The 55,939-nt window shown below is 74.2% G+C and carries 51 protein-coding genes and 2 pseudogenes (1 of these 53 cut by a window edge); 27 read left to right on the forward strand and 26 right to left on the reverse strand.

What is annotated here, in order from left to right; genetic code table 11:
• From JWP64_RS27560 to JWP64_RS27570, 3 genes are all read right to left on the reverse strand, one after another.
• Window positions 1–1,033, reverse strand: the 5' portion of a protein-coding gene (locus JWP64_RS27560) for a protein kinase family protein (RefSeq protein ID WP_297502857.1). 560 nt of this gene lie to the left of the window's left edge; 1,033 of the gene's 1,593 nt are visible here — the first part of the coding sequence; the start codon lies at window positions 1,031–1,033; its stop codon lies beyond the left edge, outside the window.
• A 225-nt stretch (window positions 1,034–1,258) separates the two neighbouring features.
• A complete protein-coding gene (locus tag JWP64_RS27565) occupies window positions 1,259–3,754 on the reverse strand; it encodes a DUF6049 family protein (protein ID WP_297502858.1) in 2,496 nt (831 codons plus the stop codon).
• On the reverse strand, window positions 3,751–4,245 hold the full coding sequence (locus JWP64_RS27570) for an NUDIX hydrolase (protein WP_297502859.1): 495 nt from the start codon (window positions 4,243–4,245) through the stop codon (window positions 3,751–3,753). Before JWP64_RS27570 ends, JWP64_RS27565 begins: the two co-directional genes overlap by 4 nt.
• 267 nt (window positions 4,246–4,512) lie before the next feature.
• Between JWP64_RS27570 and JWP64_RS27575 the strand changes: the two genes are divergently transcribed.
• Window positions 4,513–5,949 (forward strand): CCA tRNA nucleotidyltransferase, encoded by a 1,437-nt coding sequence (locus tag JWP64_RS27575; protein WP_297502909.1) that lies wholly within the window; start codon window positions 4,513–4,515, stop codon window positions 5,947–5,949.
• A 4-nt stretch (window positions 5,950–5,953) separates the two neighbouring features.
• Here the strand turns inward: JWP64_RS27575 and JWP64_RS27580 are convergent, their stop codons facing one another.
• Window positions 5,954–7,282, reverse strand: coding sequence for an MFS transporter (locus JWP64_RS27580; protein ID WP_366890695.1), 1,329 nt, complete (start codon window positions 7,280–7,282; stop codon window positions 5,954–5,956).
• Between the two features lie 35 nt (window positions 7,283–7,317).
• Between JWP64_RS27580 and JWP64_RS27585 the strand changes: the two genes are divergently transcribed.
• From JWP64_RS27585 to JWP64_RS27595, 3 genes are all read left to right on the forward strand, one after another.
• On the forward strand, window positions 7,318–7,920 hold the full coding sequence (locus JWP64_RS27585) for a YqgE/AlgH family protein (protein ID WP_297502860.1): 603 nt from the start codon (window positions 7,318–7,320) through the stop codon (window positions 7,918–7,920).
• Between the two features lie 78 nt (window positions 7,921–7,998).
• Window positions 7,999–8,322, forward strand: coding sequence for a DUF4333 domain-containing protein (locus JWP64_RS27590; RefSeq protein WP_297502861.1), 324 nt, complete (start codon window positions 7,999–8,001; stop codon window positions 8,320–8,322).
• 122 nt (window positions 8,323–8,444) lie between these two features.
• The gene (locus JWP64_RS27595) at window positions 8,445–8,945 is read left to right on the forward strand and encodes a DUF427 domain-containing protein (RefSeq protein WP_297502862.1); all 501 of its coding nucleotides are present in this window, start codon (window positions 8,445–8,447) and stop codon (window positions 8,943–8,945) included.
• 10 nt (window positions 8,946–8,955) lie between these two features.
• Here JWP64_RS27595 and JWP64_RS27600 read toward each other — a convergent pair whose 3' ends face one another.
• Window positions 8,956–9,384 (reverse strand): SdpI family protein, encoded by a 429-nt coding sequence (locus JWP64_RS27600; protein ID WP_297502863.1) that lies wholly within the window; start codon window positions 9,382–9,384, stop codon window positions 8,956–8,958.
• 235 nt (window positions 9,385–9,619) lie between these two features.
• Between JWP64_RS27600 and leuS the strand changes: the two genes are divergently transcribed.
• Window positions 9,620–12,496: a leucine--tRNA ligase gene (leuS, locus tag JWP64_RS27605; RefSeq protein WP_297502864.1), complete on the forward strand. Its 2,877-nt coding sequence runs from the start codon at window positions 9,620–9,622 to the stop codon at window positions 12,494–12,496.
• Here leuS and JWP64_RS27610 read toward each other — a convergent pair.
• The 6 genes and pseudogenes from JWP64_RS27610 to JWP64_RS27635 all read right to left on the reverse strand — a co-directional run bounded on the left by JWP64_RS27610 (window position 12,489) and on the right by JWP64_RS27635 (window position 17,428).
• Window positions 12,489–12,977, reverse strand: a complete 489-nt coding sequence (locus JWP64_RS27610; RefSeq protein WP_297502865.1) for a HEPN domain-containing protein — start codon at window positions 12,975–12,977, stop codon at window positions 12,489–12,491. The genes leuS and JWP64_RS27610 overlap by 8 nt on opposite strands.
• 30 nt (window positions 12,978–13,007) lie before the next feature.
• The gene (locus JWP64_RS27615) at window positions 13,008–13,784 is read right to left on the reverse strand and encodes a UPF0158 family protein (RefSeq protein WP_297502866.1); all 777 of its coding nucleotides are present in this window, start codon (window positions 13,782–13,784) and stop codon (window positions 13,008–13,010) included.
• 10 nt (window positions 13,785–13,794) lie between these two features.
• The gene (locus tag JWP64_RS27620) at window positions 13,795–14,490 is read right to left on the reverse strand and encodes an SDR family oxidoreductase (RefSeq protein WP_297502867.1); all 696 of its coding nucleotides are present in this window, start codon (window positions 14,488–14,490) and stop codon (window positions 13,795–13,797) included.
• Between the two features lie 116 nt (window positions 14,491–14,606).
• A pseudogene (locus JWP64_RS27625) lies at window positions 14,607–14,936 on the reverse strand (NlpC/P60 family protein); the annotation flags it as partial.
• Window positions 14,937–15,744: 808 nt separating this feature from the next.
• Window positions 15,745–16,824: an inositol-3-phosphate synthase gene (locus JWP64_RS27630; protein WP_297502868.1), complete on the reverse strand. Its 1,080-nt coding sequence runs from the start codon at window positions 16,822–16,824 to the stop codon at window positions 15,745–15,747.
• Window positions 16,817–17,428, reverse strand: a complete 612-nt coding sequence (locus JWP64_RS27635; protein ID WP_297502869.1) for a PadR family transcriptional regulator — start codon at window positions 17,426–17,428, stop codon at window positions 16,817–16,819. Before JWP64_RS27635 ends, JWP64_RS27630 begins: the two co-directional genes overlap by 8 nt.
• Before the next feature lie 178 nt (window positions 17,429–17,606).
• Here JWP64_RS27635 and JWP64_RS27640 point away from each other — a divergent pair, with 178 nt between their 5' ends.
• From JWP64_RS27640 to JWP64_RS27655, 4 genes are all read left to right on the forward strand, one after another.
• Window positions 17,607–18,011, forward strand: a complete 405-nt coding sequence (locus JWP64_RS27640; protein ID WP_297502870.1) for a DUF5318 domain-containing protein — start codon at window positions 17,607–17,609, stop codon at window positions 18,009–18,011.
• Between the two features lie 418 nt (window positions 18,012–18,429).
• Window positions 18,430–20,865 (forward strand): transglycosylase domain-containing protein, encoded by a 2,436-nt coding sequence (locus JWP64_RS27645; RefSeq protein WP_297502871.1) that lies wholly within the window; start codon window positions 18,430–18,432, stop codon window positions 20,863–20,865.
• Window positions 20,866–20,912: 47 nt separating this feature from the next.
• The gene (locus JWP64_RS27650) at window positions 20,913–22,379 is read left to right on the forward strand and encodes a glycosyltransferase 87 family protein (protein WP_366890699.1); all 1,467 of its coding nucleotides are present in this window, start codon (window positions 20,913–20,915) and stop codon (window positions 22,377–22,379) included.
• A gap of 112 nt (window positions 22,380–22,491) precedes the next feature.
• Complete coding sequence (locus JWP64_RS27655) at window positions 22,492–23,085, forward strand: CoA pyrophosphatase (RefSeq protein WP_297502911.1); 594 nt, start codon at window positions 22,492–22,494, stop codon at window positions 23,083–23,085.
• Between the two features lie 165 nt (window positions 23,086–23,250).
• Here JWP64_RS27655 and JWP64_RS27660 read toward each other — a convergent pair.
• Both JWP64_RS27660 and JWP64_RS27665 read right to left on the reverse strand, forming a co-directional pair.
• Window positions 23,251–24,498: pseudogene (locus tag JWP64_RS27660) on the reverse strand (glycosyltransferase 87 family protein); the annotation flags it as partial.
• Entirely contained in the window at window positions 24,405–25,175 is a 771-nt protein-coding gene (locus tag JWP64_RS27665) for a deoxyribonuclease IV (RefSeq protein ID WP_297502873.1), read from the reverse strand. The gene JWP64_RS27665 and the pseudogene JWP64_RS27660, both read right to left, overlap by 94 nt.
• A gap of 737 nt (window positions 25,176–25,912) precedes the next feature.
• On the opposite strand from JWP64_RS27665, the gene rpsF reads away from it, so the two are divergent.
• The 10 genes from rpsF to JWP64_RS27715 all read left to right on the forward strand — a co-directional run bounded on the left by rpsF (window position 25,913) and on the right by JWP64_RS27715 (window position 33,905).
• Entirely contained in the window at window positions 25,913–26,227 is a 315-nt protein-coding gene (rpsF, locus tag JWP64_RS27670) for a 30S ribosomal protein S6 (RefSeq protein WP_297502874.1), read from the forward strand.
• A 10-nt stretch (window positions 26,228–26,237) separates the two neighbouring features.
• Complete coding sequence (locus JWP64_RS27675) at window positions 26,238–26,786, forward strand: single-stranded DNA-binding protein (RefSeq protein WP_297502875.1); 549 nt, start codon at window positions 26,238–26,240, stop codon at window positions 26,784–26,786.
• Window positions 26,787–26,856: 70 nt separating this feature from the next.
• Window positions 26,857–27,093: a 30S ribosomal protein S18 gene (gene rpsR, locus JWP64_RS27680; RefSeq protein WP_037042067.1), complete on the forward strand. Its 237-nt coding sequence runs from the start codon at window positions 26,857–26,859 to the stop codon at window positions 27,091–27,093.
• A 16-nt stretch (window positions 27,094–27,109) separates the two neighbouring features.
• Window positions 27,110–27,559 carry a 50S ribosomal protein L9 gene (rplI, locus tag JWP64_RS27685; protein ID WP_297502876.1) on the forward strand — a complete coding sequence of 150 codons (450 nt, stop codon included), beginning with the start codon at window positions 27,110–27,112 and terminating at the stop codon, window positions 27,557–27,559.
• A gap of 658 nt (window positions 27,560–28,217) precedes the next feature.
• The gene (gene dnaB, locus JWP64_RS27690) at window positions 28,218–29,621 is read left to right on the forward strand and encodes a replicative DNA helicase (protein ID WP_297502877.1); all 1,404 of its coding nucleotides are present in this window, start codon (window positions 28,218–28,220) and stop codon (window positions 29,619–29,621) included.
• A gap of 58 nt (window positions 29,622–29,679) precedes the next feature.
• Window positions 29,680–30,273, forward strand: coding sequence for a biotin transporter BioY (locus tag JWP64_RS27695; RefSeq protein WP_297502878.1), 594 nt, complete (start codon window positions 29,680–29,682; stop codon window positions 30,271–30,273).
• Window positions 30,270–31,514, forward strand: a complete 1,245-nt coding sequence (locus JWP64_RS27700; protein ID WP_297502879.1) for an AMP-binding protein — start codon at window positions 30,270–30,272, stop codon at window positions 31,512–31,514. Before JWP64_RS27695 ends, JWP64_RS27700 begins: the two co-directional genes overlap by 4 nt.
• Complete coding sequence (locus JWP64_RS27705; protein WP_297502880.1) at window positions 31,511–32,614, forward strand: thiolase family protein; 1,104 nt, start codon at window positions 31,511–31,513, stop codon at window positions 32,612–32,614. The genes JWP64_RS27700 and JWP64_RS27705 overlap by 4 nt, the downstream gene beginning before the upstream one ends.
• The gene (locus JWP64_RS27710; protein WP_297502881.1) at window positions 32,611–33,285 is read left to right on the forward strand and encodes an ABC transporter ATP-binding protein; all 675 of its coding nucleotides are present in this window, start codon (window positions 32,611–32,613) and stop codon (window positions 33,283–33,285) included. Before JWP64_RS27705 ends, JWP64_RS27710 begins: the two co-directional genes overlap by 4 nt.
• On the forward strand, window positions 33,282–33,905 hold the full coding sequence (locus JWP64_RS27715; RefSeq protein WP_297502882.1) for an energy-coupling factor transporter transmembrane protein EcfT: 624 nt from the start codon (window positions 33,282–33,284) through the stop codon (window positions 33,903–33,905). Before JWP64_RS27710 ends, JWP64_RS27715 begins: the two co-directional genes overlap by 4 nt.
• An 871-nt stretch (window positions 33,906–34,776) precedes the next feature.
• On the opposite strand, the gene JWP64_RS31715 is transcribed toward JWP64_RS27715, so the two are convergent.
• The 5 genes from JWP64_RS31715 to rfbC all read right to left on the reverse strand — a co-directional run bounded on the left by JWP64_RS31715 (window position 34,777) and on the right by rfbC (window position 38,185).
• Complete coding sequence (locus JWP64_RS31715) at window positions 34,777–35,076, reverse strand: DUF3040 domain-containing protein (protein WP_366890705.1); 300 nt, start codon at window positions 35,074–35,076, stop codon at window positions 34,777–34,779.
• A gap of 175 nt (window positions 35,077–35,251) precedes the next feature.
• Window positions 35,252–36,019, reverse strand: coding sequence for a 3-oxoadipate enol-lactonase (pcaD, locus tag JWP64_RS27725; RefSeq protein ID WP_297502884.1), 768 nt, complete (start codon window positions 36,017–36,019; stop codon window positions 35,252–35,254).
• Window positions 36,016–36,747 carry a CoA-transferase gene (locus tag JWP64_RS27730; RefSeq protein WP_297502885.1) on the reverse strand — a complete coding sequence of 244 codons (732 nt, stop codon included), beginning with the start codon at window positions 36,745–36,747 and terminating at the stop codon, window positions 36,016–36,018. The genes pcaD and JWP64_RS27730 overlap by 4 nt, the downstream gene beginning before the upstream one ends.
• Window positions 36,744–37,571, reverse strand: coding sequence for a CoA-transferase (locus tag JWP64_RS27735; RefSeq protein ID WP_297502886.1), 828 nt, complete (start codon window positions 37,569–37,571; stop codon window positions 36,744–36,746). The genes JWP64_RS27730 and JWP64_RS27735 overlap by 4 nt, the downstream gene beginning before the upstream one ends.
• Window positions 37,572–37,633: 62 nt before the next feature.
• Window positions 37,634–38,185 (reverse strand): dTDP-4-dehydrorhamnose 3,5-epimerase, encoded by a 552-nt coding sequence (gene rfbC / locus JWP64_RS27740; RefSeq protein ID WP_297502887.1) that lies wholly within the window; start codon window positions 38,183–38,185, stop codon window positions 37,634–37,636.
• Between the two features lie 70 nt (window positions 38,186–38,255).
• Here rfbC and JWP64_RS27745 point away from each other — a divergent pair, with 70 nt between their 5' ends.
• The 3 genes from JWP64_RS27745 to JWP64_RS27755 all read left to right on the forward strand — a co-directional run bounded on the left by JWP64_RS27745 (window position 38,256) and on the right by JWP64_RS27755 (window position 40,590).
• Window positions 38,256–38,615, forward strand: a complete 360-nt coding sequence (locus JWP64_RS27745; protein WP_297502888.1) for a BlaI/MecI/CopY family transcriptional regulator — start codon at window positions 38,256–38,258, stop codon at window positions 38,613–38,615.
• Complete coding sequence (locus tag JWP64_RS27750; protein WP_297502889.1) at window positions 38,612–39,583, forward strand: M56 family metallopeptidase; 972 nt, start codon at window positions 38,612–38,614, stop codon at window positions 39,581–39,583. The genes JWP64_RS27745 and JWP64_RS27750 overlap by 4 nt, the downstream gene beginning before the upstream one ends.
• A gap of 104 nt (window positions 39,584–39,687) precedes the next feature.
• A complete protein-coding gene (locus tag JWP64_RS27755; protein ID WP_297502890.1) occupies window positions 39,688–40,590 on the forward strand; it encodes an aldo/keto reductase in 903 nt (300 codons plus the stop codon).
• 1 nt (window position 40,591) lies between these two features.
• On the opposite strand, the gene JWP64_RS27760 is transcribed toward JWP64_RS27755, so the two are convergent.
• On the reverse strand, window positions 40,592–42,100 hold the full coding sequence (locus tag JWP64_RS27760) for an SDR family oxidoreductase (RefSeq protein ID WP_297502891.1): 1,509 nt from the start codon (window positions 42,098–42,100) through the stop codon (window positions 40,592–40,594).
• 42 nt (window positions 42,101–42,142) lie between these two features.
• Window positions 42,143–43,498, reverse strand: a complete 1,356-nt coding sequence (locus tag JWP64_RS27765; protein WP_297502892.1) for an AI-2E family transporter — start codon at window positions 43,496–43,498, stop codon at window positions 42,143–42,145.
• An 853-nt stretch (window positions 43,499–44,351) separates the two neighbouring features.
• Between JWP64_RS27765 and JWP64_RS27770 the strand changes: the two genes are divergently transcribed.
• Both JWP64_RS27770 and JWP64_RS27775 read left to right on the forward strand, forming a co-directional pair.
• Window positions 44,352–44,861: a hypothetical protein gene (locus JWP64_RS27770; protein WP_297502893.1), complete on the forward strand. Its 510-nt coding sequence runs from the start codon at window positions 44,352–44,354 to the stop codon at window positions 44,859–44,861.
• A 168-nt stretch (window positions 44,862–45,029) separates the two neighbouring features.
• Entirely contained in the window at window positions 45,030–46,316 is a 1,287-nt protein-coding gene (locus JWP64_RS27775) for a D-arabinono-1,4-lactone oxidase (protein ID WP_297502894.1), read from the forward strand.
• Between the two features lie 212 nt (window positions 46,317–46,528).
• Here JWP64_RS27775 and JWP64_RS27780 read toward each other — a convergent pair whose 3' ends face one another.
• Together JWP64_RS27780 and JWP64_RS27785 are read right to left on the reverse strand one after the other, a co-directional pair.
• Window positions 46,529–47,851: an amidohydrolase family protein gene (locus JWP64_RS27780; RefSeq protein ID WP_297502895.1), complete on the reverse strand. Its 1,323-nt coding sequence runs from the start codon at window positions 47,849–47,851 to the stop codon at window positions 46,529–46,531.
• The gene (locus tag JWP64_RS27785) at window positions 47,851–48,468 is read right to left on the reverse strand and encodes an NYN domain-containing protein (RefSeq protein ID WP_297502896.1); all 618 of its coding nucleotides are present in this window, start codon (window positions 48,466–48,468) and stop codon (window positions 47,851–47,853) included. The genes JWP64_RS27780 and JWP64_RS27785 overlap by 1 nt, the downstream gene beginning before the upstream one ends.
• 168 nt (window positions 48,469–48,636) lie before the next feature.
• On the opposite strand from JWP64_RS27785, the gene paaI reads away from it, so the two are divergent.
• Entirely contained in the window at window positions 48,637–49,026 is a 390-nt protein-coding gene (paaI, locus tag JWP64_RS27790) for a hydroxyphenylacetyl-CoA thioesterase PaaI (protein WP_297502912.1), read from the forward strand.
• Between the two features lie 19 nt (window positions 49,027–49,045).
• On the opposite strand, the gene trmB is transcribed toward paaI, so the two are convergent.
• The 3 genes from trmB to JWP64_RS27805 are packed head-to-tail and all read right to left on the reverse strand — an operon-like array spanning window position 49,046 to window position 51,802.
• Window positions 49,046–49,765, reverse strand: a complete 720-nt coding sequence (gene trmB / locus JWP64_RS27795) for a tRNA (guanosine(46)-N7)-methyltransferase TrmB (protein ID WP_297502897.1) — start codon at window positions 49,763–49,765, stop codon at window positions 49,046–49,048.
• Window positions 49,758–50,768, reverse strand: coding sequence for a glycosyltransferase family 2 protein (locus tag JWP64_RS27800; RefSeq protein WP_297502898.1), 1,011 nt, complete (start codon window positions 50,766–50,768; stop codon window positions 49,758–49,760). The genes trmB and JWP64_RS27800 overlap by 8 nt, the downstream gene beginning before the upstream one ends.
• A 56-nt stretch (window positions 50,769–50,824) precedes the next feature.
• Window positions 50,825–51,802 (reverse strand): glycosyltransferase family 2 protein, encoded by a 978-nt coding sequence (locus JWP64_RS27805; RefSeq protein ID WP_297502899.1) that lies wholly within the window; start codon window positions 51,800–51,802, stop codon window positions 50,825–50,827.
• Window positions 51,803–52,040: 238 nt separating this feature from the next.
• Here JWP64_RS27805 and JWP64_RS27810 point away from each other — a divergent pair, with 238 nt between their 5' ends.
• Window positions 52,041–53,951 (forward strand): DUF2339 domain-containing protein, encoded by a 1,911-nt coding sequence (locus JWP64_RS27810; protein ID WP_297502900.1) that lies wholly within the window; start codon window positions 52,041–52,043, stop codon window positions 53,949–53,951.
• On the opposite strand, the gene JWP64_RS27815 is transcribed toward JWP64_RS27810, so the two are convergent.
• Window positions 53,931–55,493, reverse strand: a complete 1,563-nt coding sequence (locus tag JWP64_RS27815) for a PH domain-containing protein (RefSeq protein ID WP_297502901.1) — start codon at window positions 55,491–55,493, stop codon at window positions 53,931–53,933. The two genes, JWP64_RS27810 and JWP64_RS27815, sit on opposite strands and share 21 nt — an antisense overlap.
• Before the next feature lie 204 nt (window positions 55,494–55,697).
• Between JWP64_RS27815 and JWP64_RS27820 the strand changes: the two genes are divergently transcribed.
• Window positions 55,698–55,939, forward strand: a 242-nt coding sequence (locus JWP64_RS27820) for a hypothetical protein (RefSeq protein ID WP_297502902.1), incomplete at its 3' end; no start/stop codon positions are given.

The raw sequence follows: 55,939 nt of genomic DNA on the forward strand, positions 1-55,939 counted from the left end.
CGAGCACGACGAGCACGCCGACGGCGAGCACCCCGAGCCCGACCAGCAGCTTGCGGTGGCGGTCCGGGTCCTTGGTCCCGCTGTCCCGCCTGCGGTCCTGCCAGACGTCACCCGGGCTGGTGGAGGTGCCGTCGTGGACGGGCGGGAACAGGGCGGAGCGGTCGTCCTCCGCGACGACCTCGTCCAGCATGGCGCGCACCGCGGCCGCGGTGTGGACCCGGCCCGAGGCGGTCTCACCGCCGATGCCGAGGGTTCCGGTGCAGACCGCGTCCAGCTCGACGGGCACGCCCTGGCGGACGGCCGACGGGGCGGGCGGCTCGCCGTGCGGCCGGTCCGCGGCGGCCAGCCCGGCGCGCGCGGCGTCCGAACCGGACAGCGGCCACGCCGAGGTCAGAAGGGTGTAGAGGATCGCGCCGAGGCCGCGCACGTCGTCCGCGGGGGTGAGCCCGGGCCGCGGCAGCACGAAGGCGACCTGCGCCCGGCCGTCCGGGGTGATCCGGATGCGCTGCGGGTGGTCGCAGCCCAGGACCAGGCCGTGACCGTGCGCGTCCTCCGCGGCGGCGGCGAGTGGCTCGACCATCCGGGCCGCGGCCAGGGGCCGGATCAGGCCGTCCGCGACGGTCTCGGCCAGGCTGCGGCCCGGGACCCATTCGGTGACGGCGGCGCCCAGGACGTCCTCGGGCATGCCCCGGGACCCGGCGGCCAGCACGTCCAGCAGGCGGGCGCACCCGGCGTGCTCGAAACAGCCCGCCCGCAGCGCCCGCACGATCATGTCCTCGGCCCGGGCGGACGAGTCCGGGTCCGGTGTGCCGTCGACGGGCAGCCGACGCAGCACGGTGACCGCGACGTCCCGCTGCAGAACGGTGTCCTCGGCCCGCCAGAACTCCGCTCCCGCGCGCAGGTCCGCGCCGACGCGGGCCCGCAGGGCGTAGCGCTCGGCGATGACGTCGCCGGCGGAGGTGGCGGCGGGATCGGGGGCACGGAGCCCGTTCGGCGGCCGGACCGGCTCGGAGGGACTCTGCTGCGCGGGCACGATCGGCTCCTCGGCGGTACGGACACCTGCGGCGTCGCCACGCACCGCAGGGCGGTCTCCACCTGCGGCGGGCCGCGGTCCCGTCTGCCCGCTCACCGGCGTCGACCTCCCCCCGCGACCTTCCGGTCCGTCGTCGTGTGCCGGGCCCAGCCTACGTCAGGTGACGTGTCCGCGACGAGGATTCGGGCCCCGGCGAGCCGGGGCCCGTTCCGCCGGCGCGCGGCTCTAATGACGCGAGGGTGGCCGCCGCAGCGGAACCGTGGGCCCGGTCGGGTCTCCCCCGGACCCAGGTCCCCGGGGTGCGCGTCCCGGCTCGTCGTCCGGCGGCCGGCTGTCGCGTGCGGGCCGTGGCGGCCGGACGGGCGGCCCCGTGGGCCCGGTGGGCCCGGTGCTCCCGGCACCCGTCACCCCGGCGATCTCGCCGGTCGGAGCGTCGTCGGGCCCGCGGCCGGGCGGCGGGACGCCTGCGCCTGGCGCGCCGCCGTCCCCGGAACGGATGCGCCGCACGATCCGGAATCCGGCCAGGATCACCAGAGCCACGCCCGCGACCACGGTGAGCCAGACCGTCACCACGCCGTAGACCGTGGACCGGACCTGCAGCCGGGTCGGCGGGCCCAGCGTGCCGCCGTCCGGGGTCCGGACCGCCGCCTCGACGGGGAAGGTGCCCGACCGGGTCACCTCGGCGTCGACCCGCACCTGGACGCGGCCCAGCGGCGGAACGCGCTGCACCGGGATGGTCGAGACCCGCAGGCCGCCGCCGACGCTCGCCAGCTCGACCTGCACCGTCATGGTCACGGGCAGCCCGTTCGCCACGGTGAGCAGGATCGGCGCGTCCCGGGTGCCGAGCGAGTAGGGGCCCGGCGGCTCGAGGACCCGGACCGAGCCGACGAGCTCGGAGATGCGGGTGCCCACTGCCGCCGCGGCGGCGGCCGCAGCGCCCGGGTCGCCGCGCCAGGCGGACGAGGCACCCCGCAGCAGGCCGCGCAGCAGCGGGTCGAAGACCTCCGTCGGGTCCGCGCCGACGCCCGGCTCGTAGGTCGAGGCGGCCCGCAGGCGTTCGACGGCGTCCCGGTCCGCGACCAGGCCCTCGACGACCGAGGCGGGGATCTCCGCGGTGCTGGCCCGCACCGGGTACGCCACGGCCGTCGGCGTGGCGCCGGGCGTGGGTCCCGCGGAGACGGACGCCCCGAGCGCGCGGGGCGCCAGCAGGCCGTCCTGCAACAGCCGGGCGGCCGCCGCGAGCAGGGCGTCGGCGCCGGACCCGTCCGCCTGCCAGCGGTGCGGCGGGGCGAGCACGAGCGGCCCCTGCCGGTCCGCGCTCCCCGGGGCGGCCGCGGCGGCGGCGCGGGCACGGAAGGCCAGGGCCCCGACGGCGTCCTGGGTCGAGAGCGGCCCTTCGCTGCCGGAGAGCGACGTGCTCGGTGCGCCGGTGTTGCCGGCACCGGTCCCCGGGTCCGTCGTCCCCGCGGCCGCCTCGGTGAGCAGCGGGTCCGTGATCACGGCGGTGACCGCAGTGTTCGCCGGGGCCCCGGTGGGCGGTTCCAGCGCCACCACGCCGGAGGTCCGGGTGGCCCGCCCCTGCGCGATCCCGTCCGCGGACAGCAGCACCGCCGACGAGCTGTCCTGCGCGATCCCGACCCGGCCCAACGTCGCGTCGTCGACCAGGCCGTCGGCGGGCCAGAGGGTGTCCGCGAGGACCGGGGTCCCGAGGGTGGCCGCGGCGGTGGCGCGGCCGTCGTCGACGGCGCGCGAGGCGAGGTCCGGGGCGCCGTTGCGGACCAGCGAGACGAGGTCCGCGTCGTCCTGCGGAAGGGCGAGCACGCAGCTGCCGCGCAGCACGGTGGAGAGCCGGTCGACCCAGCGACCCGCGGCCTGGGCACCTGCGCCGGGGATCGTCCCGGACGGCGTGCGCACGACGTACCCGTCGCGCATCGCGGCCGCGGTCTCCACGAGCTCCGGATCGACGGCGACGCACATCGCGGCCCGCAGCGGCGTCCCGGCCGGAGCTCGCGAGGCCAGGGTGGACACCAGGCCGTCGAGGCGGCCACCGGGGGCGAAGGAGGCGGCGAGGTCGTCGTCGGTCAGCGTGGTCTGCTCACTCGGGACCACCGGCAGCCGGTGCGGCACGTCCGCGATCGGGTACAGCATCGTGAACGGCGTCGCGGCACCGTCGACGGGCGGGGGGCCGCTGCCCGGCAGCGACTGCACGGCGAGCAGGGTCCGCACCGCGGCGAGCCGTGCGCGGACCCCGTCCTGCGCGCCGTTGACGTTGACCAGCAGCGGGTAGACGCCCGGCCGGGTCAACGCGAGGCTCGTCGTCGGCGGGCCGGTGAACGGGAGCGTGATCCGCACCGGGACGGAGCCGCCGGGGGCCAGTGCGTCCGGCAGGTCCGTGAAGGTCGGGGTGACGGCGTCGACGGCGGCGCTGCCCTCCAGCGCGTCGCGGACCTGGCCCTCGGCGGTCAGCGCGTCCCCGCGCTGGATCCGCAGGCCGATCCCGTCGACCGCGGTCGTGCTGGTGTTCGTCAGGGTGCCGGTGACGGTGAGCTCGGCCGGCCCGTCCGACGTGACGAGGCCGGGCGCGAGCTGGTTCAGCGTGAGCTGCAGCGGGCCCGCGGCCGGGTTCCGGGGCGGGGCGGCCGGGACCGCGCCGGACGCGCTGCCGGCCATCCCGGTGAGCAGGAGCAGGACGAGCACGGCCGCGGCCGCGGCCCCTCTCACGCGGTCTCCTCCAGCAGCTCCGTGGCCCGGCGGATCAACCGCCGCTCGTCGGCGTAGGCGAGCCGGGACTCCAGCTCGCCCAGCGGTACCCAGGCGACCTCGGAGACCTCCACGTCGTCGTCGCACAGCTCGCCGCCGAGGGCGCGCATGAGGAAGTGGTGCACGGTCTTGTGTACGCGGCGGTCCTCGGCGATGAACCAGAAGTCGATGGTGCCCAGGGGTGCGACCACCCGCCCGATGATGCCGGTCTCCTCCTCGACCTCGCGCACCGCCGCCTGTTCCGCGGTCTCACCGGCCTCGATGTGCCCCTTCGGCAACGACCAGAGCAGCCGGCCGCGGCGGTCCAACCGGCCGATCACCGCGGCCGTGCCGTGCTCCTGGTCGACGACCAGTCCCCCGGCGGACGTCTCGTCCACGGTCCGCAGCCGGCGACGCCGGTCCGCGGGACGGCCCGCGCGGCGCCCTCCGGAGCGACCGCGGGAAGAGGACATGTGGCGATGGTAACGAGGGAGCAGGTCGCCGGTGGTCAACTCGCTCGCCGGCCTCCGTCACGTCCCCGCCGTTCGGGGCTTTCCGCCAGGCACGGGGCACGTCGACGGCCGGTGAGCCCCCGGGAGAAGTATGGGTGCGCCGGACGTCCGGGGCGGCGCCTACACTGGCCCGCCGTGTCTTCTCCGCTCGTGATCCCGGGAACCGCCGTCGCGGCCCACCCCGCCGACGGTGCCCTCGATCGGGGTACCCCGTCCGTACCTGCCGCTCTGCCCGAACCGGCTGCACTGCACCGGGCCCAGGAGAATGCACTCGTGGAGCTGCTCGACATCCCCGCGGTCGCCGAGGACCTCGCGTCCCGGTTCGCCGGGGCCGGCCACCGGCTCTACCTCGTCGGCGGCAGCGTGCGGGACGCGCTGCTGCGCCGCGGCAGCAACGACCTGGACTTCACCACGGACGCGCGCCCGGACGTCGTGCTGCGGCTGCTCTCCGGCTGGGCGGACGCGATCTGGGACACCGGCATCGAGTTCGGCACGGTCGGCGCGCGCCGCCACGACCACGTCGTCGAGATCACGACCTTCCGCGCGGACGCGTACGACCGGGTGAGTCGCAACCCCGTCGTGCGGTTCGGGGACTCCATCGACGACGACCTCGTCCGCCGGGACTTCAGCGTCAACGCCATGGCCGTCGAGCTGGGCGAGCGGCGCTTCGTGGACCCGCACGGCGGGGTCGCGGCCCTGTCCGCAGGCGTCCTGGACACCCCGGCCGCCCCGGAGGACTCCTTCGCGGACGACCCGCTGCGCATGCTCCGCGCCGCGCGGTTCGTCTCGCAGCTGGGGTTCACGCCGTCGGAGCGGGTCGTCTCGGCGATGACCGCGATGGCCGGCGAGCTCGCCCGGATCACCCGCGAGCGGGTGCAGGCGGAGTTCAGCAAGCTGCTGCTCGGGGAGTTCCCGCGGCGGGGCATCGAGCTGCTCGTGGACACCGGGCTGGCCGAGTTCGTGGTGCCCGAGGTGCCCGCGATGCGGCTCGCGATCGACGAGCACATGCAGCACAAGGACGTCTACACGCATTCGCTCGTGGTCATGGAGCAGGCGATCGACCGGGAGACCGACGGCCCGGACCTCGTGCTGCGCCTCGCCGCGCTGCTGCACGACGTCGGCAAGCCGCCGACCCGGCGCAAGGAGCCGGACGGCCGGGTGAGCTTCCACCACCACGAGGTGGTCGGCGCGAAGATGGTGCGCAAGCGGCTGCGGGAGCTGCGCTACCCCAAGCACCTGATCGACGAGGTGGCCCAGCTCGTCTACCTGCACCTGCGGTTCCACGGCTACGGCAAGGGCGAGTGGACGGACTCGGCGGTGCGCCGCTACGTCACCGACGCGGGCCCGCTGCTCGAGCGCCTGCACCGGCTCGTCCGCTCGGACTGCACGACGCGGAACAAGCGCCGGGCCGCCGCCCTGCAGCGCTCGTACGACTCGCTCGAGGACCGGATCAGCGAGCTGCGCAAGCAGGAGGAGCTCGACGCGATCCGCCCGGACCTCGACGGCAACGCCATCATGGAGATCCTCGGCATGAAGCCGGGGCCGCTGGTCGGCAAGGCGTACAAGCACCTGCTGGGCCTGCGGATGGAGCGCGGCCCGCTGGGCCGGGCCGAGGCCGAGCGCGAGCTGCGGACCTGGGCCGCGGAGAACGTCCCGGCGGAGTAGCCGGTCAGCCGCGGCGGCGGAGCAGCCGGTCGTGGGCCAGCAGGCCCACCAGGTAGACCGCCGCCGCGGAACCCAGCAGCAGCGGGGCCGTCCCGTCCGGCGGGCTGAGCAGCGCCGCCACCGTGACGGCCAGGACGTAGCAGACGTTGAAGACGCCGTCGTAGAGCGCGAACACCCGGCCACGCACCGCGTCGTCGGTCTCGCTCTGCACGCCGGCGTCCGCGCACAGCTTCACCATCTGTCCCGCGGTGCTCAGCACGAACGCGCCTGCGAGCACGCTCGGCGGGGACAACGTCAGCGCCACGACGACCATCGCCACGGCGGCGACGAGCAGCGCCACCCGCACGGTCCGCGGCCGGCCGATCCGGTGCACCAGGAACGGCGTCAGCAGCGCGGCCACGCCCATCCCGGCCGCGGCGGCGACCACGGCCTCGCCCAGCCCCGCCATGCCGCCGTGCAGCAGCCCCGAGCCCGTGAAGGCGTAGCGGAACAGCAGCAGGGACACCAGCGTGCTCACGCCGAACGCGAGCCGGTGCGCGGCGAGGGCGAGGAAGGTGGCGGCGACGGTGGGCGTCCGGAAGACCGCCCGCGCGCCGTCCACGAACCCGTGCGCGACGGCCGTGAGTGCCCGGTCCGGCTCGTCGCGCGAGTCCGGTCCGAGGACCTTCCGGCCGAAGGTCGCCGCGACGAGCCCGGCGACCAGCGGGCCGGCCGCGGCCAGGGCCGTCGTGATCGCCGACCCGGCATTCCCTGCCCCGGCCAGCATCCGGATCCCGACGGCCGACGCCCCGCCCAGCGCCGCGACCCCGGCCCCGACGGTGACGGCCAGGACGTTCGCCTCGACCAGGTGCCGGCGCAGCACGACGTGCGGCAGCGCCGCGGACAGCCCGGACAGCACGAACCGGTTCACCCCCATGACGGCGAGCGCCCCGAGGTAGAGCGGTGCCCCCGCGACCCCGGCGCCCACCGCCACCGCGACGATGCCGATCAGCACCACCCGCAGCAGGTTCGCGACGAACAGGACCCGCCGGCGGTCCCAGCGGTCCAGGAGCGCCCCGGCGAAGGGGCCGAGCGCGGAGTACGGCAGGAGCATCACCGCGAGCCCGGCGGCGACGGCCATCGGGTCCGCCTGCCGTTCCGGGTTGAACAGGACCGCACCGCCGAGCGCGGCCTGGAACATGCCGTCGCCCCACTGCGCGGGCAGCCGGACGGCCATCAACCTGGCGAAACCGGGGCTGCGCAGGAGCCCGGCGATCCCGAGCTTCCGAACCCGTTCATCGCAGGAAGTGACGCCCTCGTCACTCTCCGGTGAGGTGGTGCGAGGAACTGACACGGGTGGGAGGTTACTGCGCCGGCGAGGGTGCGACGATGGACCACGTGAGGGACGACCGCACCGGCCCCGGGGCCTCCACCCCTGTCGGTCCGGGCACCTTGCTCGTGGCCGCCCCGGGTCTGACGGACCCCAACTTCGCGCGCACCGTCGTGTACGTGGTCGAGCATCGGGCGCAGGGCAGCCTGGGCGTGGTGCTCAACCGACCGGGGGACGCCGAGGTCCGGGACGTGCTCCCGGCCTGGGGATCCGCCGCGTCGGAGCCCCGGACGGTGTTCACCGGGGGCCCCGTCGACGGGACGACCGCCCTGTGCCTGGCCGCGCTGCGCACCGGGCAGGACGCGGAGGGGCTGGACGGGGTCGTCGTCGTCCGCGGGCCGGTGGTGCTCGTGGACCTGGACGGCGACGTGCGCCGGATCGCGCCCCGGCTGCGCGGGCTGCGGGTGTTCGCCGGCTATTCCGGCTGGGACTCCGGGCAGCTCGCCGGGGAGATCGCGCGCGGGGACTGGATCGTCGTCCCGGGCCTGCCGGACGACGTGCTCACCGGCCGGCACTCGGACCTGTGGGGCCGCGTCCTGCGCCGCCAGGGGGTACCGCTGGCGCTGCTGGCGACGTTCCCCGCGGAGATCGGCCTGAACTGACGGCGGGCCTCGGCCGAGGCCTTCCGCGACGGCCTGTCGGCGGGGACCCTGGAGCGGTCCGCCGGCGGGAGGAGCCCCATGTCGGGTGCGCGCAGGTCCGTGGTGCTCGCCCTGCCCCTGCTCCTCGTGGGGTGCACGCACCCCGTCACCGGCACGGCCACCGCGGCTCCACGCCGGGTGCTGGACTCGGCCGCCGTCGAGCGGGACGTGCGGGAGGTGGTCGCCGCGGATCCGGCCACGAGGGACGCCGCGGCCGGCGCCCGGGTCGTCTGCCCGCAGGGCGTCCCGGCAGACCGCAATCTCGTGGTGTTCTGCGACGTGACGGGGGACGGGCTGCGGCTGAGCGTGCCGGTCACGATCCTCGATGCCGACGGGGACTACCAGGTCGGGTCCGCGTTCTGACGCCCGTCCCGTTCATACGATCGTCCAAGACGAACGTGTGGACGAGAGTTCGGCGCGCGCCCGGGTGGTGCGCGGCCGACACTGGGCCGCCGACACTCGGGAGCCCGACGCACGGAGGTCACATGCCACGCCCCACCCCGCAGGTCCCGGGCCCCGGCCAGGAGTCCGTGTGGGACTACCCCCGCCCGCCGCGGGCCGAGCGGATCACCCGTCGCGCAGTCGTCACCCACCGCGGCACGGTCGTCGTGGACACCGACGACCTGGTCCGCGTGCTCGAGACCAGCCACCCGCCGACCTACTACCTGCCCCGCACCGCCTTCACCGAGGGCGTGCTGCGCCCGGTCGAGCGCGAGACCTTCTGCGAGTGGAAGGGCGTCGCCCGGTACGTCGACGTCGTGGTGCCCGGCGCGCCGCCGCTGGAGGCGATCGGTTGGTGGTACCCGACGCCGGACCGCCGCTACCCGGAGGTGACGGACCGGGTCGCGCTGTACGCGGGCCCGTTCGACGAGATCACCCTCGGCGCCGAGAAGGTCGTCCCCCAGCCCGGCGGCTTCTACGGGGGCTGGGTCACCGACGAGATCGTGGGGCCGTTCAAGGGAGGCCCCGGTTCCTGGGGCTGGTGACCCGCCTGCGTCACGGGTTCGGCCGGCAGCCCTCGACGAGGGAGCAGCCAGCGCAGGCCCCGGCGCACGCGAACTCCGGCTGCTCGGTGGCCGCGAGCCGGGCCGCGGCCCGGTCCCCCAGCGTGCCGCCGGCCCCGGCGAGCAGGACCGCGCCGATGCCGCCGACCACGGTGACGATCCAGGCGAGCTCGGCGGCGGGGGCGGCGAGCAGCACGGCCGCGGCGACGACGAGCACGGCCCCCGCGGCGCCCAGGAGCGGGGCGGCGACCCGGTTGGCCAGCGCGAACGTGCGTTCCGACGCCATCGTGGCCGCGGTGTGCACGCCCGCGTACCGGTTGCGTCGCAGCCGCGAACACCCGCCGAGCACGGCGACGGCGAGCAGGGCGACACCGACGAGGACGAACAGCACGCCGAGCACGAGGCGGAGGGTCTGCGGCACGACACCAGGTTAGACGTCGTCCGCCGTCAACCCCGTCGCAGGCCCGCGGCCAGCGGCGTTACCCTGAGGGTGTGCAGGCGACCCGTCGGACCGGCCTTCTCGGCGCCGCGTCGAGCTGAGCATCCCCCGGCGCGGCGACCCCTCCAGTGCCCTCGGCCGGAGGGGTCAGTTGTGTCACAGCCCGATCCGTCGTCACCGGCGGGTCGTCACGGTTCTTTCACGAGGTGAGCGGGACATGACCACGGAGACCACCATCGCCGGTCAGGCGGACAGCGGAGCGGGCGCCCCCGCCGCTCCGCCGTTCCGGTACGGCGCGAACCTGGCTGCGAGCATCGAACGCAAGTGGCAGGACCGCTGGGAGGCCGAGGGCACGTTCCACGCGCCCAACCCCGGCGAGCCGGGCTCCGAGCGCGAGAAGGTCTACCTGCTGGACATGTTCCCGTACCCCTCGGGCGCGGGACTGCACGTCGGGCACCCGCTGGGCTTCATCGGCACCGACGTGCTGGGCCGCTACCTGCGGATGAACGGCCGCAACGTGCTGCACGCGATGGGCTTCGACGCGTTCGGCCTGCCCGCCGAGCAGTACGCGGTGCAGACGGGCACGCACCCGCGCACCACCACCGAGGCCAACATCACCCGGTACAAGGAGCAGCTGCGCCAGCTGGGCCTGGCCCACGACGACCGGCGCTCCGTCGCGACCACGGACGTCGAGTTCTACCGGTGGACGCAGTGGATCTTCCTGCAGATCTTCAACGCCTGGTACGACACGGACGCCGCGCGCGCCCGGCCGATCGCCGAGCTGGCGGCGGAGTTCGCCGCCGGCACCCGCGCCACCCCGGACGGGCGTGACTGGTCCGCGCTGTCCGAGGCCGAGCGGCGCGCCGTGATCGACGGGTACCGCCTGGCCTACATCTCCGAGGCGCCGGTGAACTGGTGCCCCGGACTGGGCACGGTGCTGGCCAACGAGGAGGTCACCGCGGACGGCCGGAGCGAGCGGGGCAACTTCCCCGTGTTCCGCCGCAGCCTCAAGCAGTGGAAGATGCGGATCACCGCGTACGCGGACCGGCTGGCGTCCGACCTGGACCGGGTGGACTGGCCGGACTCGGTGAAGGCCATGCAGCGCAACTGGATCGGCCGCTCCGAGGGCGCCAGGGTCCGGTTCGCGAGCGGCCCCGCGAGCATCGAGGTCTTCACCACCCGCCCGGACACGCTGTTCGGCGCGACCTACATGGTGCTGGCGCCGGAGCACCCGCTGGTCGACGCGCTGGCCCCGGCCGCCTGGCCCGCCGGCACGGACGAGCGCTGGACCGGCGGTGCCGCCACCCCCGGGGAGGCCGTGGCCGCCTACCGCGACCAGGCCGGCCGCAAGTCCGAGCTCGACCGCCAGGAGAACAAGGACAAGACCGGCATCTTCACGGGCGCGTACGCCGTGAACCCGGTCAACGGCGAGTCCGTCCCGGTGTTCGTCGCGGACTACGTGCTGATGGGCTACGGCACCGGCGCGATCATGGCCGTCCCCGCCCAGGACCAGCGGGACTGGGACTTCGCGACGGCCTTCGGGCTGCCGATCGTGCGCACCGTCGACCCCGGCGAGGGCTGGGACGGCGAGGCGTTCACCGGGGACGGCCCGGCGATCAACTCGGCGAACGACGACATCAGCCTGAACGGGCTCGGCGTCACGGACGCGAAGCGCACGATCATCGACTGGCTGGCCGCGCAGGGCACCGGCGAGGGCGTCGTCCAGTACAAGCTGCGGGACTGGCTGTTCTCCCGGCAGCGCTACTGGGGCGAGCCGTTCCCGATCGTGTGGGACGAGCACGGCCCCGTCGCGCTGCCCGAGGACCAGCTGCCGGTCCTGCTGCCGGACGTCGACGACTACTCCCCCAAGACCTACGACCCGGACGACGCGAACACCGAGCCCGAGCCGCCGCTGTCCCGCGCGCACGACTGGGTGAACGTCGAGCTGGACCTGGGCTCGGCCAACGGGGACAGGGGGTTCGAGGACTACACGCGCGAGACGAACACGATGCCCCAGTGGGCGGGTTCGTGCTGGTACTACCTGCGCTACCTGGACCCGACGAACACCGAGCGGTTCGTCTCCGAGGAGGCCGAGAAGTACTGGGTCGGCAAGGACCTGCGGCGCGGGCCGGACGACCCCGGCGGCGTCGACCTGTACGTCGGCGGCGTGGAGCACGCGGTGCTGCACCTGCTGTACTCGCGCTTCTGGCACAAGGTCCTGTTCGACCTCGGCCACGTGACCAGCGAGGAGCCCTTCCGCAAGCTGTTCAACCAGGGCTACATCCAGGCGTTCGCCTACACCGACGCCCGCGGGACCTACGTCCCGGCGGAGGAGGTCGTGGAGGACGGGGACGGCGGTTTCACGTGGAACGGCCAGCCCGTCGACCGTGAGTACGGGAAGATGGGCAAGTCGCTCAAGAACGTCGTCACGCCGGACGAGATGAGCGAGCGCTACGGCGCGGACACCTTCCGGCTCTACGAGATGTACACGGGCCCGATGGAGGCCTCCCGCCCCTGGTCGACCCGGGACGTCGTCGGCCCGCAGCGGTTCCTGCAGCGGGTGTGGCGCAACCTGGTGGACGAGGAGACGGGCCGCTCCCGGGTCACGGACGCGGTGCCGGACGACGACACCCTGCGCGCCCTGCACAAGGCGATCGCCGGCGTCCGCGAGGACTACCCGGCGCTGCACTACAACACGGCCGCGGCGAAGCTGATCGAGCTGAACAACCACCTGACCAAGACGTACGCGTCCGTCGGGGTGCCGCGCTCGGTGGCGGAGCCGCTGGTGCTGATGATGGCGCCGCTGACCCCGCACATCGCCGAGGAGCTGTGGTCGATCCTGGGCCACGAGGGCTCGCTGGCCTACGCCGACTTCCCCGTCGCGGACGAGAAGTACCTGGTGGCGGACACCGTCGAGTACCCGATCCAGGTCAACGGCAAGGTCCGCTCCCGGGTGGTCGTGCCGGCGGACAGCACGGTCGCGGAGGTGGAGGCGGCGGCGTTGGCGGACGAGAAGATCGTCGCCGCGCTCGACGGGGCGGCGCCACGCAAGGTGATCGTGGTCCCGGGCCGCCTGGTGAACGTCGTCAAGTAGTCCGCGGCCGCCGGGCGGGCCGGGCGGGGAGGCGGGTCGCCCCGCCGTCGGCCGGCGTGCTCCGGGCGGGGTCGTCGAGCCACTCGCCGACCGTGGCGACGACGCGTTCGGCGTCCGCGAGCGCAGCGTCCGCCTCGTCGCCCGGGACGGCGAGGAAGGTCCGGTCCGCGAGCACCGCGCGGTTGAAGAGCGAGCGGAGCAGCCGTCCGCTCATCGGGTCCATGGCCCGTTCGCGCACGACCCGGCGGACGAACGCGGACACGACGTCCGACGGCCGGTCCCGGGTCTCGCCGAGCGCACCCAGCGCCGCCTCCGCCGCGAAACCGGCGGCGTGGAAGGCGCGGGACACGGCCTGGGCGGGGTAGCCGCCGTCACGCAGCAGCCGCGCCGCGCCGAGCTCCTGACGGGCGCGGGCGATCCCCGGCCGGGGCAGGGCGAGCAGGTCGGCCGGTGGCCGGGGTGCCGGTTGCGGTTCGCTCATCCCATTCGCCTGTTCATCCCGGCTGCCTGTTCATCGCAGTCGCACCGACTCGGCCTTCGCCCGGACGAGCCAGGGCTCGCTCGGCTGCGACATCGCGTCCTGGCTCACCGGCAGCGCCGTCAGCGTGATCCCGGAGCGCTCGGTGTGCGGCCAGAGCACCGCGTCCATCCGGCGCAGCTCGGCCCAGGGCGACTCCAGCTCGTCGAGCACGACGAGCAGGTCCAGGTCCGACTCGACGGACCCCTCCCCGCTCGCCCAGGAGCCGAACAGCAGGACCTGCCGCAGGCGCGGCCCGTAGAGCGAGGCGAGGTCCGCCGCGACGACCGCGGGCACGTCCTCGTTCTGCGGGGAGGGATCCGGATAGCGCGCCGCCGCGCGCTCGGCGGCCTCCGGCTCGACGAGGCCGGCCTCGGCCAGCCAGTCCAGCGCCCGGCGCCGCGAACGGGCGTCCCGGAAGCGGTACCACTGGTCCCTGACCTCGGGGAACTCGAAGAGGGTGTTCTTGAACCGGCGGAACGCCCCGCGTCCGTTGATGGCCCGGTCCAGCAGCTCGGCGGCCCGGCGGTGCTGCACGCCGGCGGTGAAGTCCGCCATGTCCCGGTAGCCCTCGCGGCCCTCGGTGGGCTCGATGCGGGCCCAGCCGGCATCCTCCAGGTCGTCCTCGGACTCGTCGACGCCGCTGTACTCCACGGGGACGTGCGGCACGACCTCCCCGGTCCCCGGGTGGATCCACCAGCTCGTCTCGGGTGTCCGGTCGTCGAGCGCCGTGCCGAGTTCCTCGAGGTTCACCCGCTCCGGATCCAGCATGCGCGGAATGCTAGCCCCGCAGGTCAGCTCTGGGCCGCACGACGATCTCGGTCAGGTGGGCGTCCGGCGAGGCGGTGACGCCGGCGAGCACCGCGGCGGCCACGGACTCGGGACGCAGGAACCTCGCGCCGTCGTACTCACCGCCCTCGTGCGCGACGACGCCGCGCTGCATGTCGGTGTCCACCCGCCCGGGATGCACGGAGATCACCCGCAACGCGGGCTCCTCGGCCCGCAGGGCGTCACCGAAGGCACGGAGCGCGAACTTGCTGGCGGCGTAGGAGCCCCAGCCCGCGCGGGCCGCGAGCCCGGACCCCGAGTTGACCAGCACGACGTCGCCGCCGGTGGCCCGGAGCGCGGGCAGCAGCAGCCGGGTGAGCTCGGCGACCGCCACGACGTTGACGTCGAACTGTCGCCGCCAGGTCTCGGGCGGCGTCTCCGCGATGGTGCCCAGCATGCCGACACCTGCGGAGTGCACGAGCACGTCCAGGCGGTCGATGCCCTGGACGGCGGCGGCCGTCGCCTCCGGATCGGTGAGCTCGACGGCCCAGGGGCGGGACCCGGGCAGCTCGGCGGCCAGCTTCTCCAGCGCGGCGGCGTCGCGGCCCCCGAGCAGCAGGTCGTGGGTCGGCGCGAGGGCGCGGGCGACGGCGGCCCCGATGCCCCGGGAGGCGCCGGTGACGAGGGCGAGCGGACGAGGATCGTTCACGCCCACAGACGCTAACGCTCACGCCCGGGACCCGCGTCATGGAGCCACAACGCGCTCACGAGGCCCCGGAACCCGCGTTGTGGCTCCATGAGGCGACTCGCGGGGGGTGCTCGGCGTCAGACGCGGCGGGCGCTGTTGAACGGCATCGCGTTCAGGTTGCCGATCTTCACCGGCTGCCCGCTCGTGCTCGCGTGCACGACCTTGCCGTTGCCGACGTAGATGGCCACGTGGCTGACCGGCTTGTAGAAGAACACCAGGTCCCCGGGCTGCAGGTTCGCCTTGGAGACGGGCGTGCCGACCGCGGACTGCGCCCGGCTCGTGCGCGGCAGCGAGACGCCGGCCTGCTTGAAGGCCCACGACGTGAGGCCCGAGCAGTCGAAGGCCGACGGACCGGAGGCGCCCCAGCGGTAGGGGGCGCCCACCTTGCCCAGGGCCTTCTGGACCGCGGAGGCCCGGGACGCCGCCGGCGAGGCACCGGTCTGCGCGGCAGCGACCGCCGCGGCCGGCGTGGCGAAGGCGACGGAGGAGCTGGCGACGTTGCGGACGGGGGCGTCCGAGACGGGGGTGGTGGTGACGGCGGGGGTGGCCGACACAGCGGGGGCGGTCGCGGCGGTGGCCGGGACCAGGGTGAAGAGGGCGGCGGTAGCGGTGGTCAGCGCGGCGACGGTGGCGGTGCGGAGCGCCAGTGCAGGTCGAAGAGACGACACGCGGGTTTCCTTGTAGGTAGCACCGTCGAACGTGGACTGGAGCGCGCCGGTTCGGGGGAGAACCGGCGGTCGCGACAGCGGGGCGTCTGGACACTGCGGCCATTGGTGAGGGAGCCCTCGGCCGAGCCGCGCCCCGCCCGTTCGGACGGTGACCCCGAACCCGGCACTCCGGGTGAGCGCTGGTGTTCGTGGCCGTTATGCAAATTACGAACCTATTACGAGGTTTTGCCATGACGAAGGTCTCAGAAAGCCAACCCAATTTGGGTGAGCGTGCTCACGAGAAATGTGCTCGTCCGGAGTAATTACAGCGCTGTGCGCCACTCCTTCGACCGTCAACGACATCGTTGCAGGTCGCGCACGTGACTGGTGTCCCCGTTATCTGCCCGTAATTACTCTGGGCGAGTGAAAACATTTCCGGTCCGGAAGCGTCACGAATATTTCCGGTCCTGAAGGGAAAGTGTCCGCCCAACGACGGCGGCCCCGTACCGCGGCGCTCACCAGGAGCGTCGCGGCCGGGGCCGCCGGGTGGATCAGGGTGCGGGGGAGGTCAGTCCTGCCGCTCGCCGCGGATGAACGCCTCCACGGCGTCCCGCGCGACGTCGTCCCCGTACTGCTCGGGCGGGGACTTCATGAAGTAGCTCGACGCGGAGAGGATCGGCCCGCCGATGCCGCGGTCCTTCGCGATCTTCGCGGCGCGCACGGCGTCGATGATGATGCCGGCGGAGTTCGGGGAGTCCCAGACCTCGAGCTTGTACTCCAGGTTCAGCGGGACGTCACCGAAGGCACGGCCCTCGAGGCGGACGTAGGCCCACTTGCGGTCGTCGAGCCAGGCCACGTAGTCCGACGGGCCGATGTGCACGTTGTCCTTGCCCATGTCCCGGTCGACCTGCGAGGTCACCGACTGGGTCTTGGAGACCTTCTTGGACTCGAGGCGCTCGAGCTCCTTCATGTTCAGGAAGTCCATGTTCCCGCCCACGTTGAGCTGCATCGTGCGGTCCAGCTGCACGCCGCGGTCCTCGAAGAGCTTCGCCAGCACGCGGTGCGTGATCGTGGCACCGACCTGGGACTTGATGTCGTCGCCCACGATGGGGACACCGGCGTCGCGGAACTTCTGCGCCCACACCGGGTCCGAGGCGATGAACACGGGGAGCGCGTTGACGAACGCGACCTTCGCGTCGATGGCCGCCTGCGCGTAGAAGCGGTCCGCGGCCTCGCTGCCCACCGGGAGGTAGGAGACGAGCACGTCCGCCTTCGTCTCGCGCAGCACCGCCACGACGTCCACCGGCTCCTCGTCGGACTCGGTGATCGTCTCGCGGTAGAAGCGGCCCAGCCCGTCGAGGGTGTGCCCGCGCTGCACCGGGACGCCCATCGGTGGCACGTCCGCGATCTTGATCGTGTTGTTCTCGCTGGCCCCGATGGCCTCCGAGAGGTCACGCCCGACCTTCTTGGCGTCCACGTCGAACGCGGCGACGAACGTGACGTCGCGGACGTGGTAGCCCCCGAAGTCCACGTGCATCAGGCCGGGGACTCGGGCGGCCGGGTCGGCGTCCGCGTAGTACTGGACGCCCTGGACCAGCGACGCCGCACAGTTGCCGACGCCGACGACGGCGACTCGCACCTCACTCATGCGGGCTCTCCTTCTCTCGTGGATCCTGGTCGTGATCTGTTCCGGCGCCGTCGCCGGGATCCTGCTGCCCCTCGCTCGCGATCAGCTCGTTGAGCCACCGGACCTCGCGTTCGGTGGTGTCGAGCCCGAGCTGATGGAGCTCCCGGGTGTAGCGGTCGATCTGCTCGCCCGCCCTGGCCAGGGCGGAACGCATGCCCTCCCGGCGTTCCTCGACCGTCCGCCGCCGTCCCTCGAGGATCCGCATGCGGGTCTCGGCGGGGGTGCGGGAGAAGAAGGCCAGGTGCACGCCGAAGCTCTCGTCGTCCCAGGTCTGCGGACCGGCCTCGGAGAGCAGCGCGGCGAAGCGCTCCTTGCCCTCGGCGGTGATCCGGTAGACGCGGCGGGCCCGCTTGGACCAGCCGCCGGCCCCGGTCGCGTCGGGGCCGGTGGAACGGTCCGGGTCCTCGATGATGAGCCCGGCCCGGGTGAGCCTGCGGAGCGCCGGATAGAGCGAGCCGTAGGAGAAGACGCGGAAGCCGCCGAGCCGAAGGCCCAGCTGCTTGCGCAGTTCGTAACCGTGGATCGGGGCCTCGAAGAGCAGGCCCAGGATCGCGAACTCGAGCATCGTGCCCTGCCTCCTCCCGTCCCGCCGGACGACCCCGCTGTCCTCCGGCCGATCGGTGATTCGACTATATCGGGGCGATACATCTGTGTGCAGTGTCGAGGCCATGATCACTAGGCGGGCGGCGATCTCCGGAGGCGGTTCCGGATGCCGGGGTGGACCCCGCGCGTACCCTGGTCGGGTGCTCACCCAGCGACAGGTCGTCGACTATGCGTTGCAGCGTCGCGCGCTGCTCGCAGATGTCCACTCCGGTCGTGTCGGCGTGGCCGAGGTCTGCGACGCCAGCCCCTACCTGCTGCGAGCGGCGCGGTTCCACGGCCAGGCCGGTGAGCAGCAGTGCCCGGTGTGCCGCCGCGAGCGGCTCACGCAGGTCAGCTGGATCTTCGGCGAGGCCCTGCGCCAGGCGTCCGGGTCCGCGCGCAAGCCCGAGGAGCTCGTCGCGCTGGAGAACTCCTTCGACGAGTTCTCCGTCTACGTCGTCGAGGTCTGTCGTTCCTGCAGCTGGAACCACCTGGTGCAGTCCTACGTCCTGGGCAAGGGCGGCAGCCCCGGGCGCAGCCAACGACGAAGGACCGCCGCCGAGTGAGCCGCCCGCCCACCCCAGTCGACTCCACCCGCCGATCTTCCCGATCCGACCCCGTCGATCCCCCCGCCCCGGCCGTCCCGCTCCCCAGTAGGGCGGACCGGGGAGAACCACGGAGCCCGCGGTGACCGACCAGAGTGATCCCCGGCGCAGGCCGGGGCGGATGTCGTTCCCCGGCGGCACCCCCGATCCCGACGCCGCCGCCGGCCCGCCCGGTCCCGCCCGGCGGGGGGCGGCCCCGCCGCGGCCCGACGGGCCCGGACAGGCGTTCGCGAACCCGCAGGGGCGCCCGGGCCCGCCCGGTGCTCCTCCCGGGCCGAGGCCGCCTGCTCCCGGGCCGCGCGGTGGCGTGCCCGGGCCGGGTGGTCCGCCGCGCCCCGGTCCTTCCCAGGCCGGTCCTCCCCCACCCCCCGGCAGGCCCGTGCCCGCCCGCTTCCGCCCGGACGGGGGCGCCCCCGGCTCCGGGCCGCCGCAGCTGCTGACGCACGAGGAGCTCGCCTCGTCGGCCCCGTCCGGGCCGCCCCGGCCGGGTCCCGGCGCGAACGGTCCCGGCGCCACCCGCGCCGCCGGGGCGTTCGTCCCGCCGGACGGCGGCCGCCCGCCGGGCCCTCGAACGGGTGGTGGCGGCGACGAGCCGCCCCGACGGTGGTGGGCCCTGCGCCGCGAGGACATAACGTGGCGCCTCGTGCGCCGGGTGCTCTACGTGCTGCTGGGCCTGTTCGTCGTCGTGCCGACGATCGCCTTCGCCGTCGGCTGGGTGATCTTCAAGGTGCCCAGCGCGGACGACGCCGCCGTCACGCAGGTCGCGACGTTCAACTACACCGACGGCTCCCCGCTGGCCACGGTCCGGCCGAACAACGTCAACCGCACGAACGTCACGCTGGACCAGGTGCCGTTGCCGGTGCAACGCGCCGTCCTCTCGGCGGAGGACCGCTCGTTCTTCTCCAACCCCGGCTTCGACGTGTCCGGCATCGGCCGCGCGGTGTGGAGCCAGCTCACCGGCGGTATCGGCGGTGGGTCGACGATCACCCAGCAGTACATCAAGGTGACGACGGGGCAGGACCAGGTCTCGCTCTGGCGCAAGTACAAGGAGATCGTGCTCGCCGCGAAGATCTCCAAGGAGCAGACCAAGGAACAGATCCTCGGGAACTACCTGAACGCGATCTACCTCGGCCGCGGCGCGTACGGCATCCAGGCGGCCAGCCAGGCGTACTTCGGCAAGAACGTCCAGGACATGAGCCCGGCCGAGGGCGCGCTGATCGCCGGGCTCATCCAGTCCCCGTCGCGCTGGGACCCGGCGAAGAACCCGGAGAAGTCCCTCGAGCGCTGGAACTTCGTGATGGACGGCGAGGTCGCGCAGGGGTGGATGACCCCGGTGGACCGCGCCGCGCAGGTCTACCCCGACTGGAAGCAGCCGTCGGCGAACGAGGGTGGCATCCCCGGCGACAGCCGCGGCCACATCTACAACCAGGTCCGCGCCGAGCTCGAGGCCAAGGGCATCTCGGACCAGGAGATCAACACAGAGGGCCTGACGGTCCAGACGACGATCGATCCGGCCAAACAGCAGGAGGCGATCGACGCCGTCGAGAAGGTGATGAAGAGCCAGCCCGAGAACCTGCGGACCGCCGTGGTGTCGGTGGACCCGAAGACCGGCGCCGTCCTGGCCTACTACGGCGGGGACAACGGTGTCGGCCTGGACTACGCGCAGGCGCTCAAGCAGCCCGGGTCGTCGTTCAAGCCGTTCGTGCTGGCCGCGGCCCTGCAGCAGCCGGACCCGATCGGCCTGGGCACCCAGTACGACGGCTCGTCGCCGCAGGTCCTCGCGGGCCAGAAGGTCTCGAACTCCGAGGGCGTCAGCTGTGACCGGTGTTCGGTGAAGACGGCCATGACGCAGTCGATCAACACCGTCTTCTACAAGATGGCGATCGACGTCGGCCCCGCCGCGGTCGCGGAGGCCGCCCACAAGGCGGGCATCCCGGCGAACCTGCTCCCCGCGGACAAGCTCAGCGCCGGTATCGCCCTGGGTGACAAGGAGGTGCACCCGGCGGACATGGCGTCGGCGTTCGCGACCTTCGCCGCCGACGGCGTGTACCGCGAGCCGTATCTCGTCTCCAGGGTCACCACGAGCGACGGCCGGGTCATCTACGACCACGGCACGGGAACGGCGGGCACCCAGGCCTTCCCCGAGCAGGTCGCCCGCAACGTCACGGAGTCGATGACGGACGTCGCCCAGTCCTCCCGGATCCCGCTCAACGGCGGCCGTCCCGTCGCCGCCAAGACCGGCACGGTGCAGAGCAGTGTCGCCGGGCAGAACAACGACGCCTGGACCGTCGGGTACACCCCGTCGGTCTCCACGGCCGTCTGGGTGGGCACCGACGACAACCAGCCGATCAAGAACTCCGCAGGCCGGCCCATCTACGGCCGCATGCTCCCGGGTTCCATCTGGGAGGAGTACATGAACGGCGCGCTCAGCGGGACGCCCCGCGAGCAGTTCTCGGCGTTCGACCCGATCGGCCAGCCGCCCGTGTCCGACGCCACCCGCTCCGCCACCCCGTCCACGGAGAACCAGTCCGGGGGCAACAGTGACACCGGGAACAGCGGCGGCGACAACAGCGGCGACAACGGGGGCAACAGCGGCACCGACAACGGTGGCAGCACCGACGGCGGGAACGGCGGCGGCGGCAACGGTGGCAGCACCGACGGCGGGAACGGCGGCAACGGCGGCGGGAACGGCGGCAACGGCGGCGGCAACGGCGGCGGGAACGGCGGGAACGGCGGGGGTGGCGGCAACGCCAACCCGAACAGCGCAGACGTGCTGGGCGGCGGGAACGGCGGCACGCCCACGGACGGCGGATGAGGCCCGGCGCCGGCGGGGGGCCGGCGCCGCGCCCACCGGCCCGTGTGGTGCCCAGCTGGGCCGAACCGCTCGCGGCCTCGGCCAGCAGGGTCGTCGGTGGCCCGCTCGGCCGGCACGCGCTCGTCGGACGCAGCCGGTTCTGGACGCCGCTGCGGGTGGTGCTCCTCATGGCCGTCGCCGTGCTCGCGATGTCCTGGCTGGGCAAGTCCGCGTGCCTGCAGCAGTACCCCTCCGCTGACGGCACCCTCGCCCTGGACTGGCGGAACAGCCGCCAGTACGTGGCGATGTGCTACTCGGACACGGTGCCGCTCTACGGGATCGAGCGCCTCGACGACCCGGACGCGCTGCCCTACCGGGACCCGTGGACCGAGAAAGCGCAGGACGGCTCGGAGGCGCTGCGGTACATGGAGTACCCGGCGCTCACCGGTTTCTTCCAGTGGGCGAACGCGCGGCTGGCGGACGGCTGGCTGGCCGTCGCGTCGCACGTCCCGCTGCCGTCGGGGCTGCCGGTCGTCGTCTACTTCGACCTCGTCGCCGTGTGGTTGGCGCTGTCCTGGCTCGTCGTCGTCCGTTCGGTGCACCGGTTGCGGCCCCACCGCCCGTGGGACGCCGCGCTCGTCGCGATCTCGCCGCTGGTCCTGGTGCACGCGTTCACGAACTTCGACGCCCTCGCCGTGGCGTTCGCGCTCGGCGGCCTGGTCGCGGTCGCGCGCCGACGACCGGTGCTCGGCGGGATCCTGCTGGGCCTCGGCGGTGCCGCGAAGCTCTACCCCCTGCTGCTCCTGCTCCCGGTGATCCTGGTCGGGCTGCGCCGGCGGGAGCCGGGGCCGGCGTGGCGCACGGTCGTGGGCGCGGTGGCCTCCTGGCTGGCGGTGAACCTGCCCGTCGCCGTCGCCTATCCAGCGGGCTGGTGGGAGTTCTTCCGGCTCAACCAGTCCCGCCCGGCGGATCCCGACTCGCTCTACTACGCGCTGAGCTACTTCACCGGCTGGGGCGGGTTCGACGGCCCGCTGCGGCCCGGCCAGGTACCCGTGATCCTCGACGCCGTGACCGCCGGGCTGTTCGTCGTGGCCTGTGCGGGGTTGGTGGTGCTGGCCGCCCGGGCGCCCCGGCCGCCCCGACTCGCGTCGCTGGCGTTCCTGGTGGTGGCGGCGTTCCTGCTGGTGAACAAGGTGTGGAGCCCGCAGTACTCGCTGTGGCTCGTGCCCCTGGCCGTGCTCGCCCTGCCGCGCTGGCGGTTGCTCCTCGCGTGGATGGCCGTGGACGCCCTGGTCTGGGTGCCGCGGATGTTCTACTACCTCGGCACCGACCACAAGGGCCTCCCGCCGGACTGGTTCCTCGGCGCCGTGCTGGTGCGGGACGCGTTCGTCGTCGTGCTGTGCGTGCTCGTGGTGCGGTCCGTGCTGCGGCCGGAGACGGATCCGTTGCGGGCCCCGGGGTCGGCGGCGGACCCGGACTGGCCGGCCGAGGCCGCGGACGCCCGCCCGGTGCCGCCCTCCGTCGTCCGGGTCTGACGCCGCCCGGCCCCGGTCCGTCTCGAGCGTCGACCCCGCCCGCCTCGTCTGGTACTGATGAGTCGTGTGCATCAACGGTTCGTCCGCCGAGAGCGACCTGCGGGCCGCCGTCGTGGAGCGGCTGGCGGGGTTCGAGCGGATCGCGGCGGACCGCCCGGACCTCAAGGCCGCCGCGGTCACGATCACGCTTGTCCCCACGGGCGAGGGGGACGGCCTCGCGGACGGCCTGGCCTTCCTGCTCACCCGTCGCGCCGCGACCCTGCGCGGGCACCGCGGTCAGTGGGCGCTCCCCGGCGGCCGCGCCGATCCCGGCGAGACGCTCGTCGACGCCGCCCGCCGCGAGCTGGGCGAGGAGCTCGGCCTGCACCTCGGGCCCGAGGCGGTGCTGGGCCTGCTGGACGACTACGTGAGCCGCTCGGGTTACGTGATCACGCCGGTGGTGCTGTGGGCCGGCCGGGTGGACGAGCTGACCCCGAACCCGGACGAGGTCGGCGAGCTGCACCGGCTCCCGCTACGGATGATCGACGTCGAGCCGCGCTTCATCACCATTCCGGAGTCCGACGCCCCGGTCATCCAGGTCCCGCTCTTCGAACGGTTCGTGCACGCCCCCACGGGCGCGGTGCTGCACCAGTTCCGGGAGGTCGTCCTGCACGGGCGGCCGACCCGCGTCGCGCACCTCGAGCAGCCGGTCTTCGCCTGGCGCTGAGCCGCCCGCCGGCCGGGCGCTCCGGGCGAGCGTGTCCGGCACCCGCAGGAACAGCACGAACAGCACGACGAGCAGCACGGCCCGTCCCCAGACGCCGAGCACCACGCCCTGCACGGTGAGCCCGCCGAGGATGCTCTGGTCCCCGCCGGTGTTGAGCAGCCACAGCCAGCGGAAGATCGAGACCCCCATGACCGCGTCCACCACGAGGTAGGCCGCGACCCAGCGCCACGGCACCGCCAGCAGCACGAAGAACGGCAGCAGCCAGAGCGTGTACTGCGGGGAGTGCACCTTGTGCAGCAGCAGGAACCCGCACAGCATCGCCGCGCTGACGCCGAGCCACGGGTAGACGCCCTCGCGCCGCCACCGCCGCCAGCCGGCCGCCGCCGCGACCGCGAACGACAGCAGCACGAGCGTGGGGGTCACCCGGTCCATCGCGGACTGGAACACCGCGTTGCCCGGCTCCGAGTAGGGCCGGAAGCCCCAATACCAGATGGAGTTGGTGCTCAGGTCCACCTTGCGGAGCTGTTGGAAGGTGATCGACGCGCGCCAGCCCTGGTAGCCGGCGAGCGCGAACGGCAGGTTGACCAGCACGACCGTGGCGATCGCGGCGCCGCAGACCTGCAGCGCGCCGCGTCTGTCCAGCTCGCCGGTGCCGTCCTGCCCCCGGGTCAGGACGTAGAGCGCGAGCGGCAGGACGAAGATCCCCGGGTAGAGCTTGAACGCGAACCCGAGGCCGAGCAGCACCGCCGCGACGACGCCGCGCCGGGCGAGCGGCCACCGCCGGGGCCGATGCATCACGGCCACCGCGGCGACCGCGCACGCGACGACCGGGAGGTCCCAGTTGTGGAAGGCGTAGAGCACCAGCGGTGGGCCGAGCGCCCAGAGCAGCGCCCGCCAGCGTGCCAGCTGCCCGAGCAGCCAGCCCGTGAGCAGTCCGAACGGGGCCATGACCAGCGCGGAGCCGAGGAGGAAGCCGCCGTCCGTGTCCGCGCCGAGCGCGCTCACCCAGATCAGCAGGCCGGTCAGCACCGGGTACTCGACGGTGCCGCCGCGCAGCTCGCCGCCCGGGGTGATGGAGCCGTCCACGTACGGGACGACATGGGTGTCGATGTCCCGGCCGAGCCACAGCGTCTGGATGTCCGAGTAGCAGACGTCCCGGTAGCCGCGGAGCGTGAAGTCCGGCTGGGAGCGGCCCGATCCGTCGAACTCCGGGCCCACGCAGCGGGCCTTGTTCGCGTAGCCGAGGACCAGGGTGATCCCGGTCAGCGCGACGAGCAGCGCGAGCGCGAGCCAGCCGAGCGGCCGGCGCCCGGCACCGGTCACCGACCGAGCCGCTCGCGGAGGAACGTGATGTCCGCGGTCTGGCCCTCGCCCGGTGTCTCCACCACGACCGGGGCCCCGGCCGAGGCGCACACGGCGGCGAGCACGTCCGGCTCGATGGTCCCGGAGTCGATGTTCGCGTGCCGGTCCCGGGCCGAGTCGAACTCGTCCCGGGAGTTGTTGAGGTGCACCAGGTCGATCCGGCCGGTGATCGCCTTGGCCCGGTCCACGACGTCGACCAGGTCCTCGCCCGCGGCGAACGCGTGGCAGGTGTCCAGGCAGAAGCCGACGCCGAACTCGCCGACCGCGTCCCACAGCCGGGCCAGCGCGGCGAACCGCCGCGCCATGGCGTTGTCCCCGCCCGCGGTGTTCTCGATGAACACCGGGACCGCGAAGCCGCCCTCGCCGTGCTGGCGCTCCACGAACTTGCGCCAGTTGTCCACGCCGACCGCCGGGTCCTCGTCCTTCGTCACGTGCCCGCCGTGCACGACGAGCCCGATCGCGCCGACCCGCTTCGCCTCCTCGGCGTGCTGCTGCACGATCTTGCGCGACGGGATGCGGATGCGGTTGTTCGGCGATGCGACGTTCACGACGTAGGGCGAGTGCACCACCACCGCGACGTCGGAGGCGACCAGCGCCTCGGCGTGCGGATGCGGCTGCGGCTTCTTCCAGCCCTGCGGGTCCGAGAGGAAGAACTGCACGATCTCCGCACCGCGCTCCTCCGCCGCGGCGAGCGGATCGTCGTCACGGACATGGGCGCCGATGAGCATGGGTCGAGAGTAGTGCGACCCCCCGACGGTTCCGCGCCCCCGGGCCGGTCCCCGAGCCCTGTTCACCGCGGCCGCCACCTCAACGCGCTCGTGGCAGCGTCCCCGTGACGCCTGCGCGGACCACGGTCCGGAGCCGCCTCTGCTCTGCGCACGTCCACGCATCGAGCGCGGGGCTCGGTGACCACCGGGCCGCGCCCGTCCGGGGGGCCCGCAGGGGCCGTGGCGCGGGTTCGATCACGGGCACCGGAGGGCCTTCCCGCCGATCACGGGTGACGGGCCGCGCGCTCGGCGCGGGTGGTGACCTCCTGGCCGTGATCGACGCTGCTCGACGACCGACGGGCCGTGATCGACGGCGATGTGCCGCCGTTCGGGTTCGTGCCCGCCCCCGTGGGCCTGCGAGGGGCGGAGGTTCGGTTCCGGGCGACGGATCCGGGGATGATCGCCGTCGTCGACCCCGCACCTGCCGTCGACGGCCGCTGCGGCGTCGGAGGCGACGCTCATGGCCGTGGCCCACCGGCCCGGCAATGAGTGGCTCGCCCGCGCGGGCGGTGCCGGGCAGGTGGATCGTCGCTGGTAACCTGGCATGCGCTGCCCTGAACGGCGCCCTCCCGGGCACCGCGAGCAGGGCCGCCCGCCGGTCACCGGCGTCGAGCGGCCCGTTTCTGTCGGGGTGGCGTGAGAACCTCCTGCCGCGGAAGTACCGCGGCCGTCCAGTCCACAGGAGGTGAGTGGTTCTCATGCGTCATTACGAAATCATGGTCATCCTCGACCCGAGCCTCGACGAGCGCACCGTGCAGCCGTCGCTCGAGACTTTCCTGAACGTCATCCGCACCGATGGCGGTTCGGTCGAGAAGGTCGAGGTCTGGGGCAAGCGCCGGCTCTCCTTCGAGATCAACAAGAACGCCGAGGGGATCTACGCGGTCCTCGAGGTCACCGCCGAGCCGGCCACCGTGTCCGAGCTCGACCGGCAGCTGGGTCTCAACGAGTCGGTGCTGCGCACCAAGGTGCTGCGCCGGGAGCCCAAGCGCACGCCCGCCCCCGCCGCGAGCTGAGGAGCCACACATGGCCGGCGAGACTGTCATCACCGTGGTCGGCAACCTCACCGCCGACCCGGAGCTGCGGTTCACCCCCTCGGGCGCTGCGGTCGCGAACTTCACCGTCGCGTCCACCCCGCGCACCTTCGACCGCCAGTCCGGCGAGTGGAAGGACGGCGAGGCGCTGTTCATGCGCTGCAACGTGTGGCGTCAGGCGGCCGAGAACGTGGCCGAGACGCTCACCCGCGGCGCGCGCGTGATGGTGCAGGGGCGGCTCAAGCAGCGGTCCTTCGAGACCCGCGAGGGTGAGAAGCGCACCGTCGTGGAGCTGGAGGTCGACGAGGTCGGTCCGTCGCTCAAGTACGCGACGGCCAAGGTCAACAAGGTCAGCCGCGGCGGAGGCAGCGGCGGCTTCGGTGGCGGTGGCGGCGGCTTCGACGGCGGCCAGGGTGGCGGCGGAGGCAACTCCGGCGGCTCCGGCGGAGGCAACTCCGGAGGCGGCGGCTACGACGACCCGTGGGGTTCCGCACCGCCCGCCGGTAGCGGTCCCGCGGCCGACGACGAGCCCCCCTTCTAACCCCAGACCCCTCCAGACACTCCCGCCCGGGTCCGCCCACGGCGGGGACCAGTAACCAGGAGCATCAGCAATGCCCAAGCCCGTCCTGCGCAAGCCCAAGAAGAAGGTCTGCGCATTCTGCAAGGACAAGGCCCAGGAGATCGACTACAAGGACACCGGACTGCTCCGGAAGTTCATCTCCGACCGCGGCAAGATCCGGGCCCGCCGCGTCACCGGCAACTGCCGCCAGCACCAGCGGGACGTCGCCGTCGCGGTCAAGAACAGCCGCGAGGTCGCCCTGCTGCCGTACACGTCCACCGCGCGCTGAGGAAGGAGATCCAGCCATGAAGCTCATCCTCACCGCTGACGTCCCCAACCTCGGGGCCCCCGGCGACGTCGTCGAGGTCAAGGACGGCTACGGCCGCAACTACCTGCTGCCGCGCAAGTTCGCGATCCCCGCCACCCGTGGCGCCGAGAAGCAGGTCGAGCAGATCCGCCGGGCCCAGAAGGCCCGCCAGATCCGCGACCTCGGGCATGCCCGGGAGGTCGCCGGCCAGCTCGGCAACCTGTCCGTCACCGTGAAGGCCAAGGCCGCGAACGACTCGGGCCGGCTCTTCGGCTCGGTCACCCCGGCCCAGGTCGTCGACGCCGTCAAGGCGGCCGGCGGCCCGGTGCTGGACCGGCACGCCGTCGAGGTGTCGTCGTCGATCAAGACGACCGGCACGCACCCCGTCACGGTTCGGCTGCACCCGGAGGTCACCGCCGAGCTGCAGGTGGCGGTCGTCGCCAGCTGAGCACGGTTCGGCAGCGCAGGCTGCCGGTCACGTTCCGTCATCAGGGCGGGATCCAGGTCCACAGGGCCCGGGTCCCGCCCTGAGTCGCGCGCGGAGCCGGTCCGACGGTCGTCCGGTGATCGACGACTCGGCGTGGTCGACTGTCCCGACGACACGCCCAGAAGTTACGGTGACGTCGTCGGGTGACCGTCCGAATGCGCCGGGTGGGCCTCGGTGCGACGAGCGGACACTCCCGGGGACCGCTCACCGAACGACACGCCGGGTAAAGTTGTCCACAGCCTCCCCCATGGCCTTCACCAGCGGAAACGCCCGTAGATCCGTAGTTGTCCCCACTCCGTCCACAACACCCTCCGGACAGCGACCTGCACCGGAGCCGATCGGTCCCCACGCCGTCCCCAGGTCCGTACACATGCTCGTTCGCGCCGCGGGCCGCGATCGGCCTAGCCTCGGGTCTCCCGGTCCGCCCGGGCGGCGTACCCGTGGCCGGCTTCCCCGCCTCGTCCGTCGGAACGGCGGTGGAGGTCACGGTTCCACCACTCGCGGATCGAACTCATGTTCGATAGACTGACGTTTGTTCGTCACGGGGGGTCACCCCTCCACGAGACGCGCCGCGCCCCGGCGACGCCCCGGAAGTGACGACGTGGAGGTGACACGGCGGATGGCGGTGACAGATGATCGCCCGGCCGGCCGGCCGCGTGCGGTCCGGGAAGGGGGCGCCCGCGACGACTCGCCGGCCCCGTTCGACCGCCAGCCTCCGCAGGACCTCACCGCGGAGCAGTCCGTCCTGGGCGGGATGCTGCTGAGCAAGGACGCGATCGCGGACGTCGTCGAGGTGCTGCGCCCGGACGACTTCTACCGTCCGGCGCATCAGACGGTCTACGACTGCATCCTGGACCTCTACGGCCGCGGCGAGCCCGCGGACGCGGTCACCGTCGCCGCGGAGCTGCAGCGCAAGGGCGACCTGATCCGCCTGGGCGGTGCGCCCTACCTGCACACGCTGATCGCCACGGTGCCGACGGCGGCCAACGCGGCCTACTACGCCGAGATCGTCGCGGAGAAGGCGATCCTGCGCCGGCTGGTGGACGCGGGCACCCGGATCGTGCAGCTGGGCTACCACGGTGCGGACGGCGGCCAGGTCGAGGAGGTCGTGGACCGCGCGCAGGCCGCGATCTACGAGGTCACCGAGCGGACCACGAGCGAGGACTACACCCCGCTCGAGGAGCTGCTGCAGCCCACGATGGACGAGATCGACGCGATCGCCTCCCGGGGCGGCGTGGCGCTGGGCGTCCCCACCGGTTTCGCGGACCTGGACGCGATCACCAACGGCCTGCACGCCGGGCAGATGGTCGTCGTCGCGGCCCGTCCGGGGCTCGGCAAAAGCACGCTCGGACTCGATTTCGCCCGGTCGTGCTCGGTGAAGCACGGCATGACCAGTGCGATCTTCTCGCTGGAGATGAGCAAGTCCGAGATCGTGATGCGGCTGCTCTCGGCGGAGGCGAAGATCCGGTTGGCGGACATGCGGGCGGGGAGGATGAGCGATGACGACTGGACCCGCATGGCCCGGCGGATGAGCGAGATCAGCGAGGCGCCGATCTTCATCGACGACTCGCCGAACCTGACGCTGATGGAGATCCGGGCCAAGGCGCGCCGGCTCAAGCAGCGTCACGACCTCAAGCTCGTGATCCTGGACTACCTGCAGCTGATGACGTCCGGGCGCAAGGTCGAGTCGCGGCAGCAGGAGGTCTCGGAGTTCTCCCGGCAGATCAAGCTGCTGGCCAAGGAGCTCGAGGTCCCGGTGGTGGCGATGAGCCAGCTCAACCGTGGTCCGGAGCAGCGCACGGACAAGCGGCCGATGCTGTCGGACCTGCGTGAGTCCGGCTCGATCGAGCAGGACGCGGACATGGTGATCCTGTTGCACCGCCCGGACGCCTTCGAGCGGGACGACCCCCGCGCGGGGGAGGCGGACCTGATCCTGGCCAAGCACCGAAACGGGCCCCAAGGCACGATCACCGTGGCCCACCAGCTGCACTACAGCCGGTTCACCGACCTCGCCCACGGCTGATCGCTCACATCGGCGGGCGCTGGGTTGTGGGGCCCGTGGGCCGGCGTGGTTACCTTCCATGGTGCCCGCCTCACGTTCGGCGTCCCCCGCCGCGGACCTCGCCATGGTCGTCGTCTTCGCCGCGTTCATCGCGGTGCTCGGCATCTTCCCGGGCGTCTACGTCGGCGGGTCCGGGGTGCCGATCGTCCTGCAGAACATGGGGCCGCTGATCGCCGGGGCGATGATCGGGGCCCGTCGCGGCGCGCTGTCCGTGGTCCTGCTGCTGGCGCTCACCGCGATCGGCCTGCCACTGCTCTCCGGCGGCCGGGGCGGGCTCGCGCCGTTCGTCGGCCCGAGCGCCGGTTTCCTGGTCGGGTGGATCCTGTCCGCGCTGGTCACCGGCCTGATCGCGGAGCGCCTGATGCGGAAGGGGAGCACCGGGCGGCTCCTGCCGATCCTGCTGCTCGCCGCGTTCGCCGGCCTGGTCGCGGACTACGTCCTCGGCATCGGCTTCCTCGCCGTCTACCTCGGCGACGTCCGGGCCGCGCTCGTCGGATCCCTGGTCTTCGTCCCCGGTGACGTGGTGAAGGTCGTGCTCACCGCCCTGGTGGCCGCCGTCGTGCACCGCGCCCTGCCGGGAAGGTTCGCGGCGCCGCCGGCCCCGTCACGATGATCCTCGGCCAGGTGCCCGGCGGGCTCGCCGCCCGCGCGCACGGCGCGGCGCGCGAGCTCGCCGCCCGCGGCGTCACGCAGGGGTCCCGCGTCGCCGTCGACGGCGGGGACGTCCTGGCGTGGCTGCTCGGCGCGGACCTGCTCGGCGCCGCCACCCTCGTCGTCGAGCCGCGGTGGACGCCCCGGGAACGCGCCGCGATCCTGGACGACGCCCGCCCGGAGGTCGTCGTGGGCGGTGATCCGGAGCCCGGCCTCCCCCTGCCGTCGTCCGGGGACGAGCGCACCGCGTTCTACCTGCCCACGACCTCCGGCAGCAGCGGCCGGCCCAAGGTGCTGGTGCGCTCGCGGGCGTCCTGGCTGCGCAGCTTCGAGGCGCTGGGCCCGTTGCCCGGCCCGGTGCTGGTCCCGGGCCCGCTGAGCTCGTCGCTGTTCACCTTCGGGGCCCTGCACGCGTTGTGGTGCGGCGCCGAGCTGCGCGTCCGGGACCACCTGCGGGCCTTCGACGCGCGGGAGGCCGCGGCGGTCCATCTCGTGCCCGCGATGCTCGTGGACCTCCTCGGCGAGCTCGAGCGGGAGCCCGGCCCGTGCGCGCTGCGCACGGTGGTGTGCGGCGGCGCCCACGTCGGCGACGCGCTGCGGGCGCGGTTCGCCCGGACGCTCCCGGACGCTCGGCTGGTCGAGTACTACGGCTCGGCGGAGCACTCCCTCATCGCGATCCGCCGGGACGCCGGCCTCCGGCCCGTCCCCGGCGTGGAACTGGACGTCCGCGACGGCGTGCTCCGGCTGCGCTCGCCCCTCGCGTTCGACGGGTACCTGCGCGGCGGCGAGCTCGAGCCCGCACCGGAGTGGTCGAGCGTCGGTGACCGGGTCGAGCTCCGCCCCGACGGCACGCTCGTCGTGCACGGCCGGGACTCGGCGACGATCTCCAGCGGGGGCCGGCTCGTGTCCGCGGAGGAGGTCGAGGCCGTGCTCCGCGCCGTCCCCGGCATCGAGGACGTCCTGGTCACCGGCACCCCGCACGCGCGGCTGGGTGCGCTCGTCACCGCCGTCGTCGAGGCGGACACCGCACCGGCCCTGGCGGAGCTGCGGGCCGCGGCCCGCGCCGCGCTGGAACCCGGCAAGCGGCCGAGGCGCTGGCTGCGCACGAAGGCGCTGCCCCGCACCGCCTCCGGCAAGCCCGCCCGCGCGCTCGTCGCGGAGCAGCTCGCGGACGGCACGCTCGCCGCGGAGCCCCTTCGATGAACGACCGGACCCCGGTCGTCGTCGCGGCCCGGCGCACCCCGATCGGCAGCGCCGGTGGGGCGCTGAGGAACCTGTCCGTCGACGCGCTGGCCGCGCCTGTCCTCCGCGCCCTGCTCGACGACGCGGGCCTCGAGACCGTCGACGACGTGCTGCTGGGCAACGTATTCGGCCCCGGCGGCAACCCCGCCCGGGTCGCCGCCCTGCGCGCCGGTCTCGGGTCCGGCGTGCCGGGCGTGACCGTGGACCGACAGTGCGCCAGCGGCCTCGCCGCGGTCACCCTGGCGGCCACCATGATTCGAGCCGGTGAGGGCGAGGCCTACCTCGCGGGTGGCGTGGAGAGCGCCTCCACCGCCCCGCACCGCGCCTGGCGCACGGACCCGCCCGTCCCCTACACCCGCGCCCCCTTCGCGCCCCCGGAGATCGGCGACCCGGAGATGGGCGCGGCCGCGGACCGTGTCGCCGCCGAAGCGGGGATCTCCCGGGACCGGCAGGACCGGTTCGCCGCGCGCAGCCACGCCCGGGCCCTCGCCGCGCAGTACGCCGGGCGGTTCACCGGCGAGCTCGTCCCGGTCGCCGGGGTGGCGGCCGACGAGCGCCCGCGCGCCTTCACCGTCGAGCGGCTCGCCCGCTTCCGGCCCGCCTTCACCGCGGACGGCACCGCGACCGCCGCGAACTCCTGCGGCGTGAACGACGGCGCCGCCGCGGTGCTCGTCGTCAGCGAGCGGGTCCGGCGGGAACGCGGCCTGCCCGGGCTGCGGCTCGTCGCGTCCGCCACCTCCGCCGTCGACCCGAACCTGCTCGGCCTCGGCGCGGTCCCGGCGATGACCCGCGTGCTGGACCGGACGCCCGACGTGGTCGAGTTCAACGAGGCCTTCGCCGGCCAGGTCCTGGCGTGTCTCGACGCCGCGGGGATAGACGAGGAGACCGTGAGCCCGGACGGGGGTGCGATCGCCCTCGGCCATCCCTGGGGCGCGTCGGGCGCGGTGCTGGTCGTCCGGCTGTTCGCTCGGCTGGTCGGCCAGGGCGGAGGCGGGAGCGGGCTCGCCGCGCTGTCCGCCGGGGGCGGCGTCGGGGTGGCCGCGCTGTGGGAGGTCGTGTGATCGAGTTCGACGGCGTCGGGCACGCCTACGGCGAACGGACGGTGCTCGAGCAGGTGGATCTGTCCCTGACCGAGCAGCGTGTCGCGTTCGTCGGGCTCAACGGCTCGGGCAAGTCCACACTCGCCCGGATGATCAACGGCCTGGTGCGCCCGACGCGCGGGCGGGTCCTCGTCGACGGCCTCGACCCGGCCGAGAAGGGTGCCGCGGTCCGGCGCAGGGTCGGGTTCGTCTTCACCAACCCGGACAGCCAGATCGTGATGCCGACGGCCGGCGAGGACGTGGCGTTCTCCTTGCGGCGCAGCGGGCTGAGCCGGCCCGAGCGGGCCCGGCGGGCGGCCGAGGTGCTCGCCGAACACGGCCTCGACGGCTACGCGGACCATCCGGCGCACCAGCTCTCCGGCGGCCAGAAGCAGCTGCTGGCGCTGTGCGGGATGCTCGTGCTGGACCCGGACGTGCTGGTCTGCGACGAGCCGACGACACTGCTCGACCTGCGCAACAAGCGCCGGTTCGTCGAGCTGCTCGGCCGGCTGCGCCAGCAGGTCGTGCTCGTGACGCACGACCTGGACCTGCTCGGCGGCTTCGAGCGTGTCGTCGTGATCCACGGCGGCCGGGTGGTCGCCGACGACGAGCCGGGCCCCGCCGTCGCGTACTACCGCGAGCTGGCCCGGTGACTCCCCTCGGCCTGTACGTCCCCGGGGCCAGCTCCCTGCACCGGCTGCCCGCGGGCGCGAAGTTCCTCGGGATGCTCGTGCTCGTCACCGTCTCGGTCGTGCTGGGATCGCCGATCGCGTTGGGCGTGATCTGTGCCGTGGTCGCGCTGGGCTACCCGCTCGCGCGGATCCCGTGGGACCGCGTGTGGCCACTGCTCCGCTCGGTGCTCCTGCTCGCCGTCGTGATCCTCGCGCTGCAGACCTGGCTGCTCGACGTCCGGTCCGCCGGGGTCACCGTCCTGCGGCTCGTCGCGGCGCTGGGAGCCGCGAGCCTCTTCACGCTGACGACCAGGATCGACGACGTCGTGGGCGCCGTCGAGCGGGCGCTGGACCCGCTGTGCTCGCCGAGGATGCTGGGGCGGTTCGGCGTGCGACCGGACCGGGTCGGTTTGCTCGTCGGCCTCACCCTCCAGGCCGTGGCCACGTTGTCCGGCATCGCCGCGTCCGTCCGCGAGGCGGCCCGGGCCCGGGGGGTGGAGCGCTCGGTCGTCGCGTTCGCGGTGCCGTTCCTCGTCCGCACGCTCAAGCACGCCGACGAGCTCGGCGAGGCGCTCGCCGCACGTGGCGTCGCCGACGAGTGATGGACACGGCGGGCGATCTTGGAGAAGCTCGGCGCGATGAACGACGACCAGTCCGTGGCGGACCTGGCCGCGGAGATCGGGCGAGCCCTCGCCACCGGCCGTGAGGTCGACCTCCGCGCGCGGCGCTCCCGGCGGCCGTCCCGCCACGGCTGCGCCCCGACGGCACGGCCCGGCCGTCGCTGGACGCGCGGGCGGCGTCGGTGGGCAAGGACATGCTCTGCACCGGCGGTTTCACCGCGGCGGGCGGCGTGCGGATCCGGCGGATGGAGGCGCGGAAGTCCGTCCAGTTCGTCGACGCGACGCTGGGAACGCCCGGAAAGCCGGACGCCGTCTACGCGCTCAACGCCTACGGACCGGAGACCCCGGAGCTGGTCCTGCGGCCCGCCGGCGCCCCGGCCGGCCGGGTGCGGCTGGCCCGGGCCCAGGTGGGGACGTTCGCGGACGCGGAGTCGCTGTGGGCGGCGGCCGGGGGTGTCGACCTGGACGACTTCGCCTACCGGACGCTGCACGACCCACGCGGGATCGACGTCCGGGCGCGGCTACGGATGCTCGAGCACGCGCTGCCGGACTTCGTGCCCGGTCCGTACGAGCAGCTGGCCGCGGCCTACCGGCAGGGCGGGGACGAGGAGCTCTCGGAGAAGGTCCTGCTCGCGCGGCAGCGGCGGCGCTACGCCGAGGCCGGGCCGGCGGGCCGGGTCTGGGGCGCGCTGCAGCACGGGACGGTGGGGTTCGGCTACCGCCCCTGGACGGCTTCTGGCGCCTCGAAGGCGCGTCACAGTGGATCTCCAGCGGGCTCGTCGCGGCGGGCCGGATCCTCGCAACGACCGCGGCGGCGGGCGCGGCCCGGATCCTCGAGCGCGTCTGGGCGGGCTCAGGGGCTGGGGAACGGGCGCGCCGGAAGGGGTGCGACGAGGGCGAGCGCGAGGGCCGCGACCGCCATCAGGATGCCCGAGACCACCACCGGCACCGCCGCGGTGACCCCGCCGACCAGCAGCAGGAGCAGGCCCCCGGCCAGCAGCACCATGGGGATCACCCCGGCGCCGCGGACGGACCTGGTGCCGGTGCCGGTGCGGCCACCGAGGCGGGAGAAGCGCGCGGCCAGGGCGGGATCGGTGGCCTGCAGGTCACGCTCGATCAGGGCCAGCTGGCTGCGTTCGCGGTCGTTGAGCATGTGGATCTCGGACCCCCGGGTGACGGGACGGGTGAGGAGGGGCCGAGCCGGCCCCGACGTCACCCTCGCTCGCCGCTGATCGGGGAGTGCCGCCTTGCGACGATCCTATGTGACCGAATCGTGACCTTGACTGCGGGCCTCGCCACAGCCGACCGGACGTAGGAGGTTGCGCCGTTCAATCCGCGGCCTGCTCGGCGATGAGTCGAGAGGTCTCCTCCGGCAGCTCCATCGTCGCCAGGTGTGCCGCCTCGACGACCTCGAGGTGGGCCCCGGGGATGCCGGACGCGATGGTCCGGGCGTGCGGCTCGACCGGGGTCGACAGGTCCGCCGAACCGGCGATGACCAGCGTCGGCGCCGTGATGGCGGGCAGCCGGTCCACGTGGTCCCAGGCCTCGATGGCCTGGCAGCAGGCGCGGTAGCCCTCGTCGGAGGAGTCCGCGACCCAGCCCTCGGCGCGCTTCACGACGTCCGGGTGCGTAGCCGCGAACTCCGGGGTGAACCAGCGGGTGACGATGCCGGGGGCCAGGGGCGCGGTGCCCTGTTCGGCGACGGCGGCGATGCGGTCCTTCCAGGCCGTCAGGTCCGGAAAGCGCGCGGAGGTGCAGCACAGGACGAGCCGGCTGATCCGCTCCGGGTGCTCGGACGCCAGGTGCATCCCGACCATGCCGCCCATGGACAGCCCGCACCAGGCGACGCGGTCCAGGCCCAGCTCGTCGAGGGTCGCGAGGACGTCACCGGCGAGGTCGGCGATCCGGTAGGGGCCCTCGGGGGCGGACGAGCGGCCGTGGCCGCGGTGGTCCAGCCGGACGACGCGGAACCGGGAGGTCAGCGCGGGGAGGTTGGGCTCCCACATCTCCAGGGTGCTGCCGAGGGAGCCGGACAGGACGAGGACCGGGGCGTCCTCCGGGCCGTCGATCTCGTGGTGCAGGACAACGGTGCTCATGACCCCGACCCTGTCATGACCGAGCGGAGCGCCGCGAGTTCGTGCGGCGTCGGCGCGTCGGTCACCACGAGGTCCTCGGACACCTCGAGCGGCCAGCCCGTCTCCGCCCGCACCTGCTCGACGCGCACCCCGGGGTGCACCGCCGTCAGCCGCAGTTCGGCGCTGTCCGGGTCCGGTTCGAGCACGCCGAGATCGGTGATCACCTGCCGCGGGCCGCCGCCGCGCAGCCCGAGCATCGCCCGGTCCAGCGGCCCGGCGCCGAACCCGACCGAGGTGACGAAGTCCACCCGCTCCACGAACGCCGGCAGCCGGTGTCGCATCACCACGACGACCTCACGGCAGGACGCTGCGATCTCCGGCGCGGATCCGGAGCCGGGGAGCCGGAGGTCCGGTTCGGCGTAGTCGCCGAGCACGGTGGTGTTCAGGTTGCCGAAGACGTCGATCTGCGCGGCCGACAGCAGGCCGACGTCGACCCGGCCGGACTGGATCCAGTAGCCGAAGAGCTCGGGCAGGCTCACGGCCCCGAGCTCGCCGAGCCGGCCGTCGTCGTGGACGAGCAGCAGGTCCGGGGCGTGCAGCCGGCGGGCCAGCTCCGCGGCGCGGGCCGGCAGCCCGGCGCCGGCGAAGCAGGCCTGGCCGGCCCGCACCGTCCGGGCGGCGGCGACGGCCAGCATCTCGTCCGACGTCCAGGAGCCGGCGTCCGTCGTCGGCCGGTCGAGCGTGGTCATACCGTGTCCGTCCCCTCGACGCGGATCCCCTCGAGCCAGAGGCCGAACCGCGTGCGGTCCCGGGAGATCTCGTCCCACGCGCGGTAGGCCTCGTCGTCCCGGTCGTAGAAGCCGTCCGCCGCCGACGGCGCCGCGCCGCCGGGGGCGTGCGCCACCGCGGTGACCGCGAACGAGGGCAGCACCGTCGCGTCGGGCACCGGGCTCAGCTCGTCGACGATCTCCTCGACCGTCACCAGCGAGCGCCGCGCGGCGAGCACGGCCTCCCTCTGCATCCCGCCGGCCCCCCGGAACTGCACGTTCCCGGACTTGTCCGCCCGCTGCGCGTGCACGATCGCGACGTCCGGGTTCAGCGCCGACACCGCGTCGAGCTCCTCGCCGGTGAAGGGACAGCGCACGGTCGCGACGGACGCCGTGTACTGCGGCAGGTCCGTCCCGGCGTAGCCGCGCAGCATCCCGAAAGGGAGCCCGGAGGCGCCGGCGACGTAGCGGGCGGTCATCCCCGCGTGGCTGTGCTCCTCGATCTCCAGCGGCGCCGGCCAGGCGTTGACCAGCGCGTCCTGCAGCCGGTGCAGCGACCCGGTGACGCCGAGGACCGGGTTGGCGGCCCACGAGAAGACGAGCTTGCGGGCGCACCCGGCGCCGACGAGCTGGTCGTAGACGAGGTCCGGCGACATCCGGACGAGCGTGAGGTCCCTGGGGCGCAGGCGGATCACCTCGTGCGCCGCGGCGAACGGGATGAGTGCGGAGTTCCCCTCGAGGGCCACTTCGTCCCCGTCCCGGACGAGGTCGGCGACGGCGTCCGACAGGGGCACGATCGTGGCCACTCCGGAACGCTAACCCCGCCGGTGCGGCCCGGCAATCGCACGGACGGGCCCACGTCCCCCCGTCAGGACACGCCCAGCCGGGCGCGGAGGGCCTGCCACGACGGCGCCGCGGCGTCCTTCGCGCTCATCACGCCGACCGGCAGCGGCCACTCGATCCCGAGGTCCGGGTCGTCGAACCGCACGGCGACGTCCTCGCCCGGGTCGTGCTCGCGGTCCATCCGGTAGCAGGCGTCCGCGACATCGCTGAGCGCCTGGAAGCCGTGCAGGCAGCCCGCCGGGATGTAGATCGACGTCATGTTCTCGTCGTCGAGCTGGAAACTCGCGACCCGGCCGAACGTCGGCGAGCCGGGCCGGGCGTCGACCACGACGTCGAACAGCGCGCCGTGCGCGCAGCGGACCAACTTGGACTCGCCGAGGCCGACCCGGCCGTGCAGCCCGCGGATCACGCCCTTCGCGGAGCGGGACTGCGAGTCCTGGATGAATGCGGTCCCGTCGACGCCGGCCTCCTTCGCCACCGCGACGTCGAACGTCCGGCTGAAGAAGCCGCGCTCGTCGGGGTGCGGCTGTGGGACGAACAGGAGGACCCCGTCGATCTCCGTGGTGTGGACCTGCACCCGCGAACCCCTTCCGTCGTGTCTGCCGCGACACTAGAGCCGGATATCGTGGCACCGCGGAAGGGGCGGGATGCGAGGACTGGGCGAGCTCGAGGCCGCGGTGATGGACGTGCTGTGGCAGCACGCCGAACCGCTGCGGGTGCGTGAGGTGCTGGCCGAGCTCGCCCCGCGGCGCACGCTGGCCTACACGACGGTCATGACCGTGCTGGACAACCTGCACCGCAAGGGCTGGGTGACCCGCGAGCTCGACGGCCGGGCGTTCCTCTACCGGCCGGTCGCGAGCCGCGAGTTGGTCACGGCCCGCGCGCTGCGGGACCTGCTGGACGCCAGCGAGGACGTCGACGCGGTGCTGCTGCACTTCGCCCGGTCGGTGTCCGAGCACGAGTCCGCCGTGCTGCGGGACGCGCTGGGTCCGGAGGACCGCTCGTGACGGTCGGTGTGATGCTCCTGCTCGGCACCGCCCTCGTCTCCGTCGTCGCCCCGCACACCCTGCGGACGCTCGCGCGCCGCGCCGTGGACCCGGTGGTCGTGCTGGCCGGCTGGGCGCTCGCCGCCGTCGGCGTGCTGGGTACCGGGGCGGCGGGACTGGTGTTCCTGGTCGTGCCGGGGCTGGCGTCACAGACCCCGCTCGACGAGCTGGTCCACGGCCCGTGGTGGCACGCGGTCTCCGGGGCGCCCACGCACGTCGCCTACCGGGTCGTCGGCTGGCTCGCGCTGGGCGTGCTGCTCGCGGGGCTGCTGCGGCTGGCCCGGGTGACGGTGCGCGACGGCCGGGCCCGCCGGATCCGCGTCCGCACCAAGCTCGACGTCGTCCGCCTGCTCGGGACCCCGGACCCCGCCGCGGGACCCGGCGCCCCGCTGCTGTGGCTGAGCTCGCCGAGCCCGGTGGCGTTCAGCCTGGGCGGGCGGCCCGGCGCCATCGTGCTCACGGACGGGCTGCGCGAGCGGCTCCCGGGTGCCGGGGTCGACGCGGTCGTGGCGCACGAGCGGGCGCACGTCCGCGGACGGCACCACCTGCTCGTCGCCGTCGTGGAGGGGCTGGCCCGCGCGCTGCCGTTCGTCCCGCTGTTCACGGCGGCCCCGGCCGCGGTACGCGAGCAGGTGGAGCTCGTCGCGGACATCAGCGCCGTCCGGGCCTGTGGTCCGGACGCGATGCGGGCGGCCCTGCTCGCGGTGACCGGCGCCGGCGCCCCGGCGGAGGCGCTCGCGATGGCGCGCGACGCCGTCGATCTGCGGTTGCGGTACCTCGCGGTGGCCGCCGAGCCGCCGTCGGCCGCATCCCGGCTCACCGGGTGCGGGCTGCTGGGTACGGCGTTCGCCAGCATCCCGCTGCTCGCCGCGAGCGGGCTGCTGATCGTGCTGTCCGTGCTCACGACGGCAGCCGCTCTAATCCACTGATCAACCGTTCCGCTACACCCGTCCGGGTTGGATGTGCCGCGTTGCACAGTCTTGCCCGTCACGATCGGCAGCAGGACGAGTACCGCCGGTGCCACGCTCGTCCGATGAGCAGCGCACTCGACAGCGAACGCCTCTCGGGGCACCGCACCGTCGACACCCCGGCCGCCGCGGCCGGAACGTTCCAGATCGGTGACGGCCCGACCGTCAACCGCCTCGGCTACGGCGCCATGCGGATCACCGGGGAGGGCGTCTGGGGGCCTCCCGCGGACCGTGCCGCGGCCGTCGCCGTGCTCCGCCGGGCCGTCGAGCTCGGTGTGAACCTGATCGACACCGCGGACTCCTACGGACCCGGCACGTCCGAGGTCCTCGTCCGCGAGGCTCTGCACCCCTACGCCGGGGTCACCGTCGCGACCAAGGCCGGCCTCGTGCGGCCGGGCCCCGGGAAGTGGGTCCCGTGCGGCCGCCCGGAGTACCTGCGCCAGCAGTGCGAGCTGAGCCTGCGTCGCCTCGGCGTCGAGCGCATCGACCTCTTCCAGCTGCACCGGGTGGACCCGCTCGTCCCGGCCGCGGACCAGTTCGGCGTGCTCGCGGAGCTCAAGGCCGAGGGCAAGATCGGTGAGGCCGGGCTGTCCGAGGTCTCGGTCGAGGTGATCGAGCAGGCCCGCGGGATCGTCGAGATCGCGACCGTGCAGAACCGCTACAACATCGAGACCCGGTCCAGCGACGACGTCCTGCGCTACTGCACGACCAACGGCATCGGCTTCATGCCGTGGGCGCCGGTCGGCGCGGGCTCGCTCTCCGCACACGAGGTCGCCACCGAGATCGGCTTCGCGCACGGGGTCAGCCCGTCCGAGGTCGTGCTGGCGTGGTTGCTGCAGCGCTCGTCGGTCATGCTGCCGATCCCGGGCACGACGAGCCTGGCCCACCTCGAGGACAACTGCCGGGCCGCGACGCTCACCCTGTCCCTGGACGAGGTCGACCAGCTCGACGGCGCGGCCGCGTCCTGAGCTACGCCGCGGTCCGGTCCCGCCCCGGACGGGGCGCCGACCGCTCCGCGGTGCGGGCGATGTTGCGCACCATGCCGCCGAACACGATCCCGTGGAACGGCGCCACCGCCCACCAGTAGAGGTGCCCGGCGAGGCCGTGCGGGAGGAACACCGCCCGCTGGTGGTAGACCGAGCCGGTGCCGGGGCCGGGCCGCACGCCCATCTCCAGCCAGGCCTGCCCGGGGACCTTCATCTCGGCGCGCAGCCGGAGCAGCGCGCCCGTGCCCGGTTCCCCGCACACCCGGTTCCGGAGCTCCTCGACGCGCCACCAGTCCAGCGCGTCCCCGGTGTGCAGCTCGTCGGGGTCGCGCCGGCCCCGGCTGAGCCCGACGCCGCCCGCGAGCCGGTCCATCCAGCCGCGCACGGACCAGGCCAGCGGGAACGAGTACCAGCCCCGCTCCCCGCCGATGCCCCGCACGACCCGCCACAGCTCGTCCGGCGTCGCGGTGCTCGGCTGCTCCCGTTCGTCGAGGTAGACGCTGCCGCCGGACCAGTCCGGGTCGCTGGGCAGCGGATCCGACGGGGTGTCCCCGATCGACGCGCCCGACCAGCGGGTCTCCACGTCCCCGCCGCCGATCCTCTGCAGGGCCAGCTCGACGGCCCGGTCGTACCCGATCCGGCCCTCCGGCGGGTCCGGCACGAGCGCCAGGACGTCGTCCTCGCGGCAGACGACCTCGTGCACCAGCGAGTCGATCAGCGGCGCGGCGATGCCCTTGGGCACCGGCGTGACGACGTTGACCCAGTGGGCGGAGAGCCGCGGCGTCAGGACCGGGACCGGGATGATCCGCCGCCGGGGCAGCCCGGCGACCGCCGCGTAGCGCTGCATCATGTCCAGGTAGGTGAGGACGTCCGGCCCGCCGATGTCGAAGGTGCGGTTCACCTCCGGCGGGAGCTGCGCGGCGGCGACGAGGTAGCGCAGCACGTCCCGCACCGCGATCGGCTGGATGCGGTTGCGCACCCAGCGCGGCGTGAGCATCACCGGCAGCCGCTCGGTGAGGTAGCGCAGCATCTCGAAGCTCGCCGAACCGGAGCCGAGGATCACCGCGGCCTGGAGCACCGCCGTCGGCACGCCGCTGCGCAGCAGGATCTCGCCGACCTCGGTGCGGGACGCCAGGTGCTCGGAGAGAGCGCCCTCCGGGTGCAGGCCGCCCAGGTAGACGATCCGCCGCACGCCCGCCTCGCGGGCCGCCTGGGCGAGGAGCAGGGCGGCCCTGCGGTCGTTGGCGGCGAAGTCCGAGTCCGACAGGGAGTGCACCAGGAAGTACACGACGTCGACGTCCGCGCACGCCGCCCGCACCCCGTCCGGGTCGAGCAGGTCGCCCTGGACGATCTCGGCCTTCGCGGCCCAGGGGACGTCGCGGAGCTTGCCGGGGTCACGGACGAGGCAGCGGACCGTCGTCCCGTTCTCGAGCAGGCGGGGCGCCAGCCGGCCGCCGATGTACCCGGTCGCTCCGGTGACGAGGTGTCGCATGGCGCGATCCTCCCGGGTCAGGTGCGGATCGGCACCTCGACGTCAGCCGTCCGCCTGCCGCTCGGCCTGCTCGGCCCTCTCGTCGGCCTCGTCCGCCCGCTCCGCGGCCGCGGCCTCCCGCTCGCCCTTCAGGGGCCGACCGGTGATCCTGCCCCAGAGCCGGAGCGCCCACGACGGGCCGTGCGGGACACCGGCGTTGTGGACGTCCCCCTCGTGCGGGTCGACGGCGTTCACCGTGGCCGGATCGGCCTCCGCGGGCGCGTTCATCGAGCGGACCGCGGCGGACAGGATCGCCAGCAGCGGCACCGCCAGCAGCGCACCCGGGATGCCCGCCACGACCACGCCGGCCGCCACCGACAGCACCACGGCGAGCGGGTGCAGCTTGACGGCCCGCCCGAGCAGCAGCGGCTGCAGCACGTGCCCCTCCAGCTGCTGCACCGCGATGACGACGGCCAGCACGATCACCGCGGGGATCAGCCCGTTCGCGACCAGCGCGATCAGCACCGCCACCACACCCGTCACCACGGCGCCGACGGTCGGGATGAACGCGCCGAGGAATACCAGGGCCGCGAGCGGGACGACCAGCGGCACGCCGACGGCCCACAGCCCGATACCGATGCCGATCGCGTCGACGAACGCGACCAGGACGGTCGCGCGGGTGTACCCGACGAGCGTCGCGAACGCCCGCCGGCCGGCCACGTCGACCCGCTCCCGGCGGGTCCGGGGCGCGACGCGCAGCAGGAACTTCCAGATCCGCGGGCCGTCGTAGAGGAAGAAGATCAGCGAGAACAGGGCGAGGGCGATCCCGGCGCCGACCTCGGTGACGGTCGTCGCGGTCGTCAGGGCGCCGGAGGTCAGGGCGTCCCGGTTGGCGGTCAGGGAGTCGCCGATCTGGGCCGGCAGGTTGTTCAGCTGCTCGGTCGAGAGGTTGAACGGCGGCCCCGCCAGGAACTGCTGGATCGCGGTGAAGCTGGAGGCCAGCTGGCTCTGCAACGCCGGCAGGCCGCTGATGAACGTGTTGACGACGAACGACAGCAGCCCCGCGATCAGCGCCAACCCGCCGACGACCACCAGCGCGGTCGCCGGCCCGCGGGGCACGCGGCGGGTCGTGAGCCAGTGCACGACGGGCGCCAGCAGGCCGGAGAGCAGGACCGCGATCGCCACGGGGATCACGACGATCCGCAGCTGGACGATCAGGAACAGCAACAGGGCCAGCGCGGCGGCGATGATCAGCAGCCGGGCGCAGACCTCGGACGTCACGCGCAGCGGCGTCGGGATCGGGTTGCTCCGCCGCTCGAAGTTCCCGGCCGTGCGCGGGGTGAGCGGGACCGCTTGAGCCGGGATCCGCGGTGGCGTGGCGTCGCCGGTGTGGCGGGCGTTCGCCGTGTCGTCGCTCATGGTCGGAACATAGCCCGGTCGCCGGGTTGTGGCCGGTTCTCCCGCATCCTCGAGCCACGACAGAGGCGTTGCTCCGCTTCGGTGACCTCCCGCGCGAGACATGGCTGAACCGGAGTAGTTGTCATGGCAAATCGTCACGCAGCGTCGAATTACACCCGTGTAGTTGACCACCACTCGACGTCATACTGCTCCATCGGGGAAGAAGGCGGTGACGGAGCGGAGAAACCGCTGTCCGGGCTGCCTCCGTGCTCCCGGGCGAGGTGTCCCGGAGGGCACGTGGTGGGTGTTCGACTGCTTCCGGGACAAGTGTTCCCGACGGCGGGCCGCGAGCCGGGGATTCCGTCCTCGCTCGATCGTGAAAGACCGGTCCGACCAGCAGATCCGGCGTTCCCGACGGCGTGTCGGGGGACGGTCACGGATGCGTCTCCGTCAGGAGACGAAAGCGCGTCGGGCAGGGAGATCCGGGCCATTCCGGCCGCGGCTCCCCGATCGGGTGGAGGAGGCCGACGGCGCAGGTCACAGGCGTGCTCCGGGTGCCGCCGAGGTCGCGGAAACGTTGCACGGACATCGTCGCCGTCGCTTTGAGTGCTCTCCGCTACTCACCCGGAGGGCGGCAGGGGCAAAAACCACCCGAACGATTGGACGTCGACGAAATCGCGGTAATGGCCGCACCCCGACCGTTTCCCCGAGCAGGTGACCCCGTTGTGGGTGTGAGTGCGCCGAATCGCCGGCGGTCGACGGGACCGTGAGAACCCATTCGGCCCCGGCGCGCACGCCAGAGCTGACGACGGAGGTGCGACGGGTGTCCGGAACGGAACGAGGTTTCAACGGGTCGGTCGAGCGACGATCGGCGGTGCGTGTCCGCGGCGTCGAGGACACCGGTCCCTTCCCGGGGCGGCACGCCAGCCGCACCGAGATCGCGGCGGAGACGCCGATCTTCCACGCACTGACGGCGAGCGGCTGGCGCAGCCGCCAGCACGAGCAGCCGGCGCCGCCGCGCCGGTCCCGGGAGTCCCTGTCGGCGTTCCGCCAGGACCCGCTGACGGCGCCGGTCCCGGTGCAGGCGTACTCGATCCTGGCGCCGCCGGCCGACGCGCTGCCCGTGGCCGACCCCCGCCGTGTGGCCCAGCCTCTCCTGGTGGCCCAGCCTCTTCCGGTCGCCCAGCCTCTTCCGACGGCCCAGCCCTTGCCGATGGCCCAGCCCCGGGCGGCCGTGCACGAGCCGCGGCGCCCCTCGGTGTCCGGGCCCGCGATCGCCGCGCTGGCCTCGGGTGCCCACGCGCTGCGCGACGAACCGCAGGACGGTGGACGCCACCACCGCCTGCCCGTCGCTGCCGGTTCCGGGTACTCCCGGCACTGGTGACCGACCCGCGGCGGCTTCGGGCCGCGGCCGACGATGCCCCGCTGGGGAGCGGGGCATCGTCGTACGGGAGGGCCGGTGGATCATCCGCCGGCCCTCCCGCACGTCCGCACACCCCTCTTCCTGGCGACGCGGCGCCCCCGCATGGCCCTCTCGCCTAGGCTCGTCGGGATGTGGGTCAACTGGTCGGGCGGGCAGCAGGCGAACCCCCGGCGTACGGACCGTCCGCTCGACGAGGCGGGTGTCGTGGCCGCCGTGCAGCGGGCGGCGGAGCGGGGGACCCGGGTCCGGCCCGTCGGGGCGGGACTGTCCGGGAGTCCCCTCGTCGTCACCGACGACGTCCACCTGGACTGTTCCGCGCTCACCGGCGTCGTGAGCCTCGACGGCGACCGGGTCCGCGTCCGCGCCGGGACGTCGCTGGCCGCGCTGCTGGGCCATCTCGCCGGCCGCGGCCGCACCCTCACCGTGATCCCGGACGTGCTCGCGGCGAGCGTCGGCGGGGCGGTCGGCACCGGGACCCACGGCGGCTCGGTCGCCACCGGTTCACTGTCCGCGCAGGTCACGGGCGTTCGGTTGGTCGACGGGCTCGGTGCGCTCCGCGCCCTGGACGCCGAGAGCCCCGAGCTCGACGCGGTCCGCACCGGGCTGGGCGCGCTGGGCGTCCTGACCGAGGTGGAGCTGCGCACCGTCCCGCTGGCCGAGCTGGCCGTGCGGGAGGAGCTCCGTCCGCTCGACGCCGCCCTCGCCGACGGCACCCTCGACGCCCACGCCTGGGCCGCGCTGGAGGTGCACGTGCCCTCGGGGGAGGCCGTGGTGCGCCGGGGGGACCCCGTCGGCGCGGACGACCGGGCCGCCGCCGAGGAGCTGGCGGCGCCGGCGAATCCGGTGCTGGCGGCCGCCAGCGGGTCCGCGGAGGCGCTGGGCCGGGTGGTGTCCTGGCTCGCGCCCGCGCCGTGGCCGGGTTCGCGCCCCGCGTGGAAGCCGTCGAGCAGGTGGGACGGCGGCCTGGCGATCGGCGATCCGCACGTCGTCCTCCCGGACCCTCGGCCCTGGCGCGGGGAGATCACCGAGTGGGCGATCCCGCGGGACGCGCTGCGCGCGGCGCTGCGCGAGCTCGGCGCGGCGACGTCCGCGCGCGGGCTCGAGCTGCGCCGGCCCGTCGACGTGCGGGTGGGACCCGCGGAGACCGCTTGGCTGCATCCCGCGCAGGGCCGGGCGACGGCCTGGATCGCCGTCCGCAGCCCCCGGGGGACCGACCACCAACCGTTGTTCGGGCTGGTCGCGGCGGTCCTTGAGGACCTGGAGGGCCGCCCGCACTGGGCGGGCCGCCACGACTGGACGGTCGCCGAGCTGGAGCGGACGTACCCGCGGCTGCCGGACTTCCTGGACGTCCGGAACAGCCTGGATCCGGGCCGCCGCTTCACCAACGACCACCTGGACACCCTCCTCGGCCCCTGATTCAGCCGAGCCACACCCGCGAGTCGGTCCGCAAGACCGGGCGAGTCGGGGTGTGGGACCGGGCGAGCCGCGGCTGTCCGCCCCGGCTCGCCGGGTTTCACGTCGCGACTCGCGGGGCTTCACAGCGCGACTCGCGCGGCGTCAGGTACCGACTCGCGGGGGGCTCCGGCCCGGCTCGCGGGGGCGGCTCGCGGGCGGCGGCCCGCCGGTGGTCAGAGGGCGGTGCGGAGGCGGGTGGACACGGCGCGGAAGTTCTCGCGAGTCTTCGCGCGGTCCACGCGCGTGGGCTCGGTGTCCGCCAGCACCTGCTCCCCCGCGACCCACACGTCCTTCACGAGCCTCGACCCGCCCGCCCAGACGAGGTTCGAGACGAGCTGGGCGTCGTCGTCGGGGGCGACGAAGACGGAGTCGTCGAGGTCGACGTGCACGAGGTCCGCCCAGCGGCCCGGCTCCAGCGCGCCGATGTCGTCCCGGCCGATCGCCTCGGCGCCGTCCCGGGTGGCCATCAGCAGCAGGTCCGCGGCCGTCAACGCCGCGGCGTCGTCCGCGTCGATCCGGGCGAGCATGCCGGCGAGCCGGGCCTGCAGCCAGAGGTCCTGGTCGTCGCCGGACGCGGGGCCGTCGGTGCCCAGCCCGACCCGGATGCCGGCCCGGCGCAGGTCCAGGACCCGCGCGACCCCGGCCGCCAGCTTCGCGTTGGAGCCCGGGCAGTGCGCGACCGCCACCCCGGCGTCCGCGAAGAGCGCGATGTCGGCGTCCGAGAGCTGCACGGAGTGCGCGGCGAGCACGCGGCCGCCCAGCGCCCCGATGTCCCGGAGCTCGGCTGGCACCGAACCGTACGCGGCCCGCTGCGCGACGTCCTCCTGCTTCGACTCGGCGACGTGCACGTGCATCAGCGCCCCGCGCGCCCGCGCGGCCTCGGCGATCGTCGTCAGGGCGTCGGGCGACAGCGTGTAGGCGGAGTGCGGCCCGTACCCCAGCTCGACGCGCTCGCCGGGCCCGAACCGCAGCCCGCCGGCGTCGATCCGGGCGGACACGTCGTCCCGCATCTCCTGCCATGTGCCGAGGCGGTCCCAGCCGGGCGCGGCGATGATCCCGGGGGTCAGCAGCACCCGGGAGCCCGCGGTGAGCACGGCGTCGATCACCGCGTCCGGGAAGAAGTACATCTCGACGCTCGTGGTGCAGCCGCTGCGCAGGTGCTCGACGCAGCCCGCGAGCATCCCGGCGCGGACGTCATCGTCACCGAGCATGCCCTCGGCCGGCCACATGACGTCCTGCAGCCAGGACATCAGCGGCAGGTCCCCGCCCATCCCGCGGAGCACGGACATCGGCGTGTGGCAGTGCGTGTTGACGAGCCCGGGCATGAGCAGCCCGGGCAGCTCGTGCACCGGAGCCGACGGCGCCGCAGGTGCCTCCACGCGGGGGCCGACCCACGCGATCCGGCCCGCGTCGTCGACGTCCACCACGGCGTCCCGGACGACCGGGAAGCCCCTCCCACAGGTCAGGGCGACCGGGGCGGTGAGCCGCAGGGACATCAGCGGCGGGATTCCAGCAGCGAGCGCAGCGAGCGGAACGGCGGCAGCCAGGCACCTGCGTCCGGCAGGGACTCCAGCGTCATGCGCGGCAACGGCTCGCGGAAAACGCCGTCGATGTCCTCGAGGTCGAGGAACGAGATCGTCTCCGAGCCGAGCGCGAAGTTCGCGTACTCGCGGAACCCGATCACCGTGACGTCGACGTGCTCGGAGATCAGCTTCTCGAGCGGGTCCAGGAACGCGCGCCCGTCCCCGGACGCCACGACGACGTGCCGCAGCGACCCCTCGTTCCGACGCAGCTCGATGTGGCCGAGCATGTCGTCGTCGATGTCGCTGTCGTCGGTGACCTTCGGCTTGGCGAAGACCGCGAAACCGACGTTCCGCAGCGCCTCCACCCACGGCCGGACGACCTCGGTGCTGCCCGGCACGACGTTGGTGAACACACAGGCCTCGGCGACGGCGTCGGGACCGGCGAGGTCCAGCAGCCAGCGGCCGACGGCGTCGAACCGCGGCCGGAACGCGGACGTCGGGCGCGCCCCGAGCAGCGAGCCGAGGCTCATGTCCATGTTGGGGGCGTCCCACACGAGCAGCACGCGCGGTTGGGGTCCGGTGGCGGTCACGTCCGGTCCTCCGGGGCACTGCGGCGGGTCATTCCGCGACCTTATACGGCCCCGGGGTCGGCCCGGGACCACGTCGGGCGAGCCGCCCGGCGGCACGTCAGGATGATCGGTGTGGGAACGCAGTCGGGCGAGACGCCGCAGCAGGTGGCCGAACGGGTCGGGGCCGCCATGGCGCACCACGACGCGGCGGCGAGGGGAGCCGGCATCCGGCTCGTGGAGATCGGGCCCGGCCGGGCGCGCTCGGCCATGACCGTCGAGGACCGGCACGTCAACGGGCACGGGATCGGCCACGGCGGCTACATCTTCATGCTCGCGGACTGCGCCTTCGCCTACGCCTGCAACAGCCACGGCGTCTCGACGGTCGCGCAGGGCGGCGACATCACGTTCCTGCGGCCCGCGAAGCTCGGTGACGAACTGGAGGCCGAGGCCGTCGAGCGCGCGCTCGGCCGCTCCGGGATCTACGACGTGACCGTCCGGACCGGGGCGGGTGAGGTCGTCGCGGAGTTCCGTGGCCGGTCCCGCCAGGTGCCCGGCCTGCCGGGACCCACCCTGCCCTGAATCGACGACACGACCGGGGTCAGCGCACGTAGATCAGGTCGTGCACCACGCGGCCCTCGACCTTCGCCCGCTGCTCGAACTTGGTGAGCGGGCGGAAGTCCGGCCGCGGGTACCACCCGTCCGCCCCGGTGCCGGGGGCCCGGTGCAGCTGCGGCTCGGCGTCGCAGACCTCGCGCATCTGCTCCGCGTACTCCTCCCAGTCGGTGGCGAGGTGCAGCGTCGCCCCGGACGCCAACCGCGACGCGACGAGGGCGACGAACTCGGCCTGCACCAGCCGCCGCTTGTGGTGGCGGCGCTTCGGCCAGGGGTCCGGGAAGTACACCCGGACGCCGTCGAGCGACCCCGGCGCGACGGCGTGTTCGAGCAGCTCCACGGCGTCCCCGCGCAGCATCCGCAGGTTCTCCGTGCCGTCCGCACGCATCAGCATGACCAGCCGCGCCAGTCCCGGCTCGTAGACCTCGACGGCGAGCAGGTTCACCCCGGGCTCGGCGGCGGCCATCGCGGCCGTCGACTCCCCGGACCCGGAGCCGATCTCCAGGATCAGCGGGGCCGTCCGGCCGAACGTGGCGGCGGCGTCGAAGGTGCCGGCCCGGACCGCGTCCGCGACGTCACCGCCGTAGACCGACCACCACTCGTCCCAGGCGCGCTGCTGGCCCTCCGTCAGCCGGTTGCGGTGCTGGACGAAGCTCGGGATGCGTGCCGGGCGATCCACCTCGGGCCGGGTGTCCTGCTCAGGCACCGGCGTTCGAGGCGGGCAGCCGGACGTGGGCGGTGGCGCCGGGGAGCCTGCCGCGCAGGTAGCCCGCGGCGGTCCAGCCCAGGCAGTACACGATCGCGGCCGCGGATTTCGGGCGGCGTCGCAGCAGCTCCCGGAGGACGCCCTTGGGCAGCACGGCGGCGACGTAGCCGCGCTCGGTGGACAGCGCGTCGTCGCTGCCGACCAGCCCGGCGACGGCGGCCTTCGACAGGCCCTCCGCCCAGCTGCGCCGGCGCAGGTACTCCCAGTGCACGCGGTCCTCGCTGACCCGGTGGTCCACCGCGGCCCGCGGCTCGAACAGGATCCGGGCCGGCCGGCCGTCCTTCTTGTAGGCCTGGGAGGCCCGGATGCAGAGCTCGGTCTCCTCGCAGCCCAACGGGTTCTTGCCGATCCGGCCGATGTCCTCGGCGAACCCGCCGACCCGCTTGAACACCTCGGCGCGCAGGGACATGTTGCAGCCCATGAGGTTGCGCATCTCGGCCGCCGTGGTGGGCTGGCCGGTGTAGGTGCAGCCGACGACCCAGTCGAGCTCGCCCGTCGCGTCGCGGTTGTCCGGGGCGTAGCCCGGCAGCATCACGGGGCGGCGCTCCGGCCACCGGGGGTGCGCGATGCCGCCGACGCCGATGACGGCCGGGTCCGCGTACGGGGTCAGCAGGGCCCGCAGCCAGCCGGGGCGGGCCGCGGCGTCGTCGTCGAGGAAGACGACGATCTCACCGGTCGCCGCCTCGACGGCGGTGTTCCGTGCCCCCGAGAGTCCCTGCCGGTGGACGCTCGGCAGCACCCGCACCCCGCGGGGGCCGAAGGTGTGCGAGGCCCGTTCGAGCAGGGTGTCGTTGTGGTCGACGACCACGATCGTCTCGGCTGCTGCGACGTCCTGCGCCGCGACGGACTCGACGGCGGCGACGATGTCGAACCATCGCTTGTCCGTGTAGACGCAGATGACGACGCTCGCCGTCACGGCCGGGTCGGGCTGGGCCGGGTTCACTTCGACGGTCTCCTCACGGGCGGTGCGTGCGACCGCCGTCCGCACCCGATCAGGTGTCAGGACTTGCGGCGGTCGGCTCGGCGATGCTCGGAGAGCAGGGTACGCAGCACCCGGGTGCCGTCCGCGAAGGTCCTCAGGTTCGTCTCGCCGAAGATCCGCAGCTTCTCCACCGACGGCACCTCGGTGATCCTCAGCCCGGCGGCGGCGATCCGGCAGTTCAGCACGGTCTCGATCTCGAACCCGTCGCCCCAGAGCATGGCGCCGTCCTCGGGGAGCGGGAGGCCGGGGTCGGGCAGTTCGAGCAGCGGCAGCAGGTCCGCCCAGAAGGCGTTGTAGCCGTAGCAGAGGTCCGTGTACGACGTGCCGAACAGCGCGTTGGCCACGGTGTTCAGCCCGGCGTTCCCGGTCTTGCGGAGCAGCGTGATGTCCTCGCTGCCGCCGCCGCGGGCGAACCGGCTGCCCTTGGCGAAGTCCGCGCCCGCGACGAGGGCGGAGACGAACGCCGGGATCTCCGCCGGGTCCGCGGAGCCGTCCGCGTCGAACATGACGATGACGTCGCCGGTGGCCGCCGCGAAGCCGCACGCCATGGCGTTGCCCTTGCCCTTGCGGGTCTGGGTGATGCAGCGCACCCACGGCAGTGTCCGGCGGGCGGTGCCGAGCGTGTCGTCCGTCGAGTTGCCGTCGACGACGATGATCTCGTGCACGGCCGGGCGCACCGCCGCGATCGCGGGGAGCACGACCTCGAGGTTCCGGGCCTCGTTCCGCGTCGGGACGATGACCGTGACGGCCGGGTTCGCCGAGCGCCGCGGCGACGGGCGGGGCCGCGGGCGCCGGCTGAGCTCCGGCGGGGGCACGGGCCGCAGCGGCGGACGTCCGCCGTAGGGGGCTCCGTGGGGGGCGGCGTACGGCGGGCCGTACTGGCCCGGGCCGGGGTACTGGACCGGCTGCTGCCCCGGGCGCGGGTCCGGGTGCGGCGGCGCGCCCGGCACCACCCCACGTGTGGGGGCCGGACGGGGCGTCGAAACGGCGCTCACACAACCTCCATACAGGTCCGCTCGATGATGACAACGAGGACACGACCACTCGGATGTGCGTGATCGACATCTCCACCCGTTAGGACGCACCATCAGGTGGCGGGGTTGCCCCGGAACCGCGGGAATCCTCGTCCGGGTGATCGCGGTGTGGTCCGCACCGTTCGGCGCGCTCCGATCGTGTGCGGATCCTCGTACTACTACTGATCCGGAACCGCCCGCGATCCGCCAGTCTTCGGGCATGTCCGCACCGACGGGAACTCCCGACCGGATCACCGAGCTCGCCGCCGAGCTGGGTCGTCTCGGTCGCCGCCTCGACGACATGGGGTCGGAGCTGCTCACACTCGCGGCAGGGCCGGGGCACGTCCCGCAGCCGCCCGACGGTCCGCTGTACCCGGGCCGGCCGCAGTACCCGGGCACCCAGCCGTACCAGGGCATCCAGCCGTACCCGGGCATCCAGCCGTACCAGGGCGCCCGGGCTCACCCGGGCGTCCAGCCGTCCCCGGGTGCCCCGCAGCTTCCCGGGCCCGCTCCGCGCCCGCCCCGGCCCGCGCGCGGCCGAGTGCTCGGGGCCTGGGTCTCCTCGCTGTCCGGTGCCCGGCTGCTGGCCTGGACCGGCGGCGCGGTGACGCTGCTCGGCGTCGCCATGCTGCTCGTGCTCGCGGCGTCCCGCGGCTGGTTCTCCCCCGGCGCCCGGGTGGGGCTCGGCGCGGTGCTCGGCCTCGCCCTCGTCGGGCTCGCCGTGCGCTTGCACCGCAAGGACTCGCCGGTCGGTGCGCCGGCCCTGGCCGGGACCGGCGTCGCGGCCCTCTACCTGGACGTCGCGGCCGCGACTGCGTTGTACGGCTTCCTGCCCGATGTCGCCGGGCTGGCGCTCGCGCTGCTCGTCGCGGCGGGTGGGATCGCCCTCGCGGACGCATGGCGGTCCCGGCTGCTCGCCGTCGGCGCCGTGGTGGGCGCGGCGGTGCTCGCACCGTTCGTGACCGACGGCTTCACCCCTTTGCTGGTCGCGCTCGTGCTCGCGCTGCAGGTCGCCGCGGCAGCCGCGGTCGTGCGCCGCGGCTGGCCGACGCTGGTCCCCGTCGCGGCCGCCTGGCCCGCGCTCTACGGCATGGTCGCGGCCGGGACGTCCTGGTACGACAGCACCCCGGCCGCGATCGCCGCGAGCGTCGCGGTGCTGGTCGTCGGGGTCGCGCTCGCCGCGCCCATGGCCGTACGGCCGGCGACCGGGCAGGGGGCCGCCGCCGCGGTCGCCGTCTCGGCCCTGCCGACGCTCACTGTCGGCGCACTGCTGCAGGGCTGGCGCGGCGCGGTGCTCGCCGCAGGCGCCGCCGTCGTCCTGCTCGGGTTCAGTGCCTGGCCCGCTCCGGCGAAGGCGATCCGGATCACCGCGCTGACCGCCGGTGCCGTGGCTCTCTTCCAGGCCACGATGCTCGTCTTCGACGGCGCGCCGCAGCACGCCGTGCTCCTCGGCCAGGGCGTCGTCCTGGCCGTCCTCGCGGCGGTGCTGAAGGCCAGGCTGCCGCTGCTCGTCGGCGGGGTGTACGGCGTGGTCGGTGTGCTGCTGGCCGTGGCCGAGGAGGTTCCGCCGCAGGCGCTGGCGGCATTCCCGCGGTGGCCGTTCCTCGCAGGTGCGGAGATCCGGACCGGCGCGCTCGTGGCCGCGCTCGGGCTGTCCGCGCTGATCCTGGCGCTCGCCGTCGCGGTGCTGGCCGCCGCCGGGCGGACCGGGGTGGTCCGGGCGGACTCGTCGACGGCCGGGCTCTGGGTCCCGACCGGCCTGGTCGGGCTGTACGGCGCCGCGGGCCTGGTGCTCGCCGCCGCGCTGCTGATCTCGCCCGACCGCGACGGGTTCCTGCTCGGGCACGCCGCCGTCACGGTGTCCTGGGCGGTCGCCGCGCTGGTGCTGCTGGCCCGCGGGATCAGCCGGGCCGCGCTGCGGGTGACGGGGCTGGTGCTCGTCGGGGCGGCGGTGGCGAAACTCGTGCTGTTCGACCTCACGGCCCTCGACGGCCTGGCGCGCGTCGCCGCGTTCCTGGGCGCCGGTCTGGTGCTGCTCGCGGCCGGGACCCGGTACGCGAAGGTCGTGGCTGCGGCCCAGGAGGAACCGGCGCGGGCGGAGGAGACGCCCTCAACCCCGGCCGGGGCCTGACGACCGGACGAACGGGGACAGCAGGCCGGGGACCGCCCCGGCGGCGAACTCCACCCCGTCGACGGCGGCGGCGTCGTGGGCGGTGAACGCGCCCCGGCCCGCGGCCGTCGTCGCGGTCACGGTGACCAGGCCGGCGTGGCGCTGCCACGGGGACTGCCGGATCCGCCAGCCGATGACCCCGTCCCGCCGCAGCGCGACCGTGCTGCGCCGCAGCGACCCCGAACGCGTCACCAGGTAGCGGCCGGTGAGGCCGTGCCCGAGGTTGGCGGCGGCATCCCGCGCGAACAGCAGGGCGACGGGCGTGGCCGGCACCATGAGCACGACCGCCGCGACGACCAGCGGCGTCACCGGCACGAGCAGACCGGGCAGCGCCAGCGCCAGCACCGGGACGGCGACGCACAGCAGCGCCCGGGCGAGCCGCCGGCGGCGGGCGGCGGCCGGGTGCGGGGTGAGCGGCTGCGCGGTCGGGCACAGCGACTCGCCCAGCACCACCGCCGCCACCCGCTCGGCCAACGAGCGCGGCGCCGCCGGCAGCAGGGTCCGGTGCTCCGTGCTCTCCGCGTCCGAGCCGACGACCAGGCCGGTGGCGACGGCGTCGAGCCGGGCGGCCCCGGCGAGCCGCACCCCCAGCGGCTCGACGAGCTCCACGCCGTGCAGCCGACGCTCCTCCAAGGAGATCGAGCGGGTGGTCGCCACGCCGCGGCGCACCCGCAGCGTCCCGCCCGGCTCGCGGTCCAGCCGGAAGTGACCCCACGTCTCGGCGTAGAGCGCGAGTGCGGACAGCCCGCCGACCAGCAGCAGGACGCCCACCAGGACGACCGCCACGACGGCCGGGGAGACCGCCCGGGAAGCCGCACCGACGACGCCGAACAGGCCGTCGCGGAGCCCGAGCCAGTCCGCGAGCTGCAGCAGGATCCCGGGGACGCCGATCGCGAGCAGCGGGGTCGCGGCGGTGAGCAGGCCGTAGCGTATCCAGCGGGGATCGCCGCTCGCGATACGGCCGTCCCCGGGCCCGGCCTGCGGGCCACCCGCGGAGCGGACCCGGTCCAGCAGGACCGTCCGGAGCCGGTCGGCCTCGAGGCGGTCGACCGGGCGCAGCTGCAGGATCGTCTCGCCGGTACCGCTGCGCTGCCCGGTGCCCACCCGCAGCGCGACCAGGCCGAACGTCCGCAGCACCGGACCGGCCGTCACGTCGACCGTGCGGATGCGCTGCAGCGCGAGGCTCCGCCGCTGTCGGACCAGGACCCCGGAGCGGACCTCGACGCGCTCGGGCGTCACGCGGTAGCGGGCGCGCCGCCAGCTCAGCCGGGCCGCCAGCGCCGCGACGGCCACGATCACGAGTGCGGCGGTCAGCGTCGCGGCGAGGGCGACGGGCAGCCGGGCCGGGTCGCGGATCGCGACGCCGACGAGCGTGAGCGCCCCGGCGAGGGTGACCAGCCCGGCCACCAGCACGACCGTCACGGCGACGGCGCGGCCGTCGAGCGCGGCCCAGTCCCCCTCCGGCGGCTCGACCCCGGCCGGCACGGTGACAGCGGCGCTCACCGGCACGGACCCGTCCCCCACGCTCGCATTCCACCCCCGAACGACCGGACACCCCGGGACCCGGACCCCGATCCTGCACTCTCCCGCCGACGCGCGACGCGGACCACCCCCCGGGCGGGTGGGAAAGGCGCAGGACCGTTCACTCCCGGGAACGATCCTGCCGACCGGCCCCGCGGAGCACCGGCCGTGCCGCACTCTTCGGACATGAACGATCGCCACGCCGCCGCGGTACGCACCCGGCAGGGGGAGCTGCGGGCCGAGCGGGCGGCCCTGGGCGGCGGCCACCGGGCCGAGAGCCGCTCCGCGCTGGCCCTGGCCCGGCTGGACCTGGCCACCGCGCTCCGGGCGGAGGTCCTCGGGCTGCGCGCCGACGCCGGGCGCCGGATCGCCCGGACGGGTGGCCGCGGCCGGGCCCGGCTCCCGGAGGTCCTGGGCGCGGCGCTCAC

Origin of the sequence: Pseudonocardia sp. (assembly GCF_025465255.1) — a bacterium.
Taxonomy (GTDB): domain Bacteria; phylum Actinomycetota; class Actinomycetes; order Mycobacteriales; family Pseudonocardiaceae; genus Pseudonocardia.

Bases quoted from the DNA above. Each gene is read 5' to 3' on its own strand.
- paaI (WP_297502912.1), top strand. From the start codon at position 48,637: ATGGCGCACCACGACGCGGCGGCGAGGGGAGCCGGCATCCGGCTCGTG.
- rpsR (WP_037042067.1), top strand. From the start codon at position 26,857: ATGCCCAAGCCCGTCCTGCGCAAGCCCAAGAAGAAGGTCTGCGCATTC.
- pcaD (WP_297502884.1), bottom strand. From the start codon at position 36,019: ATGAGCACCGTTGTCCTGCACCACGAGATCGACGGCCCGGAGGACGCC.
- JWP64_RS27760 (WP_297502891.1), bottom strand. From the start codon at position 42,100: ATGCGACACCTCGTCACCGGAGCGACCGGGTACATCGGCGGCCGGCTG.
- dnaB (WP_297502877.1), top strand. From the start codon at position 28,218: ATGGCGGTGACAGATGATCGCCCGGCCGGCCGGCCGCGTGCGGTCCGG.
- JWP64_RS27755 (WP_297502890.1), top strand. From the start codon at position 39,688: ATGAGCAGCGCACTCGACAGCGAACGCCTCTCGGGGCACCGCACCGTC.
- JWP64_RS27810 (WP_297502900.1), top strand. From the start codon at position 52,041: ATGTCCGCACCGACGGGAACTCCCGACCGGATCACCGAGCTCGCCGCC.
- JWP64_RS31715 (WP_366890705.1), bottom strand. From the start codon at position 35,076: ATGCTCAACGACCGCGAACGCAGCCAGCTGGCCCTGATCGAGCGTGAC.
- JWP64_RS27700 (WP_297502879.1), top strand. From the start codon at position 30,270: ATGATCCTCGGCCAGGTGCCCGGCGGGCTCGCCGCCCGCGCGCACGGC.
- rplI (WP_297502876.1), top strand. From the start codon at position 27,110: ATGAAGCTCATCCTCACCGCTGACGTCCCCAACCTCGGGGCCCCCGGC.
- JWP64_RS27595 (WP_297502862.1), top strand. From the start codon at position 8,445: ATGCCACGCCCCACCCCGCAGGTCCCGGGCCCCGGCCAGGAGTCCGTG.
- JWP64_RS27635 (WP_297502869.1), bottom strand. From the start codon at position 17,428: ATGCTCGAGTTCGCGATCCTGGGCCTGCTCTTCGAGGCCCCGATCCAC.
- leuS (WP_297502864.1), top strand. From the start codon at position 9,620: ATGACCACGGAGACCACCATCGCCGGTCAGGCGGACAGCGGAGCGGGC.
- JWP64_RS27570 (WP_297502859.1), bottom strand. From the start codon at position 4,245: ATGTCCTCTTCCCGCGGTCGCTCCGGAGGGCGCCGCGCGGGCCGTCCC.
- JWP64_RS27585 (WP_297502860.1), top strand. From the start codon at position 7,318: ATGGACCACGTGAGGGACGACCGCACCGGCCCCGGGGCCTCCACCCCT.
- JWP64_RS27665 (WP_297502873.1), bottom strand. From the start codon at position 25,175: ATGCTCATCGGCGCCCATGTCCGTGACGACGATCCGCTCGCCGCGGCG.
- JWP64_RS27675 (WP_297502875.1), top strand. From the start codon at position 26,238: ATGGCCGGCGAGACTGTCATCACCGTGGTCGGCAACCTCACCGCCGAC.
- rpsF (WP_297502874.1), top strand. From the start codon at position 25,913: ATGCGTCATTACGAAATCATGGTCATCCTCGACCCGAGCCTCGACGAG.
- JWP64_RS27765 (WP_297502892.1), bottom strand. From the start codon at position 43,498: ATGAGCGACGACACGGCGAACGCCCGCCACACCGGCGACGCCACGCCA.
- JWP64_RS27590 (WP_297502861.1), top strand. From the start codon at position 7,999: ATGTCGGGTGCGCGCAGGTCCGTGGTGCTCGCCCTGCCCCTGCTCCTC.
- JWP64_RS27730 (WP_297502885.1), bottom strand. From the start codon at position 36,747: ATGACCACGCTCGACCGGCCGACGACGGACGCCGGCTCCTGGACGTCG.
- JWP64_RS27745 (WP_297502888.1), top strand. From the start codon at position 38,256: ATGCGAGGACTGGGCGAGCTCGAGGCCGCGGTGATGGACGTGCTGTGG.
- JWP64_RS27695 (WP_297502878.1), top strand. From the start codon at position 29,680: ATGGTGCCCGCCTCACGTTCGGCGTCCCCCGCCGCGGACCTCGCCATG.
- JWP64_RS27780 (WP_297502895.1), bottom strand. From the start codon at position 47,851: ATGTCCCTGCGGCTCACCGCCCCGGTCGCCCTGACCTGTGGGAGGGGC.
- JWP64_RS27775 (WP_297502894.1), top strand. From the start codon at position 45,030: ATGTGGGTCAACTGGTCGGGCGGGCAGCAGGCGAACCCCCGGCGTACG.
- JWP64_RS27610 (WP_297502865.1), bottom strand. From the start codon at position 12,977: ATGAGCGAACCGCAACCGGCACCCCGGCCACCGGCCGACCTGCTCGCC.
- JWP64_RS27630 (WP_297502868.1), bottom strand. From the start codon at position 16,824: ATGAGTGAGGTGCGAGTCGCCGTCGTCGGCGTCGGCAACTGTGCGGCG.
- JWP64_RS27615 (WP_297502866.1), bottom strand. From the start codon at position 13,784: ATGCTGGATCCGGAGCGGGTGAACCTCGAGGAACTCGGCACGGCGCTC.
- JWP64_RS27705 (WP_297502880.1), top strand. From the start codon at position 31,511: ATGAACGACCGGACCCCGGTCGTCGTCGCGGCCCGGCGCACCCCGATC.